Source organism: Micromonospora sp. NPDC049107 (assembly GCF_040648595.1).
GTDB lineage: Bacteria > Actinomycetota > Actinomycetes > Mycobacteriales > Micromonosporaceae > Micromonospora.
In genome coordinates this window covers 172,255-228,639 of the sequence record NZ_JBEZEC010000001.1, presented here as the reverse complement: position 1 = coordinate 228,639, position 56,385 = coordinate 172,255, and the positions used below count along the sequence as shown (strand labels likewise).

General features: G+C 70.9%; 52 protein-coding genes (1 of these 52 only partly in view). 16 read left to right on the top strand and 36 right to left on the bottom strand.

The window, feature by feature from the left end; genetic code table 11:
• The first annotated feature begins 29 nt into the window (after positions 1 to 29).
• Positions 30 to 371: a metalloregulator ArsR/SmtB family transcription factor gene (locus AB0B55_RS00940; protein WP_355240301.1), complete on the top strand. Its 342-nt coding sequence runs from the start codon at positions 30 to 32 to the stop codon at positions 369 to 371.
• A gap of 34 nt (positions 372 to 405) precedes the next feature.
• Here the strand turns inward: AB0B55_RS00940 and AB0B55_RS00935 are convergent, their stop codons facing one another.
• Both AB0B55_RS00935 and AB0B55_RS00930 read right to left on the bottom strand, forming a co-directional pair.
• Positions 406 to 1,224, bottom strand: a complete 819-nt coding sequence (locus tag AB0B55_RS00935; protein WP_357169221.1) for an SAM-dependent methyltransferase — start codon at positions 1,222 to 1,224, stop codon at positions 406 to 408.
• A gap of 77 nt (positions 1,225 to 1,301) precedes the next feature.
• Positions 1,302 to 2,294, bottom strand: coding sequence for a PaaX family transcriptional regulator C-terminal domain-containing protein (locus tag AB0B55_RS00930; RefSeq protein WP_357169218.1), 993 nt, complete (start codon positions 2,292 to 2,294; stop codon positions 1,302 to 1,304).
• Positions 2,295 to 2,571: 277 nt separating this feature from the next.
• On the opposite strand from AB0B55_RS00930, the gene AB0B55_RS00925 reads away from it, so the two are divergent.
• On the top strand, positions 2,572 to 3,960 hold the full coding sequence (locus AB0B55_RS00925; RefSeq protein ID WP_357169215.1) for a PHB depolymerase family esterase: 1,389 nt from the start codon (positions 2,572 to 2,574) through the stop codon (positions 3,958 to 3,960).
• Positions 3,961 to 4,027: 67 nt separating this feature from the next.
• On the opposite strand, the gene AB0B55_RS00920 is transcribed toward AB0B55_RS00925, so the two are convergent.
• Both AB0B55_RS00920 and AB0B55_RS00915 read right to left on the bottom strand, forming a co-directional pair.
• Complete coding sequence (locus AB0B55_RS00920) at positions 4,028 to 4,642, bottom strand: dihydrofolate reductase family protein (RefSeq protein WP_357125568.1); 615 nt, start codon at positions 4,640 to 4,642, stop codon at positions 4,028 to 4,030.
• A 210-nt stretch (positions 4,643 to 4,852) separates the two neighbouring features.
• A complete protein-coding gene (locus AB0B55_RS00915; RefSeq protein ID WP_357125717.1) occupies positions 4,853 to 5,182 on the bottom strand; it encodes a hypothetical protein in 330 nt (109 codons plus the stop codon).
• A 440-nt stretch (positions 5,183 to 5,622) separates the two neighbouring features.
• Between AB0B55_RS00915 and AB0B55_RS00910 the strand changes: the two genes are divergently transcribed.
• Both AB0B55_RS00910 and AB0B55_RS00905 read left to right on the top strand, forming a co-directional pair.
• Positions 5,623 to 6,426, top strand: a complete 804-nt coding sequence (locus AB0B55_RS00910; RefSeq protein ID WP_357125565.1) for a helix-turn-helix transcriptional regulator — start codon at positions 5,623 to 5,625, stop codon at positions 6,424 to 6,426.
• Complete coding sequence (locus AB0B55_RS00905; protein WP_357125562.1) at positions 6,417 to 6,614, top strand: DUF397 domain-containing protein; 198 nt, start codon at positions 6,417 to 6,419, stop codon at positions 6,612 to 6,614. Before AB0B55_RS00910 ends, AB0B55_RS00905 begins: the two co-directional genes overlap by 10 nt.
• A gap of 187 nt (positions 6,615 to 6,801) precedes the next feature.
• On the opposite strand, the gene katG is transcribed toward AB0B55_RS00905, so the two are convergent.
• Both katG and AB0B55_RS00895 read right to left on the bottom strand, forming a co-directional pair.
• Positions 6,802 to 9,078 (bottom strand): catalase/peroxidase HPI, encoded by a 2,277-nt coding sequence (gene katG, locus AB0B55_RS00900; RefSeq protein ID WP_357125559.1) that lies wholly within the window; start codon positions 9,076 to 9,078, stop codon positions 6,802 to 6,804.
• Positions 9,075 to 9,530, bottom strand: coding sequence for a Fur family transcriptional regulator (locus AB0B55_RS00895; protein ID WP_357125556.1), 456 nt, complete (start codon positions 9,528 to 9,530; stop codon positions 9,075 to 9,077). Before AB0B55_RS00895 ends, katG begins: the two co-directional genes overlap by 4 nt.
• A 451-nt stretch (positions 9,531 to 9,981) precedes the next feature.
• Here AB0B55_RS00895 and AB0B55_RS00890 point away from each other — a divergent pair, with 451 nt between their 5' ends.
• Complete coding sequence (locus AB0B55_RS00890; protein ID WP_357125553.1) at positions 9,982 to 11,028, top strand: glycoside hydrolase family 11 protein; 1,047 nt, start codon at positions 9,982 to 9,984, stop codon at positions 11,026 to 11,028.
• A 67-nt stretch (positions 11,029 to 11,095) separates the two neighbouring features.
• Here AB0B55_RS00890 and AB0B55_RS00885 read toward each other — a convergent pair whose 3' ends face one another.
• From AB0B55_RS00885 to AB0B55_RS00875, 3 genes are read right to left on the bottom strand one after another with little or no spacing between them, the layout of a single operon-like run.
• Positions 11,096 to 12,835, bottom strand: coding sequence for a multicopper oxidase family protein (locus AB0B55_RS00885; RefSeq protein WP_357169212.1), 1,740 nt, complete (start codon positions 12,833 to 12,835; stop codon positions 11,096 to 11,098).
• Positions 12,832 to 13,284, bottom strand: a complete 453-nt coding sequence (locus AB0B55_RS00880; RefSeq protein ID WP_357169209.1) for a DUF6220 domain-containing protein — start codon at positions 13,282 to 13,284, stop codon at positions 12,832 to 12,834. The genes AB0B55_RS00885 and AB0B55_RS00880 overlap by 4 nt, the downstream gene beginning before the upstream one ends.
• A gap of 10 nt (positions 13,285 to 13,294) precedes the next feature.
• On the bottom strand, positions 13,295 to 14,284 hold the full coding sequence (locus AB0B55_RS00875; RefSeq protein WP_357169206.1) for a carboxymuconolactone decarboxylase family protein: 990 nt from the start codon (positions 14,282 to 14,284) through the stop codon (positions 13,295 to 13,297).
• Positions 14,285 to 14,428: 144 nt separating this feature from the next.
• Here AB0B55_RS00875 and AB0B55_RS00870 point away from each other — a divergent pair, with 144 nt between their 5' ends.
• Positions 14,429 to 15,553 (top strand): sensor histidine kinase, encoded by a 1,125-nt coding sequence (locus tag AB0B55_RS00870; RefSeq protein WP_357169203.1) that lies wholly within the window; start codon positions 14,429 to 14,431, stop codon positions 15,551 to 15,553.
• Positions 15,554 to 15,569: 16 nt separating this feature from the next.
• Positions 15,570 to 16,232 (top strand): response regulator transcription factor, encoded by a 663-nt coding sequence (locus AB0B55_RS00865; protein WP_357125538.1) that lies wholly within the window; start codon positions 15,570 to 15,572, stop codon positions 16,230 to 16,232.
• 36 nt (positions 16,233 to 16,268) lie between these two features.
• Here the strand turns inward: AB0B55_RS00865 and AB0B55_RS00860 are convergent, their stop codons facing one another.
• From AB0B55_RS00860 to AB0B55_RS00845, 4 genes are all read right to left on the bottom strand, one after another.
• Entirely contained in the window at positions 16,269 to 19,268 is a 3,000-nt protein-coding gene (locus AB0B55_RS00860; protein ID WP_357169200.1) for a glycoside hydrolase family 95 protein, read from the bottom strand.
• Between the two features lie 428 nt (positions 19,269 to 19,696).
• Entirely contained in the window at positions 19,697 to 19,888 is a 192-nt protein-coding gene (locus AB0B55_RS00855; protein WP_357125532.1) for a hypothetical protein, read from the bottom strand.
• A gap of 80 nt (positions 19,889 to 19,968) precedes the next feature.
• A complete protein-coding gene (locus AB0B55_RS00850) occupies positions 19,969 to 21,159 on the bottom strand; it encodes an MFS transporter (protein WP_357169197.1) in 1,191 nt (396 codons plus the stop codon).
• Positions 21,160 to 21,241: 82 nt separating this feature from the next.
• Positions 21,242 to 21,733 (bottom strand): MarR family transcriptional regulator, encoded by a 492-nt coding sequence (locus tag AB0B55_RS00845; protein WP_357125525.1) that lies wholly within the window; start codon positions 21,731 to 21,733, stop codon positions 21,242 to 21,244.
• A 109-nt stretch (positions 21,734 to 21,842) separates the two neighbouring features.
• Here AB0B55_RS00845 and AB0B55_RS00840 point away from each other — a divergent pair, with 109 nt between their 5' ends.
• Genes AB0B55_RS00840 through AB0B55_RS00830 form a run of 3 tightly spaced genes read left to right on the top strand, consistent with a single transcriptional unit; the run spans position 21,843 to position 24,644 of the window.
• Entirely contained in the window at positions 21,843 to 22,892 is a 1,050-nt protein-coding gene (locus tag AB0B55_RS00840) for an LLM class flavin-dependent oxidoreductase (RefSeq protein WP_357125522.1), read from the top strand.
• Complete coding sequence (locus tag AB0B55_RS00835) at positions 22,885 to 23,916, top strand: LLM class flavin-dependent oxidoreductase (RefSeq protein WP_357125519.1); 1,032 nt, start codon at positions 22,885 to 22,887, stop codon at positions 23,914 to 23,916. The genes AB0B55_RS00840 and AB0B55_RS00835 overlap by 8 nt, the downstream gene beginning before the upstream one ends.
• A 29-nt stretch (positions 23,917 to 23,945) precedes the next feature.
• Positions 23,946 to 24,644, top strand: coding sequence for an NADPH-dependent F420 reductase (locus AB0B55_RS00830; RefSeq protein ID WP_357169194.1), 699 nt, complete (start codon positions 23,946 to 23,948; stop codon positions 24,642 to 24,644).
• Positions 24,645 to 24,657: 13 nt separating this feature from the next.
• On the opposite strand, the gene AB0B55_RS00825 is transcribed toward AB0B55_RS00830, so the two are convergent.
• The 4 genes from AB0B55_RS00825 to AB0B55_RS00810 form a co-directional block, all read right to left on the bottom strand.
• Entirely contained in the window at positions 24,658 to 25,383 is a 726-nt protein-coding gene (locus tag AB0B55_RS00825; RefSeq protein WP_357169191.1) for a tetratricopeptide repeat protein, read from the bottom strand.
• Between the two features lie 48 nt (positions 25,384 to 25,431).
• Positions 25,432 to 26,190, bottom strand: coding sequence for a GNAT family N-acetyltransferase (locus AB0B55_RS00820; protein ID WP_357125509.1), 759 nt, complete (start codon positions 26,188 to 26,190; stop codon positions 25,432 to 25,434).
• Between the two features lie 83 nt (positions 26,191 to 26,273).
• The gene (locus AB0B55_RS00815) at positions 26,274 to 26,963 is read right to left on the bottom strand and encodes a TMEM175 family protein (RefSeq protein ID WP_357169188.1); all 690 of its coding nucleotides are present in this window, start codon (positions 26,961 to 26,963) and stop codon (positions 26,274 to 26,276) included.
• A 211-nt stretch (positions 26,964 to 27,174) separates the two neighbouring features.
• Positions 27,175 to 28,710 (bottom strand): pectate lyase, encoded by a 1,536-nt coding sequence (locus AB0B55_RS00810; RefSeq protein WP_357169186.1) that lies wholly within the window; start codon positions 28,708 to 28,710, stop codon positions 27,175 to 27,177.
• 857 nt (positions 28,711 to 29,567) lie between these two features.
• On the opposite strand from AB0B55_RS00810, the gene AB0B55_RS00805 reads away from it, so the two are divergent.
• Positions 29,568 to 31,316, top strand: coding sequence for a cellulose binding domain-containing protein (locus tag AB0B55_RS00805; RefSeq protein ID WP_357169183.1), 1,749 nt, complete (start codon positions 29,568 to 29,570; stop codon positions 31,314 to 31,316).
• Positions 31,317 to 31,418: 102 nt separating this feature from the next.
• Positions 31,419 to 32,354: a hypothetical protein gene (locus AB0B55_RS00800; protein WP_357169180.1), complete on the top strand. Its 936-nt coding sequence runs from the start codon at positions 31,419 to 31,421 to the stop codon at positions 32,352 to 32,354.
• Positions 32,355 to 32,376: 22 nt separating this feature from the next.
• On the opposite strand, the gene AB0B55_RS00795 is transcribed toward AB0B55_RS00800, so the two are convergent.
• The 3 genes from AB0B55_RS00795 to AB0B55_RS00785 all read right to left on the bottom strand — a co-directional run bounded on the left by AB0B55_RS00795 (position 32,377) and on the right by AB0B55_RS00785 (position 36,905).
• Positions 32,377 to 33,450, bottom strand: a complete 1,074-nt coding sequence (locus AB0B55_RS00795; protein WP_357169177.1) for a glycosyltransferase family 2 protein — start codon at positions 33,448 to 33,450, stop codon at positions 32,377 to 32,379.
• 39 nt (positions 33,451 to 33,489) lie between these two features.
• Complete coding sequence (locus AB0B55_RS00790) at positions 33,490 to 35,274, bottom strand: hypothetical protein (protein ID WP_357169174.1); 1,785 nt, start codon at positions 35,272 to 35,274, stop codon at positions 33,490 to 33,492.
• A 167-nt stretch (positions 35,275 to 35,441) separates the two neighbouring features.
• Positions 35,442 to 36,905 carry an endo-1,4-beta-xylanase gene (locus tag AB0B55_RS00785; protein WP_357125488.1) on the bottom strand — a complete coding sequence of 488 codons (1,464 nt, stop codon included), beginning with the start codon at positions 36,903 to 36,905 and terminating at the stop codon, positions 35,442 to 35,444.
• Between the two features lie 595 nt (positions 36,906 to 37,500).
• On the opposite strand from AB0B55_RS00785, the gene AB0B55_RS00780 reads away from it, so the two are divergent.
• A complete protein-coding gene (locus tag AB0B55_RS00780) occupies positions 37,501 to 38,334 on the top strand; it encodes a hypothetical protein (RefSeq protein ID WP_357169171.1) in 834 nt (277 codons plus the stop codon).
• 12 nt (positions 38,335 to 38,346) lie between these two features.
• On the top strand, positions 38,347 to 38,628 hold the full coding sequence (locus AB0B55_RS00775; protein ID WP_357169168.1) for a hypothetical protein: 282 nt from the start codon (positions 38,347 to 38,349) through the stop codon (positions 38,626 to 38,628).
• A gap of 132 nt (positions 38,629 to 38,760) precedes the next feature.
• Here the strand turns inward: AB0B55_RS00775 and AB0B55_RS00770 are convergent, their stop codons facing one another.
• The 15 genes from AB0B55_RS00770 to AB0B55_RS00700 form a co-directional block, all read right to left on the bottom strand.
• On the bottom strand, positions 38,761 to 39,147 hold the full coding sequence (locus tag AB0B55_RS00770; protein WP_357169165.1) for an AtzH-like domain-containing protein: 387 nt from the start codon (positions 39,145 to 39,147) through the stop codon (positions 38,761 to 38,763).
• Positions 39,148 to 39,187: 40 nt separating this feature from the next.
• A complete protein-coding gene (locus AB0B55_RS00765; RefSeq protein ID WP_357169162.1) occupies positions 39,188 to 40,807 on the bottom strand; it encodes a regulator in 1,620 nt (539 codons plus the stop codon).
• 12 nt (positions 40,808 to 40,819) lie between these two features.
• Complete coding sequence (locus AB0B55_RS00760; protein ID WP_357125469.1) at positions 40,820 to 41,512, bottom strand: isochorismatase family cysteine hydrolase; 693 nt, start codon at positions 41,510 to 41,512, stop codon at positions 40,820 to 40,822.
• A gap of 8 nt (positions 41,513 to 41,520) precedes the next feature.
• Positions 41,521 to 42,210, bottom strand: a complete 690-nt coding sequence (locus AB0B55_RS00755; RefSeq protein WP_357169160.1) for an isochorismatase family cysteine hydrolase — start codon at positions 42,208 to 42,210, stop codon at positions 41,521 to 41,523.
• Positions 42,211 to 42,248: 38 nt separating this feature from the next.
• A complete protein-coding gene (gene atzF, locus AB0B55_RS00750; protein ID WP_357169157.1) occupies positions 42,249 to 44,054 on the bottom strand; it encodes an allophanate hydrolase in 1,806 nt (601 codons plus the stop codon).
• 195 nt (positions 44,055 to 44,249) lie between these two features.
• Positions 44,250 to 45,038 (bottom strand): Ig domain-containing protein, encoded by a 789-nt coding sequence (locus AB0B55_RS00745; RefSeq protein ID WP_357169154.1) that lies wholly within the window; start codon positions 45,036 to 45,038, stop codon positions 44,250 to 44,252.
• A 48-nt stretch (positions 45,039 to 45,086) separates the two neighbouring features.
• Positions 45,087 to 45,743: a GntR family transcriptional regulator gene (locus AB0B55_RS00740; protein WP_357170544.1), complete on the bottom strand. Its 657-nt coding sequence runs from the start codon at positions 45,741 to 45,743 to the stop codon at positions 45,087 to 45,089.
• 142 nt (positions 45,744 to 45,885) lie between these two features.
• Positions 45,886 to 46,809: a SpoIID/LytB domain-containing protein gene (locus tag AB0B55_RS00735; protein WP_357125457.1), complete on the bottom strand. Its 924-nt coding sequence runs from the start codon at positions 46,807 to 46,809 to the stop codon at positions 45,886 to 45,888.
• A gap of 6 nt (positions 46,810 to 46,815) precedes the next feature.
• A complete protein-coding gene (locus tag AB0B55_RS00730; RefSeq protein ID WP_355048036.1) occupies positions 46,816 to 47,700 on the bottom strand; it encodes a peptidase inhibitor family I36 protein in 885 nt (294 codons plus the stop codon).
• A 34-nt stretch (positions 47,701 to 47,734) separates the two neighbouring features.
• Positions 47,735 to 48,592 (bottom strand): peptidoglycan-binding domain-containing protein, encoded by an 858-nt coding sequence (locus AB0B55_RS00725; protein ID WP_357125452.1) that lies wholly within the window; start codon positions 48,590 to 48,592, stop codon positions 47,735 to 47,737.
• Between the two features lie 175 nt (positions 48,593 to 48,767).
• Complete coding sequence (locus tag AB0B55_RS00720; protein WP_357169151.1) at positions 48,768 to 49,691, bottom strand: NBR1-Ig-like domain-containing protein; 924 nt, start codon at positions 49,689 to 49,691, stop codon at positions 48,768 to 48,770.
• A 77-nt stretch (positions 49,692 to 49,768) separates the two neighbouring features.
• The gene (locus AB0B55_RS00715; protein ID WP_357125447.1) at positions 49,769 to 50,347 is read right to left on the bottom strand and encodes a dihydrofolate reductase family protein; all 579 of its coding nucleotides are present in this window, start codon (positions 50,345 to 50,347) and stop codon (positions 49,769 to 49,771) included.
• On the bottom strand, positions 50,344 to 51,543 hold the full coding sequence (locus AB0B55_RS00710) for an RNA polymerase sigma factor (RefSeq protein ID WP_357125444.1): 1,200 nt from the start codon (positions 51,541 to 51,543) through the stop codon (positions 50,344 to 50,346). Before AB0B55_RS00710 ends, AB0B55_RS00715 begins: the two co-directional genes overlap by 4 nt.
• A 20-nt stretch (positions 51,544 to 51,563) precedes the next feature.
• Positions 51,564 to 51,917, bottom strand: coding sequence for a YciI family protein (locus AB0B55_RS00705; protein ID WP_357169148.1), 354 nt, complete (start codon positions 51,915 to 51,917; stop codon positions 51,564 to 51,566).
• Positions 51,918 to 51,962: 45 nt separating this feature from the next.
• Positions 51,963 to 52,376, bottom strand: a complete 414-nt coding sequence (locus AB0B55_RS00700) for a DUF6069 family protein (RefSeq protein ID WP_357125437.1) — start codon at positions 52,374 to 52,376, stop codon at positions 51,963 to 51,965.
• A 405-nt stretch (positions 52,377 to 52,781) separates the two neighbouring features.
• Between AB0B55_RS00700 and AB0B55_RS00695 the strand changes: the two genes are divergently transcribed.
• Positions 52,782 to 54,296, top strand: a complete 1,515-nt coding sequence (locus AB0B55_RS00695) for a DUF1996 domain-containing protein (protein ID WP_357169145.1) — start codon at positions 52,782 to 52,784, stop codon at positions 54,294 to 54,296.
• A gap of 155 nt (positions 54,297 to 54,451) precedes the next feature.
• Entirely contained in the window at positions 54,452 to 55,537 is a 1,086-nt protein-coding gene (locus tag AB0B55_RS00690) for a hypothetical protein (protein WP_357125431.1), read from the top strand.
• Between the two features lie 72 nt (positions 55,538 to 55,609).
• Here the strand turns inward: AB0B55_RS00690 and AB0B55_RS00685 are convergent, their stop codons facing one another.
• Positions 55,610 to 56,385: the final stretch of a hypothetical protein gene (locus AB0B55_RS00685; RefSeq protein WP_357169142.1), read on the bottom strand. The gene runs 817 nt beyond the window's last position; 776 of the gene's 1,593 nt are visible here — the last part of the coding sequence; its start codon lies beyond the right edge, outside the window; its stop codon occupies positions 55,610 to 55,612.

Sequence of the window (56,385 nt, the reverse complement as noted above, 5' to 3'; positions counted from 1 at the left end):
TGACTGTCGTGGGAACTGCCAATACCGCCATGCCTGCCATCTCGCCCCTCGCCGGTGAGCCGATCAAGCGCGCCGACGCCGAACGGCTCGCCGGGGTGCTGAAGGCGTTCGCCGATCCGGCCCGACTGCGCCTGCTCAGCCTGATCCAGGCCGCCCCGGAGGGCGAGGCCTCGGTCACCGACCTCACCGCGCCGCTCAACCTCTCTCAGCCGACCGTGAGCCATCACCTGCGGATTCTCACCGAGGCCGGGCTGATCGAGCGGGAGAAGCGTGGGGTCTGGGCCTATTACCGCATCGTGCCCTCGGCGATCGCGGCGATAGCCGACCTGCTGACCCCGCCCCGCAAGAGGCCGACCAAAAAGACCCGCTGAGCGGTCGCCTCGTCGGCGACGGTGACGCTGGCCGTCAGCGGACGCGGGCGACCGCGCCGTTGAACGACACGTCCTGCGCGGACGGACGCGGCTGCGGCGCGTCGTCGGCGTGCCACCGCGCCACCGAGACGATGCCCGGCTCGACGAGTTCCAGCCCGTCCAACAGGGCCGCGAACTGCTCGGTGCTGCGCGCCTGGAAGCGGCCGTCGCGATTGTTGGCGGCCAACCCGGCGGTGACCGCAGGCGGCAGATGCTCCCAGGTGACGTGTGAGGCGACCACGTAGCTGCCGGACGGCAGCGCGGCGACGAGCCGATCCAGGATGCCCTTGGGGTCCTCGTCGTCGCGGACGAAGTGCAGGATGGCCACCAGCATCAACGCGACGGGCTGCGCCAGGTCCAACGTCGCGCGCAGGTCGGGATGGGCGAGGATCCCGGCCGGCGCGCGCAGGTCGGCGTCGAGGTACGCCGTCCGCCCCTCGGGCGTGCTGGACAACAGCGCGCGGGCGTGGGCGAGGACGATCGGGTCATTGTCGACGTAGACGACACGCGCCGACGGGTCGACGGCCTGCGCGACCTCGTGGGTGTTGTCGGCGGTCGGGATGCCGGTCCCGATGTCCAGGAACTGCCGGACACCGCGCTGGGCCAGGAAGCGCACCGCGCGTTGCAGGAACATCCGATTCTCGATCGCGGCGAGCCGGATGGTGGGCATCGCCGCCGCGAGGGCGTCACCGGACGCCCGGTCGGCAGCGAAGTTGTCCTTGCCGCCCAGCAGGTAGTTGTACCTGCGCGCCGGGTGCGCGACCGAGGTGTCGATCCGGTCGGTGGCCGCCGGGTGTCCGCCGTGCGATGTCATCCGGCCTCCCCCATCGCTGCGCATCCTCCACAAGGTACACACCTCGGCGGCGAGGCGAATGCCCGCCGACGCCGCGCTCAGGAGGCGCAGCCCTCGCCTGCCTCGGCCGGCTCGACGCCGCGTACCCCGGCGAGGATGTCGGCGGCGGTGTGCGCCCGGATGCCGGACTGCGCCTCCTCGGCGAACCGGGCGACGACCGCTCGGACGTGCCGCTCGGCGGGCGCGGCGAGGCCGTCGTAGATGGCCTCGAAGAGTTCCCGCGCCGGCCGCCGGAGCCATCCGGCCGGCAGGAGGTCCAGGGGCAGCCGCGGGTCGAGGGTCGGAAAGCGGCGGAAGGTGTCCATGACCTCGGTACGCGTTCGCACGGCCGCCGCGCCGTCGACGCGCTCCGACCGCGCCTGCGGCACCAGAGGCGTCCACCGCCGAAGGAACTCCTCGTAGTGCCGGCCGATCGCCTCGATGTCCCAGGCGTCGATCGGAGAGCGCTGGGCGATGGCGTCAAGGTCGGCCTGCCGTCCCCGGAACACCGTGACGGCGCCCCGGGTGAACCGGGCGATCTGGGCTCTGCCCTGCGGGCTCAGCTCGTACGGCGAGATCCACAGCCCGTCGTACAGGGGCGCGTACCCGAGCCAGCGGAGTTGGCCGCGCAGGGCCCGCCGCTGCGCGCCACGGTCCTGGGGCAGGGAGAAGGCGACGATGGTCCAGCAGCCGTCCCACGCGACCACCTCGGTGGTCGCGGCCAGGATCCAACTCCCGCCGCTGGACAGGTTCGCGGCGGCGGCCCGGCTGAGCCGGTAGGAGCTGCGTCGACCCTCCCGGCTGCCCTCCAGCACACCGCGCCGGGCCAACCGGCTGATCGCGGCACGCGCGCCGGCCGTACTCACACCGGACTCGGCGAGCAGCGCGACGAGGGCTGCGGACGGAACCCGCGCACGGGTCCGCAGCGTGTAGTCGGCCAGCAGGGTCACCGCGAGGTCCTGCGGGGAGCTGCCGGCCTGCCGCCGGGGCAGTCGCGGCGGCTCGTCCCCGTCGTCGGGATAGATCTCCTCGATCGGGAAGGGGTTTGCCACAGGCGCTCCCGGCTCGACTCAGGGACGGTGCACCGACTGTAGACGCCGCCACCCGGGCGGCGGCGTCGGCACCAACGCCATTCGATCGAGGTGCATCGATTGACACTTCAGCGACCGCGAGGAACACTATCTGCTACGCGACGCCGTACGCAGCCGGGCACAGGGCGAGCACACGTAGTGGGCGAGGCGCGATCACCACGGGAGTCGGGCGCACCCGTGACCGCACAGCGCGCGACCCCACACCCACCCCGCACAGGTGATCGAAGGAGCCATCCCCGTGAAAATCCGAAGGAAACTGCTGCTCGGCCTGGTCACGTCACTGGTGGCGGCCGGCCTGGTGGCCCCCGCGCTCCAACCCGCGTACGCCGCCTCCCTCACCGAGGTGACCACGTTCGGCGACAACCCGGGCCGGATGCGCATGCACGTCTACGTGCCGGACACCCGCCCGACCAGGCCGGCGATCGTCGTGGCCATGCACGGCTGCGGCGGGTCAGGCCCCGGCTTCTACTCCGGGAGCGAGTTCGCCGCCCAGGCCGACCGGTACGGGTTCATCGTGATCTACCCGTCGGCGACCCAGCAGGCCGGCTTCGGCAACTGCTTCGACACCTGGTCGGACGCCGCCAAGCGCCGTGGCGGTGGCAGCGACCCCGTGTCGATCATCTCGATGATCCGCTACGCGCAGCAGCAGTACGGGGGCGACCCCGACCGGGTGTACGCCACCGGCAGCTCGTCCGGCGGCATGATGACCAACCACATGCTGGCCCTCTACCCTGACGTCTTCAAGGCCGGCGCGGCGTTCATGGGTGTCCCCTACAACTGCTTCGCCAACGCGGCCGACTACCCGCCGGGCAGCAGCCAGTGCACCGGCGGGAACATGAACCGGACCCCGCAGCAGTGGGGTGACGCGGTGCGCGGGGCGTATCCCGGCTATACCGGTCCCCGCCCACGGGTGCAGTTGTGGCACGGCACCAGCGACACGCTCGTTCCGTTCTCGCTGCTGCAGGAGACGATCGAGCAGTGGACCAACGTGTTCGGGCTCAGCCAGACACCCACCTCCACCGACACGCCGCAGACCAACTGGAACCGCCGCCGGTACGCCGACGCCAGCGGGACCGTCCAGGTCGAGGCGTACAGCATCCAGGGCGCGGGGCACAGCCTGCCGGCCGGTGGCATGGCCGCCGCCGCCGTCGCGTTCTTCGGCCTGACCGCCCCGCCGAACCCGACGACCCCGCCGCCGAACCCGACGACCCCGCCGCCCAACCCGACGACCCCGCCGCCGAACCCGACGACCCCGCCGCCGAACCCGACCACCCCGCCGCCGAACCCGACCACCCCGCCGCCGAGTTCGGGCGCGTGCCGGGTGGGCGTCGCGATCAACGCCTGGAACAACGGGCTGACCGAGAACATCACCATCACCAACACCGGAACCAGCGCCGTCAACGGCTGGTCGCTCGTCTTCACCCTGCCCGGCGGGCAGAGCATCACCTCGGGCTGGAACGCGACCTACTCGCCCACGTCCGGCCAGGTGACAGCCCGCAACGCCGCCTACAACGCCAGCATCCCGCCGAACGGATCGTTAACCATCGGCTTCCAGGCCACGCACACCGGCAACACCGCCCGGCCAGGTGCGTTCACCCTCAACGGCGCGACCTGCGCGATCGCCTGACCGACAGCGAGCCGTTCCGACCAGATCGAGCGGGCCCCGTCGCCCACGGCGGCGGGGCCGGCCCGATTCAGTTCCCGGACGGCACCTGGTCGACGACCTCGTCGTAGCCGACCGCGCCGGGCGCCGCCGTCGGCGCGTAGATCACGCGGAGCACGCCCGTCGGGAACACCTCGGTCGCGGTAACCCGCAGGTGGTACGGCGTGTCGCCGTCGTCGAAGAGCCGGCGCCCCTTGCGGGCCGCCACCGGGTGTACCAGCAGACGCAGCTCGTCGACCAGCCCGGCGGCGAGGAGCTGCTGGACGACCGAGATCGACCCGGGGATGAGGATGCCCTTGATCCCGGGGTCGGCCTTGAGCGCGGCGACGGCCTCGGGGAGATCGCCGGCGACGAGCTCCGAGTTGCGCCACGCGAAGTCCACCGGCTGGCGGGAGACGACGACCTTACGGACGTCACCGAGCTGCTTGGCGAACCCGGCGTCCTCGCCGCCGGCGGCCTCCCGGTCGGGCCAGGCCCCGGCGAAGCTGTCGTAGGTCACCCGGCCGATCAGCAGCACGTCGGACGTGTCGTAGTCCTCGGTGACGGCGCGACCCATGTTCTCGTCGAAGTACGGGAAGTGCCAGTCCGGGTCGATCTCGGCCACGCCGTCGGCCGAGATGAACAGCGTGGAGATGACCTTCGCCATCGCGGTGCTCCTTCACGTGAGGTGCTGTCGGGCTCATAGACGGGCACAGCATCGCAAACTCGTACGACGGTTACCGCCCTCTGCGGCCGGAAAACGCGGACGAGCCCCAGCCACCGGTCCCCGGGGCTCACCGGCCGTCAGGGCAAAGAAGGCGGCGCCGGGTCACATCCTCCACGGGGAATGGAGATCCCAGGGCGGGCGGTGCGGCTATCACGGAGCCTCGACGATGGGCTTACGGAACGGGCCCCAGCCGACGAACCGGTCGAACAGGGCGCGCGGGCTCGGCCCGTCGTGCGGGTTCAGGTGGTACAGGTCGCGCATCGCCTCGTACAGCAGCCCGGCCAGGTAGATCGACAGGCTCGGCATTGAGTTTTCGTACTCGGCCTTCAACATGAGCCGCGCCGTCGCGCACGGCCACGGCTGACCGTCGGCGCGGCACGCCCAGTGCGGCCGTAACGGCGTGTGCGGCGGGCCCTGGCGGTGCTGACGCGGACGGTCCGCGACCGGTCCCCGCTCAGGGACGGAAACCTGCGTAGATATCACTTCCGACCCCCGCTCGCCCGGAACTCCTGCGCCGGGGTCAGGTGACCTATTCGCCCGATCTCGTCCAAGCGGAACGCCTCGGTGTGCGACGTGACCCAGGCCGGAAGTCGCGGGGCAGGCCGCGGGGCAGGGCCACGCACAGACAATTTCGGAGCGGGTTCGCTGCGCCGGAACGTGAAGCGCACGGTGCCTCCTTCGCGCTTTCGTCGGAGGGGGCCGCCCCCGTGTTTACTCGCCGGACAGGGGCGGCCCCGGGTACGAACGCGTCCGCCGGGTTCGGGTCCTCCACCGGCCGCGCCGTCTGGTGACACTCTGTTCCGTGACCGCCTAGTGTCGGAAGGTGTTCGACCACGTTGGAGAGACCCCGACGGTCAACGATTGCCCTGGTGAGGGGACTTGGGGGGCGCGAGGGCTGGAGGTGGGGAGGAGTTGGGGACATGAGCATGACCGCAGCCGAAATCCTGCTTGACGAGTTGCGTCACGCCCGAATGGCACGGGGACTGAATCAAGACGACTTCGGCAGACTCATCAGCTACTCCGGCACCCATGTGAGCGCCGTTGAGACCGGCACTCGCCCGCCGACCAGTGACTACGCGACGGCAATCGACAGGGCGCTGACGACCGGTGGCATGTTCGCGAGGCTGGTAGAGCGGCTGGCGGCGCTCGACACGGCCCCGGTCTGGCTCCGCGAATGGATCAAGTTCGAGGAACAAGCTCGGGCGTTGCGTTGGTACGAACCGGCCTTCGTGCCGGGCCTGTTACAAACCGAGGCGTACGCACGGGCGACGCTTCAAGCGAGCGGATTGCTGACCACCGAGCAGATATCGCAGCGGGTACGGTCGCGAATGGAGCGGCAAGCAATCCTCACCCGCGACGATCCTCCCCACGTAATGATCGTGCTCGACGTCGCGGTGCTGCGCCGGACGGTGGACGACGACCGCACGCTGATGCGGGAACAGGTCGAGCACCTCGCGGCGGTCGCCGACCTTCCGCACGTCCACATTCATGTCGTGCCGGACGACGCAGGGCTCTACCCTGGCCTACAGGGCGGGTTCATCATCGCCACGATGCCGGATGGCTCTGTCGTCGGGCACACGGACTACCAGGTGCGGTCTCAGACCGTCAGCGGCACGGCCGAGATTGTTACGCTTCAAAAGACGTGGGAAGCGATCCTCCGCGACGCCCTCCCGCGCAGATCCTCCCGAGACGTGATCAAGGAAACGGCGAAGACATGGACATGACCCACGCCCGTTGGCGTAAGTCGACGAAGTCCGGGACGAACGGCGGCAACTGCGTGGAGGTCTCCGACAACCTGCCCGGCGTCGTTGGCGTCCGGGACTCGAAGGACCAGGCAGGTCCCGCACTGGTCTTCAGCCCGACGGCTTGGCGGGCGTTCGTCGACATGGCGAAGACTCACCCCGCGACCTGACCAGTACTACGCAGAGGCCACCGGTCCGCTGCGGGTTCTAGCGATCCCCGCAACTCCCTGAATTCTAGGGAGTTGCGGGGATCGTGGGTTTTGCGGACTTGGCGGTGGATTCGCCACGCGAGGCCCTGCGGCGCGGAACGCGGACGAGCCCCGGCCGATCGGCCGGGGCTCGTCGGGTCAAGCGGGATCAGGCGATGTCGAACCGGTCGAGCTCCATGACCTTCGTCCAGGCGGCCACGAAGTCACGCACGAACTTCTCGCGCGCGTCCTGGCTGGCGTAGACCTCGGCGAGGGCGCGCAGCTGGGAGTTCGAGCCGAAGATGAGGTCGACCGCGGTGGCGGTCCACTTCACCTCGTCGGTGGCCAGGTCGCGGATCTCGTACACGTGCTCGTCGGTCTCCGACGCCTTCCACCGGGTGCCCGGGGAGAGCAGGTTGGCGAAGAAGTCACCGGTGAGCACGCCCGGCCGGTCGGTGAGGACGCCGTGCGACGCGCCTCCGACGTTGTTCCCGAGGGCGCGCAGGCCGCCGACGAGGACGGTCATCTCCGGCGCGCTCAGGTTCAGCATGTAGGCGCGGTCGATGAGCAGCACCTCCGGCTGGGTCTTCTCGCCGGCGCGCAGGTAGTTACGGAAACCGTCCGCGCGCGGCTCGAGGACCCGGAAGGAGTCGACGTCGGTCTGCTCCTGGGTGGCGTCGGTGCGGCCCGGCCGGAACGGCACGGTCACCTCGACGCCCCCGTCGCGCGCCGCCTTCTCGACGGCGGCCGAACCGGCCAGCACGATCAGGTCGGCGAGCGAGATCTTCGCCCCACCGGCGGCGTTGAACTCCTGCTGGATGCCCTCCAGCGCGCTCAGCACCGTCGCGAGCTGCTCGGGCTGGTTGACCTCCCAGTTGCGCTGCGGCTCCAGGCGGATGCGCGCGCCGTTGGCGCCACCGCGCTTGTCGGTGTTGCGGAAGCTCGCGGCGGAGGCCCAGGCGGTGGAGACGAGCTGCTCGACCGTGAGGCCCGAGTCGAGGACCTTCGCCTTGAGGGCGGCGATGTCGGCGTCACCCACCAGCGCGTGGTCGACGGCCGGCACCGGGTCCTGCCACAGCTGCGGCTCGGCGACCCACGGCCCGAGGAAGCGCTCGATCGGACCCATGTCGCGGTGCAGCAGCTTGTACCAGGCCTTGGCGAAGGCCAGCGCGAACTGGTCGGGGTTCTCCAGGAAACGGCGCGAGATCTTCTCGTACGCCGGGTCGACGCGCAGCGACAGGTCGGTCGTGAGCATCGTCGGCCGGTACTTCTTCGACGGGTCGAACGGGTCCGGGATGATCTCCTCGGCGTCCTTCGCGACCCACTGCTTCGCGCCACCCGGGCTGGTGGTCAGCTCCCACTCGTAGCCGAACAGGATCTCGAAGAAGCGGTTGCTCCACTGCGTCGGCACGTCGGTCCAGGTCACCTCGAGACCGCTGGTGATCGTGTCGCTGCCCTTGCCGCTGCCGTGGGTGCTCAGCCAGCCGAGGCCCTGCGCCTCGATCGGGGCGCCCTCGGGCTCCGGGCCCACGTGGTTGTCCGCGACACCGGCGCCGTGGGTCTTGCCGAAGGTGTGGCCACCGGCGATGAGGGCGACGGTCTCCTCGTCGTTCATCGCCATCCGGCCGAAGGTCTCCCGGATGAAGTGCGCCGCCGCGGCCGGGTCCGCGTTGCCGCGGGGGCCCTCCGGGTTGACGTAGATGAGGCCCATCTCGGTCGAGCCGACGCCGGCCGCCATCTCCTTCTCGGAGGCGTAGCGCTCGTCGCCGAGCCAGGTGTCCTCCGGGCCCCAGAAGATCTCCTCGGGCTCCCACACATCCTCACGACCGAAGCCGAAGCCGAAGGTCTTGAACCCCATCGACTCCAGGGCCACGTTACCGGCGAGCACCAGCAGGTCCGCCCAGGAGATCTGCTGGCCGTACTTCTGCTTGACCGGCCACAGCAGGCGGCGGGCCTTGTCCAGGTTGGCGTTGTCCGGCCAGCTGTTGAGCGGGGCGAACCGCTGACCACCGTCACCGGCGCCGCCACGGCCGTCCTCGATGCGGTAGGTGCCCGCGGCGTGCCAGCTCATGCGGATCATCAGGCCGCCGTAGTGGCCGAAGTCGGCCGGCCACCAGTCCTGCGAGGTGGTGAGGACCTCGGTGATGTCCCGCTTGAGGGCCTCGACGTCGAGCTTGGCGAACTCCTTGGCGTAGCTGAAGTCCGGCCCGAGCGGGTTGCCCTTGTGCGAGTGGGCGTGCAGCACCGAGAGGTCGAGCTGGTTCGGCCACCAGTCCCGGTTGGTGCGCGGACGACCACCGGTCTTCGGGGTCGGCGAGTCGATCGCCGGGTTCTCGCTCTCGCTGCCCTGGGCGGTCACCGAGTCGTGCGCGACCGGGCAACCGGCCGCGGCCTTCTGGTCCACGCCCTGCGCGCTGGTGGGGACGTTGTCCTGGGTGTCGCTCATGTACTTCCTTCCGAACTGGCGGATCGCTGGGAGATGCGGTCGGCCGCGCAACCGGGGCAGGTGCCCCAGTAGACGACCTCCGCCTCGTCGACCACGAAGCCATGGTCGTTCGAGGCGGTGAGACAGGGTGCGTGGCCGACGGCGCACTCGACGTCGGCGATGGCGCCGCAGGAGCGGCACACGACGTGGTGGTGGTTGTCCCCCACCCGTGACTCGTAGCGGGCGGTCGCGCGGGCCGGCTGGATGCGCCGCACCAGACCCGCGTCGGTGAGCGCGCGCAGCACGTCGTACACCGCCTGGTGGGAGATGGTGGGGTGGTCCGCCCGGACCAGCGCGATCACCGTGTCGGTGTCGACGTGGGGGTGATCCCGCAGCACCGCGAGCACGGCCAGCCGGGGTCGCGTCACTCGTAACGAGACCCCTCTCAGCTGCGCTTCGAGGTCGGACATCACGCGCTGCACACTAGCTCACTTTTTTGGAACGAATCAAGTTTTCCCCGGTTCCCGCGCCTCGGCGTGCCGCCCGAGGGTCCGGAAAGTCTCCGGAAGTTCCGGCCGCTATTCGTCGGATGTTGTCCGGCGAACGATCGGTCACCACCCTCGCCGTCGCCACCCCGGATCGATTACTGACCTCGGAAGATGCGCACCCTTTCGAGCATGGCGACGCGCTGGTCGCCGCCGCAGACCTTCCGGAAAATGTTGACAAGTGGACGACCGGCTCAATACCGTCCCCATCGACGACACTCAATTGCCGTCACCACCCGCGCCGCGACTGCCGCCTCCGGTCGTCGTGCGGGACAACCGGTCTACCACCACCACGCGGTACGACTCCGTGGCCGACAGTCCGCCGGGTCGCACCGCACCGCTGGCCCCGTGCCAGCCGTGACGAGGAGGAAACACCTACATGATCGACACCGACCACACTCCCACCGCAGCACCGCGGCGCGGCCGGATACGGCTGCTCCTCGGCGCCGCCTGTGCGGTCGTCCTGGCCGTCACGGGCACGGTCGCGGTCACGGCCACCAGCGCGTACGCCGAGGCCGACCGGACGCTCACCTCGAGCCTGACCGGCACGCACAACGGCTACTACTTCTCCTTCTGGAAGGACGGCGGCAACGCCAGCATGACGCTGCGCGAGAACGGCCGATACTCCAGCAGTTGGGACCGGAGCACCAACAACTGGGTCGGCGGCAAGGGCTGGGCCACCGGCTCACGGCGGACGGTCAGCTACTCGGCCAACTACAACCCGGGGAACAACAACACCTACCTCGCCCTGTACGGGTGGACGCGCAACCCGCTCATCGAGTACTACGTGGTGGAGAACTTCGGTAGCTACAACCCGAGCAACGGCGCCCAGCGGCTGGGCACGGTCACCACCGACGGCGGCACCTACGACATCCTGCGCAGCCAGCGGGTCAACGCCCCGTCGATCGACGGCAACCAGACATTCTACCAGTACTGGAGCGTCCGTCAGAACAAGCGCTCGAGTGGCACCATCACCACGGCCAACCACTTCGACGCCTGGGCCCGCGCCGGCCTGAACCTCGGCACCAACCACGCGTACCAGATCATGGCGACCGAGGGCTACCAGAGCGCCGGCAGCTCCGACGTCACCGTGTCCGAGGGCAGCGGCGGCAACCCGACCTCGGGGCCGACCTCCGGGCCCACCACCGGCAACCCGGGTGGCGGCAACTGCAACGCGACGCTCTCCGCCGGCCAGCAGTGGGGTGACCGGTTCAACCTGAACGTCGCGGTCAGCGGCACCAACAACTGGATCGTCAGCCTCAACCTCAACGGCGGTCAGTCCATCCAGAACAGTTGGAACGCGTCCGTCAGCGGCACCAGCGGGACGGTGACCGCCCGACCGAACGGCAACGGCAACAACTTCGGGATCACGATCATGGCCAACGGCAACTGGACCTGGCCGACGATCAGCTGTCGCACGAGCTGACCCGCACCACCGCACCACGTACCGGCCCCCGCCGCCACGCGACGGGGGCCGGGCCCTGCCCGGGTCCTCACGAGTACACGAGGTGCAGCATCATCCCGGCGTCGGCGTGCCCCAGGTTGTGGCAGTGGTTGGCCCACATCCCCGGGTTGTCGGCCCGGAACGCCACCTCCCACACCTCACCGGGCCGGACGTCGAACGAGTCCAACCAGAGTGGGCTCCCGTTGGCCGGCCGCCGGTCGCGGGACAGCACGAGCACGTGATGGCCGTGCAGATGCCACGGGTGCACGGTCTGCGACCGGTTGACGATCGTGAACCGGACGACGTCGCCGGGGTGGACGACCTGCGGCGGGATGTCCGGATCGGCCGCGCCGTTGACGGTGTGGGCGTAGCGCGGAAGCAGTCCACGCAGGTCGAGACCGCGATCGAGGACGAGCGTGAACGTCCGGTCGAACCGGGACCAGGGCGTCGGGACCGGCCGGCCGTAGCTGAGCGGGTCCAGTACGGGCCCCCTGTCGGTCGCCGTCGACTGCGCGCCGGTCGAGTAGACCCGACGTCCGTCGACGTACAACGCCACCGGTGTGGCCGGGGCACTGAACACCAGGTCGTAGCGACCTCCGGCCGGGATCAGCACGGCGGTGTCCCGCAGCGGCGTCGGCCCGCCCAGGTCGTAGCCGTCGATCGCGGCGACCCGGAAGTCGGTTCCGGCCAGCGCGTAGCGGTGCGTGGTGCTGTCCGTGTTGATCAACCGCAGCCGGACCGGAACGCCGGCCTCGACCTGCTCCACCCGCGCGTCCGGTAGCGGACGCCCCCCGAGGGTGTGCACCGGCACCGTCACGTCGAGGCCGCTCGTCGGCCCGGGACGCACCACGAGGACGCCGTAGAGGCCCATCCGCACACCGACGTCGGACACCGAGTGGGTGTGGTACCAGTACGTGCCGGCCTGGTCGGCCCGGAACCGGTAGACGAACTCCTGGCCCGGCAGCACCGCCGGCTGCGTCACCCCGGGGACCCCGTCCTGGCTGTTCGGCACGTCGTACCCGTGCCAGTGCAGGGTGACACCCCGGCCGATGTCCCGGTTGCGCAGCGTCACCTGCACGACGTCGCCGACGGTGGCGGTCAGCTCCGGCCCGGGTACCTGCCCGTCGAACGCCCACGCCGCGACGTCGTGGCCACCGACGCGCACCGTGGCGGTACCGGCCGTCAGGGTGAACCGCCGGGTGGGCTCGTCGGAGATCCGGGCCTGCGGGTACCGGTGATCATGCGGTGCGGCGGGCGCCGGGCCCGGGGTGACGGCCAACCCGGTGCCGGCCAGCAGCGCCGCCACCGCCACCGCCACCGCCGCCCGGGACACCGCCCGGGACGGGCGCGCGTCGAGCAGACGCCACGAGAGGGCGGTCGCCGCGACGACCCCGGCGACCGCGAGCAGCCCCACCGACGCCGACACCGGGTAGCCGTGCAGGACCGTGACGAGCAGGGCGGCGCTCAGGGCGTACCCCGCGAAGAGGAGCGGCAGCGCGACGGACCGGATGTCGCCCGCGGCCCGCAGCAGCCGCGGCCCGGCGACGACGACCGCCGCGAGCGACAGCGGCGCGGCGACGACGACCTTCTCCGCGGCGAACCACCAGCCGACGCGCGCGAGCGCGAGCACGGTCGTCGCGCGGGCGAGCGTGGCGAGCAGCGCGACGGTGGCCAGCGCGAGCGCCAGCGGCCGCCGCCGGGCGGCCGCCGCGACCCCGCCACCCAGCCAGCCGGCGGCGGCCAGGACCGCCAGCAGGAGGTCCGCCGCGAGCAGCGAGGCGGTGGTCATGCCGGCTCCCCCTGGGGTACGACCACCGGCGCGTCGCCCGATGGCGTCTCGGCGGCCAGCCGACGCGCTCCCCGGATGACGCCGACCACGACGTGTACCGCGACGATGCCGTTGACCGCGTGCAGCCCGCCGATGACCAGGCCGAACGGCGTGCTGACGCCGACGGCGTCGGTGCCGGCGTTGGCGAGCATGGCGAGCAGCGCCTGCACGACGACCAGGCCCAGCGGCAGGACCGCCAGCCCGACGAGCCGACCGGGCGCCCTGGCCAGCGCCGCGAACAGGACGGTGAGCAGGGTGAGGACGGGGATGACCGCCATGCCGTTCACGCTGTGCAGGGCGTACGCGCCGTCCTCGGCGGGCTTGGTGAACGCGCCGACGGCGGCGAAGACGAACTGGAGGGCGAACGCGGTGAGGAGCACGCCGCTGCTGATGACGAAGGCCTTTCGCATGCTGGGCTCCTTAGAGCTGCGCCGAGGTCAACGCCTGGGCGACGTGGTCGGTGGCGGTGATCGCGCCGTACGCGACGATCCGGACGAGGTCGGCGTCGGCGGGGTGCGACAGCCGCCAGAGGGCGACGTCGCCCGGGCTGACCGCGCTGGGCGAGAACGCCGCCAGCAACGCGATCCGCGTTCCGACCCGGTCCCGGCCGGGCACGTCCCGGACCAGGTCGACGGCCCAGTCCGCGGGCCGGGTCGGGAACCGCCCGTCCTCCCAGCGCACGGTGGCCGTCACGGTCTGGCGGGCGACGTCACCCAGCAGCTCGCCGCCCCGGGTGGCGGCGTCCCGCAACGACGCGTACGCGACCCCGACCGGGCTGTCCCCCGCCCAGGCCGGCGGCGGGGTCGTACCGGTGGGCAGCAGCCCGAGGCTGCGTCCGGGCGCCTTCGGTTCCCGAGCGGATCTGGCGTACAGCCGGCCACCGACCGACCGCACCAGCGGGGCGCGTTGCAGGCCGCCGGGGAGCAGGTCGGGGTCGAGCAGCGCCGAGACGACCCGGTTGACGAAATGGAACGCGAGCAGGGTGCCGGTGACCTCGGGGCCGTACGGGCTGGTCCAGTCGCCGGTGCGGGGGCTGCGACTGGCCCGGGCCCAGCGGTCGAGTTCGGCGTGCCTCGGGTCGGCGGGTGTCTCGCCCCGGGCGACGACCTCGGCCAACCCGTGCTCGCCCAGGGCGTGCAGCAGCAGCACGTGGGCGTCGAGGCAGAACTGACAGCCGTTGGCCCGGGACACCACCGCCGCGACGAGTTCGCGGTCGACCCGGGACGTGTCGCCGGCGAGCAGGGCCTCGCGCATCAGCGACCAGGTCGCGGCCAGCACCTCGGGCACGGCCGAGAGCGCCTGAAAGGTGGGCAGCGGTCCGAGGAAGTCCTCGCGTAGCTGCTGGTAGACCTCCGCGGTGCGGCCGGTGGCCGCCCTCGTGGGTACGGGGGTGAAGAAGCGGTATGTCATGCGGTCGATGCTCGTGGCGACGGCCGCCAAAGACGTCGTGCCGGCGCAGACACTTCGCGCCGCCGGGATACCACGACCGTGGTACGCCGGATCTACCGCGCGCGCGGGATGCTCCACCAACGACGGCCGTTCTACAGTGCGACCATGCGCCGCGACCTGCCGTACGTCCTCAGCGGCCTCGCCCTCGGCGGTCTCCTGCTCGGCAACGCCGCGCTCGCACCGGACGCCGCGACGGTCGGGGCGCTCGACGTCGCTCTGGTCCTCGTCATGGCCGCGGCGCTCGGGGTGTGCCGGCGGCATCCGGTGCTCGCGCTGGGCGTGGTGACCGTCGCCATGCTGGCCCTGCACGTCCGGGTGCACTCGGGGGTGTCGGCCGCCTTCCCCGTCCTCGGCGTGGTCTACGTGACCGCCTGGCGGGGGCACCGGGCGGCGGCCGCCGTGGCCAGCGTCGTCTTCCTCGGTGGCTTTCTGGCCCGCGACGTCTCGGTGGCCCCGGTCGACCGTCCCAACCAGTTGATCGCCGAGCGGACGGCCCTGCTGCTGGGATGGTTCGTGGCGGCGAACGTGGCCGGGCTGGTCGGCCGGCAACGCCGCGCCTACCTGGAGCAGGTCGAGCAGCGGGCCGTCGAGGCCGAACGCACCCGCGAGGAGATGGCGTTGCGGCGGGCCGGCGAAGAGCGGCTGCGCATCGCCCGCGACCTGCACGACTCCCTGACGCACAGCATCTCGGTGATCAAGGTGCAGGCCGGGATCGCCGTGCACCTGGCCCGCAAGCAGGGCGACGAGCCCTCGGCCACGCTACTGGCGATCCAGGAGGCCAGCGCCGCCGCGATGCGCGAACTGCGCACCACCCTCGACGTCCTGCGCGCGCCCGACGACCGTGTCGGGCTGGCCCGCGTCGACGAACTCGCCGAACGGACCCGTGCGGTCGGCGTGCCGGTCCAGGTGACCGTCACCGGCCGGCCACGGCGTCTGCCGGACGAGGTCGACCAGGCCGGTTACCGGGTCGTCCAGGAGGCCCTGACCAACGTGGCCCGTCACGCCGGTGCCGCGACCGCACGCGTGCACGTCGAGTACGCGCCGGCCGGACTGACCGTCGCGGTGAGCGACGACGGGCAGGCGTCGCCGGCCCGTCCCCCGACGCCGGGGGTGGGACTGCGCGGGATGCGTGAGCGGGTCACCGGACTGGGCGGCACCCTGCTGGCCGCCGCCAACGACGACCAGGGGTTCACGGTGCGGGCCACGTTCCCGCTGGACGAGCCGGCATGACCGGACGGTCGCACCGATGATCCGGGTTCTGCTCGCCGACGACCAGGCGCTGATGCGGGCCGGCTTCCGGGCCCTGCTGGCCGCCGAGGACGACCTGGAGGTCGTGGGCGAGGCCACCGACGGCGCCTCGGCCGTGCAGCTCGCCCGACGTCTCCGCCCGGACGTCGTGTTGATGGACGTGCAGATGCCCGGCCTCGACGGGATCGAGGCGACCCGGCGCATCGCCGCCGATCCGGACCTCGCCGCCACCCGCGTGCTCATCCTCACCAACTACGGGCTCGACTCGTACGTCTTCGCCGCCCTGCGCGCGGGCGCGAGCGGTTTCCTCCTCAAGGACGCCGACCCCGCCGACCTGTTGCAGGCCGTCGCCGTCGTGGCCGGTGGCGACGCGCTGCTCGCGCCGGCCGTGACCCGCACGCTGATCAGCGAGTTCGCGGCCGGGCCACCGCCGGCCGTGCCGACGGCCGGTCGGGATGTGCTGACCGCCCGGGAGCAGGAGATCGTCGAGCTGGTGGCGCGAGGGCTGACCAACGACGAGATCGCCCAGCGCATGGTGATCAGCCCGTTGACCGCCAAGACGCACGTGAACCGGGCCATGACGAAGCTGCACTGCCGGGACCGCGCCCAGCTGGTCGTGTGGGCGTACGAGTCGGGACTTGTCACGCCGCGCCGCCGGTGACCGTGCCGTCACCGGCGGCGCGACGCGAGCTGAGTGTCAGGACCCGATCGCGATGGCGAAGACGTGCATCGTCGGCACGTTCGCCGCCGCCCGTGCGCTGATGTTGGGCAGCACGACCTGGGTCACCGCCTTGTTCTGCAGCGCGACGCCCACGTAGTAGATGCACGCCGCCGTGGCCTGTCGGCCGTTGTTGGGCCGGTTCTGGTACGCGGACACGATGGCGGCGGTCGCGCCGGACGCCGGGCCGCCGTACCAGTCGGGCGTGCTCAGGGTGAACGTCTGGCGGGTCCCGTCCGCGTACACCACCGTGCCGGTCCCCGAGACCGCGCCGTAGGTGCCGGTAATCAGGAAGCCGAGCGTGCTGCCGGTGCCGCTGATACCGAGGGTCTGACCCGAGGCGATGGCGTTGTCGGCCGTGCCGGGACTGACGTTGGGCCAGCGGAAGTTCACCCCGTTGCGGCTCACCGTGCCGCCCGGGCTCGCGCCGGCCTGCGCCAGGGCCTGCGCCGACAGGGTGGCCCCGTTGCCGTCGAAGTTGCCGACGTTGGTGTTGCTGTCGTTGGTGATGCCGGCGTTGGTGAAGCTCTGCTCCAACGTCGGCGTGGTGGCGCCCGTGCTGGTGACCCGGTAGGTGCGCCCGGCCTGCACGGTGACCTCGACCAGGTCGGACTCGACCCGGGTGACCCGGGGCGACGTGCCGTCGGCGGTGTCGACGACGCTGACGGTGCCGGTCAGGAACCGCGACCGCAGGCGGACGGTGCCGGCGCGGTCGGGTCGCACCAGCACCTCGGTGGCGGCGCCGCTGGCCCAGGTGATGCTGACCGTGTGCCCACCGCGACCCCGCAGGCCGGTCACCCGGCCGCTGGGCCAGGCCGGCGGCAGCGCGGGCAGGATGTGCAGCTCACCGATGTGGCTCTGGAGCAGCATCTCGGCGATGCCGGCGGTGGCGCCGAAGTTGCCGTCGATCTGGAAGGGCGGGTGCAGGTCGAACATGTTCGGGGCGAGCCGGGCGGTGGTGGCGAGGTAGCGGATCAGGTCGTGAGCCCGCTTGCCCTCCTCCATCCGAGCCCAGAAGTTGATTTTCCAGGCCAGCGACCAGCCGGTGCCGTCGTCGCCGCGCAGCGCCAGGGTCCGCCGGGCGGCCTCGAACAACTGAGGGGTGCCGCGCTTGGTGATCTGGTTGCTGGGGGCCAGCCCGTACAGGTGCGAGATGTGCCGGTGGTTGGGCTCGGTCTCCACCCAGTCGTAGAGCCACTCCATGATGTTGCCGCGCGAGCCGACCTTCATCGGTGGAAGGCGGTCCCGGGTGGCGCGTACCTGCGCCCGGAAGGTGCTGTCCACGTCGAGGATCTCGCTCGCGCGGGCGACGCCGTCGAAGAGGTCCCGCAGGATCTGGTTGTCCATCGTGGGACCGGCGCAGACGCTGGCGTTCGAGTGGTGGCTGAGTTCCGGTGAGTTCGACGGGTTGGTCACCAGGTAACCGAGGGTCGGCTCGGTCACCAGGGTGTTGAGGAAGAACTGCGCCGCGCCCTTCATGGCCGGGTAGTTCGTCCGCAGGAACTCGATGTCGCCGTTGAACTGGTAGTGGTCCCAGATCAACGTGGACAGCCAGGCGCCGCCGGTCTGCCACATGCCCCAGAACGCGCCGTCCACGACCGCGGTGGCCCGCCACGCGTCGGTGTTGTGGTGGGTAACCCAGCCACTCGCGGAGCCGTACTGCACCTGGGCGGTGCGCGCGCCGGTGACGGCGAGTTCCCGGACCATGTCGAAGACCGGGTTGTGGCACTCGGCCAGGTTGGTCGTGTTGGCCGGCCAGTAGTTCATCGGCAGGTTGGCGTTGATCGTGTACTTCGAGTCCCAGGAGGGGGTCAGCGAGTCGTTCCAGATGCCCTGCAGGTTCGCCGGTTGGGTGCCGGGCCGCGACGACGAGATCAGCAGGTACCGCCCGAACTGGAACAGCAGCGCGGAGAACTGCGGGTCGTTGACGCTGTTGTGCTGGGCGATGCGTACGTCGGTCGTCTGGTCGGCGGCGGAGGTGCGGCCCAGGTCGAGGGTCACCCGTCCGAACAGCGCCTGGTAGTCGGCGACGTGCCGGGTGCGCAACTGGTCGTAGCTGTAGGCGCGCGCCGCGCTGAGGCGCTGCCGGGCGATGCCCCCGTAGTCGCCACCGACGTTGCGGTAGTTGACGTAGCTGGAGCCGATCGAGATCAGCAGGACGACGCTGGTGGCGTTGGTGACCCGCAGGGTGCCGCCCGAGCTGGACACGCTGCCGCCGGTGACGGTGGCGTTGGCCAGGGCGAGGAAGCGGACCTGCCCGGTGACGCCCTCCTGGTTGCCGGACACGCCGTCGAGGCCGATCGTCGTGCCGTCCGGGCTGGACACCGTCGTCCGCTGCGGGCTGTCGAAGGTGGCGGTGAAGCTGATCGAGGTGGCGCGGTCGGCGGTCAGCCGCATCGCGATGACCTGGTCCGGCGCGCTGGCGAAGACCTCACGCTGGTAGCGGATGCCGTTCAGGACGTACGAGGTCGTGGCCGTCGCGGTGGTGAGGTCGAGCGTGCGGTTGTGCTGGGACGCTCCGCTGGCCGACCCGAAGGCGAGCCGGAGGTTGCCGACGGTCTGGTACGCCAACTGCCCGCCGGGGTTGCCCATCATGGTCTGGTTGATCAGGTCCTGGGCCTGGGTCCACTGGTTGGCGTTGACCAGCCGCCGGATCTCCGGCAGGGCCGCCGCGCCTCGGGTGTTGCTGGGGTCGTGCGGGCCGCCGGCCCAGACGGTGTCCTCGTTGAGCTGAAGTCGCTCGGTGTCGACGTTGCCGAACACCATGGCGCCGAGCCGGCCGTTGCCGATCGGTAGGGCCCGCAGCCAGTCCGTGCCGGCGCCCTCGTCGTACCAGAGGACGAGGTCGTTGGCCGCGAGCACCTGCGGCGGCGCGACGGAGTCGGCGTTGGCGGTCGCCGTCCACGGCAGCGGCAGCAGGGCGCCACCCGCGCCGGCCGCACCGATCTTGAGGGCCTGCCGCCGGGTCAGGTCTGACATCGATCCTCCAAACGGTGACCGATGCGGCCACCCAAGCGCGACAACGACGACCCCCGATGGTGGATCCGCGCGGTGACACCGACCATGCTGCGCAGGTCGTAGGCAGACCCGGTGGACGACCAAACGTCCGATGTGTTTCGGGAAGATTACTCCGGTGTCACGCAATAGGCAACGGTCGATTGCTTGCGCGATCATCGCTGCCGCCCTGCGCACCGACCATGATCGACGCCAGTGCGGCCATGTGAGGGCATCCCGCCGCCCGGTCAGCCCCATATCAGCGATGTCGTGTCGATCACCGGTGGTCGTGGCGCGGATCGGCGCGCATGACGACGGTGCGGGTCAGGCCACCCGCCGCGTATACATCGGATGATTGCAGCAGCCGCGCCCGCGTCGGCCTCAGTGGACCGGCGGGCGCGGCTGGGTGTCGCTCACTCGGGCAGCGTCGCCCCGGACTTCTCGGCCACCAGGTACCTCGCGTACCAGTCGGGCCAGTTGTCGTCCCGCTGGCCGGTGCGCTTCTCGTGCTCGTCGTGGGCCGCCGCCGCGCGCCGCAGCGCGTCCGCCAGGTCGGTCGCCGACCGATACGACGTCAGATCGCCCTCACCGGCGTTCGGACTCATCGCGACCTCCTGGGTTACTCGCCCCACCGTCGACGACCACGCTACGTCCTACGCGCCGGTGAGGTGCGGCGTTCGGGGCATCAGCCCGGCGCCGCCCTCGTCGCCCGGCGCAGCCCGAACAGGGCGACAAGCGCGAGCAGGATGACGGCGACGGAGTACTCGTCGGCGGTCCGCGGGAGGCCCCCGGCGTACACCACGAGGAAGCCGGCGATCACGGTGGGAAGGCCGAAACCGACGTAGCAGACGACGTAGAGCAGCGACAGCACGCTGGCGCGTTCGTGCGCCTCGACCAGCGGCATGATCGTCTTGAGGCTGCCCTGGAACCCGCCGCCGAAGCCGACGCCGCCGAGCGCGAGACCGACGAAGAACCCGGGTACGGAGTCGGCCATGACCGAGACCACCGTGACGACCATGCCCAGGATGAGGGCGACGATCCCGGTCAGGATGACCGTCCGCGCGGCGGTGTCGCGCAACAGCAGGACGGCGACCGACCCGAAGAGCGCGAAGACGAAGAGCACCAGACCGGCGACCACGATCGACGTGTCCATGAGGCTGCGCACGAGCGCCGGGCCGAGCGCGCCGAAGAAGCCGGCCAGCGCCCAGACCGCGAACAGCACCGGAGCGACGACCAGCACCGGCCCGCGTACCGGGCGCGGCAGCCTGATCTCCGGTCGCAGGCTGCGCCGCGCGCCGGGCATCCGGGTGACGGTCTCCGGCATCAGCGCGACCCCGACGGCCTGGATCAGCAGGATCGCGACGAGGACGACGTACACCAGGCGGGTCGGCGCGGGCAGGTAGCGGATGAACAGCGCCGAGAGCAGCGCCCCGCTGCCGGTGCCGAGGCCGGGTGCGATCGAGTTGGCGAGCGTCCCGCGAGCGCGGTCGATGTCCAGCATGGCCGCGCCGACGGCGCCCGTCGCCGCGCCCGCCGCGAGCCCCTGCACGAGGCGGGCGGCCAGCAGCGCGGGTACGCCGTTGGCGAGGATGAACACCAGCAGCGACAGGATCTGTACGGCGATCGCGGCGGCCAGGACCGGACGCCGGCCGACGTGGTCGGAGAGCTTGCCGAAGGTGAGCAGCGATGCCAGCACCGCGAGCGCGTAGACCGCGAACACCACGGTGGTCGTGACCGACGAGAAGTGCCAGCGCTCCTGGTAGATCCCGTAGAGCGGGGTCGGGGCCGCCGAGGCGGCCAGGAACGACACGAGGATCGACGCCAGCAGCACCAGGGAGACGTTCGGCGCGAGTCGTACCCGCCCCGCGATCGACATGTCCTGCTCCTCGGGCTGCGCGGCGCTCGTCGGACTCGACGGCCGCAGGCGCGTACCCGATGTGCCGCTCTCCATGCGCCGACTACTCGTCGGCGCGCGGCCCGAGATGCTCGCGCAGCGCCCGCGCGATGTCGCCGGCCGCGCGGAGCTGGTCCGGCGTGAGAGCGTCGACGAACAGCTCCCGGATGGTGCGCAGGTGCGGATAGGTGGCCCGCTGGAACGCCGCGGCCCCGGCCGGGGTGAGGATCACCTCCGCCCCGCGCGGGACGGTCGCGCACTCCTCGCGACGGATCAGCCCGCGTCGTTCCATGCGTCCCAGGTGGTGCGAGAGTCGACTCCGCTCCCACCCGATCTGCGCGGCCAGGGCGGAGGAGCGCATCCGCCGCTCCTTAGCCTCGCTGAGGGCGAGCAGGACGGCGTAGTCACCCGGCGAGAGGGAAGAGTCGACCTGGAGACGCGACCCGACCCGGGACGTGAGCGCCTCTGTCGTCTCGACGAAGTCCCGCCAGATCCGCAGTTCCTCCGCCGTCGGCAACTGCCGGCCCCCGCGTCGTTCGGGTGTGGTGTCGACCATCGAACCCTCCGGGGAATTGACGTGTCAATTCGCAGGTTAGCATCATTGACACGTCAACCGGGAAGACCACTTCCCGCGTGTCGACGGCGAAGAACGCCGAGGAGGAGACATGTCCGCCGCACCCTTCGAACTGGGGCTCAACTCGTTCGGCGAGGTGGCCACGGACGGCGACCGGACCCTGAGTGACGCCGAGACCGTCCGGCTGCTGGTGGACGAGGCCCGGCTCGCGGAGTCGGTCGGGCTCGACGTGTTCAGCCTGGGCGAGCACTACCGGGAGGGGCACAACGACTCGGCCACCCCCGTCCTGCTCGCGGCCATGGCCACGGCGACCGACCGGATCCGGCTCGGCACCTCGGTCACCGTCCTGAGCACGAACGACCCGGTACGGCTCTACCACGAGTTCGCCACCCTGGACGCGGTCAGCGACGGCCGGGCCCAACTGGTCCTCGGACGGGCATCCGCGACCGAGTCGTTCCCCCTCTTCGGCTACGACCTGGCGGACTACGAGCGGTTGTTCGAGGAGAAGCTGGACCTCTTCCTCCAGCTTCAACGCGACGAAACGGTCACCTGGTCGGGAACCGTACGCACTCCCCTGGTCGCGCAACGACTCCATCCGCGCATGCGCCCGGGCGGAATCCCCACCTGGATCGGCGTCGGAGGAAGCCCCAACTCGGTGATCCGCGCCGCCCGGCACGGGCTCCCGCTCATGCTGGCGATCATCGGTGGACGCCCGCAGCGGTTCGCCGGCCACGTCGACCTCTACCATCGGGCGCTCGAACAGTTCGGGCAGGCCGCGCAACCGGTCGGGCAACACTCGCTCGGCCTCGTCGCGGACACCGACGAGGAGGCCGTCGAGACGTGGTGGCGGTACTGGCAGCCCACCGTGGCACGGCTCGCCGAGGAGCGCGGCTTCTACAAGCCGGACCGCGCGCGCTACGAGACCGAGATCGACCACGGCGCGCTGTTCGTGGGGTCACCGGAGACGGTGGCCCGCAAGATCGCAACCATGGCCCGCGACCTGCGGCTGAGTCGGTTCGACCTGAAGTACGACATCATGCACCTGCCTCGCGAGGCGCGGGCGCGCACCATCGAGCTGCTCGGCAGCGAGGTCGCGCCACGGGTCCGTGAGCTGTTGGCGAAGGAGCCCACCAATGTCTGATCTCGTGTTCGGCCTCGACACCTTCGGTGACGTGCCGGAGGACGACTCCGGCAAGCCCGTCTCCCACGCCACCGCCATCCGGCAGGTCGTCGACGAGGCGGTGCTGGCCGACGACCTCGGCGTCGACGTCATCGCCCTGGGCGAGCACCACCGACCCGAGTACTCGGTGTCGACGCCGGAGACGGTGCTGGCGGGCATCGCCACCCGTACCTCGCGGATCCGGCTCTCCTCCGGCGTCACCGTGCTGAGCTCGGACGACCCGGTCCGCGTCTTCCAGCGTTTCGCCACGGTCGACGCGCTGTCGCACGGTCGGGCCGAGGTCATCCTCGGCCGGGGCTCGTTCACCGAGTCCTTCCCGCTGTTCGGCTACGACCTGGCCGACTACGACGTGCTGTTCGAGGAGCGGATCGAGCTGTTCGCGAAGCTGCTCGACGAACAGCCGGTCACCTGGAGCGGCACCACCCGCGCCCCGCTCACCGACGCCGACGTGTTTCCCAAGACGGAGTCGGGACGCCTCACCACCTGGGTGGGCGTCGGCGGCTCACCGCAGTCGGTGGTACGGACCGCCCGGTACGGCCTGCCGCTCATGCTCGCCATCATCGGCGGCGCTCCGGAGCGTTTCGCGCCCTACATCGACCTCTACCGGCGGGCGGCCGACCAACTCGGCACCACCGCGCACCCGGTCGGGATGCACTCGCCCGGCTTCGTCGCCGACACCGACGAGGAGGCGAAGGAGCTGTTCTGGCCGTACTACCGGGTCATGCGCGACCGGATCGGCGCGCTGCGCGGCTGGCCTCCGATCCGCCGCCAGGAGTTCGACTCGGAGGTGGAGCACGGCTCGCTCTACATCGGCTCGCCGGAGACGGTCGCCCGCCGGATGGCCGCCGCCATCAAGGGTCTCGGTGTCGGCCGGTTCGACCTCATCTACACCGCCGGGGCGCAGCCCGTGAGCGCCCGGATGCGCGCCGTGGAGCTGTACGGCTCGCGGGTGATCCCCATGGTCCGCGACATCCTGGCCAGCTGACCCGCCGGCTGCCCCTCGGAGAGGAAGACATGAACGACAACGGATCCGACCGGCCACGGACCCTCGCCATCCTTGGCGCCGGCAAGGTGGGCACCGTCCTCGCCCGGCTCGCGCTCGCCGCCGGCTACCGGGTGCTCGTCGCCGGCTCCGGGGATCCGGCGAAGATCGCCCTGACCGTCGAGGTGCTCACGCCTGGAGCGGTGGCGACCACCGCCGTCGACGCCGTGGCGGACGCCGACATCGTCGTCCTCGCCCTGCCGCTGGGCAAGTACCGCACGCTGCCCGCCGAGGCGCTGCGGGGCAAACTCGTCGTCGACGCGATGAACTACTGGTGGGAGGTCGACGGCATCCGCGACGACCTGACCGATCCGCGCACCTCGTCCAGCGAGATCGTCCAGGCGTTCCTGGCCGGGTCGCGGGTCGTCAAGGCGTTCAACCACATGGGCTACCACGATCTCGAGGACGGGGCCCGGCCGACGGGCACGGCCGGCCGCAAGGCCATCGCGATCGCCGGCGACGACGAGGCGGACGTCGCCCCGGTGGCCTCGCTGGTGGACGCCCTCGGCTTCGACCCGGTCGTCGCCGGCCCGCTCGCCGAGGGCGTACGCCTCGAACCGGGTAGCGAGTTGTTCGGCGCCAACGTCAGCGCCGACGAGGTGCGCGCCATGCTCCGGCGCTTTCCCGAGTCGGAGCGCGGCCAGGCCGTCGCCGCCGCCCGGTCGGCCTGACCCGCTGGTCCTCTCAGTGCTCGTCGTCGAACGCCGTACGAGGATCGAGGTGCCGACCCCGCTCCTGCGCGGCGGCGTAGGCGGCGGGGCCGAGCGCCCCGACCGCGCCGTCGCGCACGGCGGCGAGGTCGGCCGCGTCGTCCGGGTCCGGCACCTGGCCGATCGCCGCGAACGCCGCGTCCGCGAGGCCGACCATGAGCGCCGCCCGCGAATGGTCACCCTCGGCGGACGCGAGCGCCGCACCCGCCACGCAGACGTACGGCACGAAGTCGTCCCAGCCGTGCTGGAACACCCGGGTACGGCTGAGGGTGAACAGCTTGCGCGCCTCGGCGAGGTTACCGAGACCCAGCTCGCAGAAGGCCAGGTTGTGCGTCTCGGAATTCACCGTCTCCGGTCGGCCCAGCGACTCGTTCAGCGCGATGCTCTCGCGATACAGGTCCCGCGCCCGGTCCAGGTCGCCGGCCATCCGCGCCACCGCCGCCAGCACGTGCCTCGGCCGCTCCTGGAGCGCGCGGTCACCCGAGCGAACCGCGACGTCGAGGGCCTCGCGCGCCCGGGTCTCCCCGAGCGCCAGGTCGCCGCCACGAATCGCCACCCGGGCCAGGCTGTAGCGGGCCTCCACCTCGCCCGCCGCGTCGCCGACGGCACGAGCACGCTCGATCTCGGCCGTGCTCATCCGTACCACCGCGTCGCTCTCCCCCCGACGGAAGGCCGAGCGGACGTCGTCACTGAAGCTCACGGTTACTTTCCCCCTCGTGCGTCGCGGCTCCGGCCCTGGCGGTGGCCCTCAGGCATGGAAGGCGATCCAGTTCTCCTGGAAACGGAAGCCCATCGACTCGTACAGCGGCCGGCCGAGCGCGCTGGACTGCAGGTACGCCGCGTCCGCGCCGGCCGCGACGCCGTCACGTACCACCTTCTCGGTGATCGCGCGGCCCAGGCCGCGACCACGCGCGTCCGGGACGACGGCGATGTTGAACACGCCGACCACACCGCGGGTGCGCATCCCGAGACCGGTGCCGAGGACCTGGCCGGCCTCCTCGTACAGGTATCCGTCGATCCGCTCGGCGTCGAGCACCGCGCCCCCCATCAGCGACCCGAACAGACCGTCCGGCACCTCGAAGCCCCTGGTCAGGACGTCCGTGTACCGATCGCTGTCCGCCGCGCCGACCTGCCGTACGCGCTCGCGCTGCGCCTCGTCCGCCCGGAACACCAGCTCGTCCACCCCGCAGGCCAGCAGGGGCAGCTCGCTGCGCGCGGCGAGCCTGTGCCGGGTGGCGAGATCGGCCACCGCGCCGTCGACACCGTCCCGGACCACGATCGACCAGGCCTCGACCTGCCCGGACACCTCGGTGGCCAGCTCGTGCAGGGCGTCGAGATCCGGCTCGCGCGACAGGTCGTACGCCACGTTCAGCGTCGCCGCTCCCGCGTGGGTCACCGCCGCACGGGCGGTGCCCCGCCGCGCGTAGTAGCCCTTCGGTGTCGCTCCGCACAGATCCTCGATGGCGTCGTCGTACGCCGCCGCCATCCGATCACCGATGATGTTCATGTCCCTGTCCCCCTGACGCTCCCCCGAGCGTGCGCAAACATAGCCGCAACGCCGCGAGCTGCGCGAACCGAGGTGCGGCGGGGTCAGCGTCGGTGGGTGGCGCGCCCCGGCCACCACCGCCCGGAGCGGAGCCCCTGACTGGTGGCGCCGTGGAAGATGATCATCACGACCACGCCGATCAGGCCGAGGAACGGGTTCACCAGCCAGCCGAGCAGACCGGTCAGGCCGTAGAGGACCAGGCCGACGATCGGGCGGAACTCCTGCACCCGTACCTGGTCCTGGCCGATGGTGTCGGCCCGCAGCGCCGGGTGGCGGCGGACATAGGAGAAGAGCACCCACCAGGGCGCCGACATCAGCGAGGCGGCGAACGCGTACAGGACGACGGCGACCCGGAGGTCGTCGGTGTTGCCGTCGGCCAGCGCCGACGCCAGAACTGCGGTGGGAAAGGGAATGATCACCACGCCGAAGAGAATGCCGAGATTGATCGAGCTGAACGCCGGGGTGGTGCCCCGCACCAACTGGAGCACGGCGTGATGGTTCATCCAGAGAACCCCGACGTAGATGAACGACACGACGAAGGCCAGGTATGACGGCCCTTCACCGAGAAGCCCCTCGGCCAGCCCGCCCTCGTGGAAATCCGGTGCCCGCAGGTCGAGCACCAGCAGGGTGATGACGATGGCGAACACGCCGTCGCTGAACGCCGCCAGGCGACCCGCGTCGGTCACCGCGGGATCACCGTCGCCTGCCTGGATCCCCCGTTGACCTGCGGACATTGCCGCATGCTAACAGTGACGCCGCGACAACCGAACGTGATTGCGGATCGCGGCACCGGCCTGAGCCGGTCGTCGCTCTTCACCACGGCCACGGGCCGTTGCCGGGCGCGCCATGGCGACGGGTTGAAGAGCGGCATTCCTCAGGGTCATCTTCATACCTCTGCGGAATACCGCTCCTCACCGCGTGCCCGACGCGCCCGCCACCGGATGGTCAGCTGGCGTACGTCTCGAACTCGCCGACCCGGGGCGTACCGCTGGAGCTGTTGATCTTAAAAGTGATCTTGCTCAGCGTCGTCGCGGCGAACGTGATCGCACCCGCACCCGCACCGGAGGCCAGGACGGCGCCGGTGTCGTGATTGACGAGCTGCCAGGACCCGATGGAGCCCTGGGTGCCGGAGGGCTCCCGGATGGTCACGCGGGACACCCGTGTAGCGGATCCCCACTTGATCGAGATCGAACCGGTCGAGCCGGCCGGCGACCAGTAGGTGGCGATGTCGCCGTCGCGCACGTTGCCGTAGCTGGTCCCGCTGGCCTTGTTGGAACCGTCCGCGCCGGCACCCAGGCTGAGATTCGTCCCGCTGGGTGGCGGCGTGGTCGGCGCTGGCGTGGTGGGCGCTGGCGTGGTGGGCGCTGGCGTCTGCGGCGAGCAACTTCCGTCGGACACCCGCAGGCCCGTGTTGGCGCCCGCCGTCTGGCCGACGACGTTCGGCACGCAGCTCGCGCCGTCCAGCCGGTAGGCGTACGGAATGCTGACGGTGGTGATGGACGTCGGATTGGGGCCAGCCGGGTAGTTGTCGCTGCCCGGGTTGGACCAGGTGACGTTGTCGAAGATGTTGCCGCTGACCTGCCAGTAGCCGCGCTCGTCGGTGTAGAACGTGCCCAGGACATCCTTCGAGTCGCGGAAGTGGTTGTTCTCGACCTTGGCTCGGGCCCCGGCCCGGGAGTTGATACCGGACTCGTTCAGGCTCACGTAGCTGTTGTTGTAGACGTGGGCGACGCCGCCGCGCAGCAACGGCGTACGGGAATCGATGTTCTGGTACAGGTTGTGGTGGAACGTGACGAAGCCGTTCGACAGGTCGCTCTCACTGGACCCGATGAGACCACCGCGCCCCGAGTTGCGCAGGATGCTGTACGACAGGGTCACGTACTGGGTGTCGTTCTTCATGTCGAAGAGGCCGTCGTACCCCTCCGACTCCCCGCCGGACGCTTCCAGCGTGACGTGGTCGACCCAGACGTTGCGGACGGCGCTCTCCATGCCGATGGCGTCCCCGCCGTTGGAGGTCGGCGAACCCGACTTCTTGACGTTCCGGACCGTGACGTTCTGGATGATGATGTTGCGGGAGTCGCGGATGTGGATGCCCACCTGGTCGAAGACGGCTCCACTGCCGACCCCGATGATGGTGACGTTGCTGATCTGCTTCAGCTCGATCACGCCGTCCGCCGTGCTGCAGCTCGATCCCGACACCTTGCTGGTGTTGCCGTGGTTGATCGTCCCGGTGACCTCGATGGTGAGCGGGGTGCTGCTGCTGGCCCGTCCGCACAGGGCCGCGTGGATCGCGGTGCCCGTACTGGCGCGCACCGTCTGTCCTCCCGCGCCACCGGTGGTCCCGCCGTTCTGGGTGGCGTAACCGGTGGCGGCGCCCACCGCCGCCGCCGGCCGGGGACCCTGAAGAGTCACGCCGGCCGCGACCCCGACAGCCACCGTCACGAGTGCCGCCGGAAGACGGCGTACGAGTGTTCGTCTCATCTCGCCTCACTTTCGAAGAATCGGTGTGACGCGTCGATGTCGGAAGGCGTCAGCGGACGGCCGTCACCCGACCCGGAATAGGCGACAATCAATTACGCATCGATCGTCGGCAATGCCGCCACCCTGACGTCCGAGGCGGAGCCGCTGGCCAAGCGGCACACAACCGACAGCGCCCGAGGCGCACCCACTCGATCCGGGGACGAAACATCGACGTGACACGATCGTAGGAAAGCGTTTTCCGTGAAGCAACACCTACCGCTTGCAGGTTTGTTGCAGCGCACCCCCCGGGCTCCGGTGATCATGAAGTTATCGCCACGACACGCCGACAACCACGGCAACGACTTCATGATCACCGGGGGGGCGGGGAGAGAGGAGCGAGGGCGGGGTGGTGTGGCGTTGACAAGGGGGCATTGAACGAAATAAATTCCTGGCTACGAGAAACTGTTTCGCGCGCTCGCTGTGCGGCACTCACCCGCGAGCCGCGAATGAGCAGAGCGGCCGCCCGCCCCACGAGCCGGTCGACAAAGGAGGGTGCCGCAGCCCCGCCGGACCCGCTCGTCGCATCGTCACTCGTCGCGCCCCACAGCACCGCCGGCGCGAGGGCCGATCCGGCGTCGACTCCCGGCCGCCGCACCGGCGTTCCCCCGGTGACCCCCTCCGCGAATCGTCGCGGCGTGGGGCTCGGCGACCGGCAGGTCGAGGGTGACCGGCCCGGCTGATCCGGACAGCAGATCCGACAGCCCCCGCCTCGCGCGCTTGGGAGCGCTCCCGGCGACGCCGGGCGTACCGACGCTCTCCGAACCGACCAGCCCGGACGCGTCGGCCGCCACCACCACCACCACCTCGGGAGAAGTCTGATGAGAAAACGAAGGGTCACCAACGCCGCCCTGGTGTCGGCGGGCGCCGTCCTGCTGGCATCGACGGCGGTCGCACTGGCCGCGCCCGCCGGCGCCGCAGCCGCCGGCTGTGCCGTGAACTACGCCGTGTCATCGCAGTGGCAGGGCGGCTTCGGCGCGAACGTCACCATCACCAATCTGGGCGACCCGGTCAGCAGTTGGACGCTGAACTGGTCCTACAGCGCCGGACAGACCGTCACGCAGGCCTGGAACACGACGCTGACCCAGAGCGGCGCCGCGGTCACCGCCAAGAACGTCAGCTACAACGGCGCCATCGGGACCAACGGCACCGCGTCGTTCGGCTTCAACGGCTCGTGGACGGGCAGCAACCCCGATCCGTCCAGCTTCGCGCTCAACGGCGTGACGTGCACCGGCGAGCCGACGCCGACGACACCGGCCCCGACGACGCCGCCACCGACCACGCCGCCCCCAACCACGCCACCGCCGACCACACCGCCACCGACCACCCCACCGCCCACCGGCCCGGCCGACATCACGGTGAACAGCAACACCAGGTACCAGACCGTCGACGGGTTCGGGGCCGCCCAGTCCATCTGGGGTAGCGCCTGGTCCACCACCGACACCCAGACGCTGGTCGGGCTGGGCGCCAACCAGCTCGGCCTGTCCATCGTGCGTACCGGCCTCTCGCCGGAGTCCAGCGAATGGGCGACCCACGTCAACTCGTTGAAGACGGCGAAGGCGTACGGGTCGAACGTGAAGATCCTCGCCTCGCCGTGGACCGCACCCGCCGCGTGGAAGACCAACAACAGCCGCACCGGCGGCGGCAAGCTGAAGACCGACTACTACGACGACTACGCGAACCATCTGAACAGCTATGTGCAGTACATGCGGGGTCAGGGTGTGACCATCGACGTCACGTCCGTGCAGAACGAGCCGGACTGGCACCCCGACTACGACTCGATGGACTGGAGCGGCACCGAGCTGCGCACCTTCGTCCGCGACCAGGGTTCGAAGGTGCAGAACAGCAAGCTGATGGTCGCCGAGGCGGTCAACCTGAACTACGGCTACACCGACCCGACCCTGAACGACGCGACCGCTCGGAACAACATCGGTTACATCGGCGGGCACCTGTACGGCACCGAGTCCGCAGGACGGCTGGCGCCGTACAACCTGGCCGCCCAGTACAACAAGCCGGTGTGGATGACCGAGTGGAACCTGCACGCGGCGGACGGCGGCGGCTCGAACATCTGGGGCAACCCCAGCAACCTGGCCGTCTGGAACGAGACGCTCGACGACATCATGCGGACGGTGCACAGGTCGATGGAGGCCAACTGGGCCGCCTACATCTGGTGGTACGGCAAGCGCTACTACTCCTTCATCGGTGACGGCGAGGCGGCCTACGGCACCACGGCCGGCGCCCCGCTCAAGCGCGGGTACGCGTTCTCCCAGTACGCCAAGTACGTCCGGCCGGGCTACCAGCGGGTGGCCCTGACCAAGAGTTCCAAGGCGTCCCCGCTGGAGGTGACGGCCTACCAGGGGGACGGCAAGATCACGCTGGTCATCCTCAACCGGTCAAACAGCGCGGTCAACAACGCCGTGATCCAGGCCCCGCAGAACGTCAGCAAAGCGGAGTACTACCTGACCTCGCAGAACGCCAACGCGGCGAGCCAGCCGACAAGCGTGAACGGAGGCCAGGCCACCATCAACGTCGGCGCGCGGAGCATCTCGACCCTCGTGTTCACGCTCTGACCGCCGGGAGGCGGCGGGCGTGAGCCAGATCCCTCCGGCCGGGGAGCGCCATCCCTGGCCGGAGGGAAGCCCGGCGGCGGAGACGCCGCGAGGATCACAGGCATGACGACGACGGCACCCCGCACCCGTGGCAGCGGCCACGGCCTGACGTACGCCATGCTCGGCTGGGCCGTGGCCTACGGCGGCCTACGCCTGGTGTGGACGGTCGGCCCGCCGCCGGAATTCCCACCGTTCGGGTCCGACCTGCTCGGCTTCACGGGCTGGCGGTCGGTGGCGTTGTGCCTGGTCGCGGGCGCGGTGACGGTCGCCCTGGACCGCACGGCGACCTGGCGACCGGCGCTCGCGGGGCTGGCCTGGATCGTCGCCGGCGCGCTGGTCGCGGCGGCGGCGATCCTACTGCCGGAGCTGGTGAGCCTCCTGCTGTTCGCGCCCGGCCCGTCGTTCGACCCGGTGGCGTTCGCCAGCCGGCTCGGCTGCGCCACCGGAGCGGCGCTCCTCGGCCTGGCCGTCTTCGACTATCAGCGCCGTACCCGGGGCGACTGCCCCGCCTGCTGCCGCACCGTCCGACCCGGCCACCGACGCTCGACGCCCGCGCCGTGGGCACGCTGGGCGGCGTACGTGGCGGTGGCCGGGCTCGTCACCCGCTTCGCCGCGCAGGCCGTGGTGGGCTTCGACAACGTGGCGCAGGACGCCTCCATCATCGGGTTGGAGATCGGTCTGGTGCTGGCCGGTGTGCTGTTGCCGCTGGCGCTGGTGCACCACTGGGGTGAGGTCTGGCCGGGATGGGTTCCCCTGCTCGCCGGTCGTCGGATTCCCCGCCGGCTGTTGCTGGTGCCGGGATTCGGGCTCGGGGCGGCCATCGTCGCCTACTTCGGCATGGGGATGGCGCAGGTGGCGTCCGGGTCGGCCAGCGAATTCTCCGACGCGTTCCTCTGGGTGGCCATGTCGGCGTACTGCCTCCTGGGGCTCGGTCTCCTCATCGCGTCCAGCGACTACCACCTCCGTACCCGCACAGCGTGCCGGGCCTGCGGGCGCTGACCGCCCGCAGGCCCCGCTCAGCTCAGCTCCGGTCGCGGTCGCCGACGTCGGGCCGCGCCGGCCGGGAGAGGGGATTCTCCCGGGCCAACGTCACCCGCTGGCCCCGTACCGGAGAGCGCGGCGCGGGCGGCACCGGCCGCCGCGACGCCTCGCCGGTCTCGGCCAGGAGGTACTCGGTCTCCTGCACCAGGTAGTGCGGTCGACGTTTGGTCTCGTAGTAGATCCGGCCGATGTACTCGCCGATCACGCCGAGGATCGTCATCTGGATGCCGCCGAGCCCGATCACGCTGACGATGATCGTCGTGTACCCGGGGACGTCGATGCCCTTCTCGACGGCGTCGGCGACCACCCACGCCATGTAGGCCAGCGCGATGAGGGTGAGGAACAGGCCACCGTAGATGGCCAGGCGCAGGGGCCGGTTGTTGAACGACAACAGGCCGTCGAACGCGTAGTTGAAGAGCTTGCTGAGCGTCCACCTGCTCCGCCCGGCCTGCCGGGTCTCGTTGGGGTGGGCGACGACGGCCGTACGGAAGCCGATCCAGGAGAACAGGCCCTTGGAGAAGCGGTTGTACTCGGGCATCGCCAGTATCGCGTCCACCGCGAGCCGGGACAGCAGGCGGAAGTCGCCCGCGCCGTCCTGGAGGCGCACGTCGATCCACCAGTTGATCACCCGGTAGAAGGACCGGGAGGCGACCATGCGCACGAACCGGTCGCCGCGCCGGTCCCGCCGGGCGATCACCTGGTCGAAGCCCTGCTGGTACAGCGTCACCATCTCCGGCAGCAGCCGGGGCGGATGCTGCAGGTCGGCGTCCATGATGACGACCGCGTCACCGGTGGCGCGCTGCAACCCGGCGAGCATCGCCGCCTCCTTGCCGAAGTTGCGGCTCAGCGACGTGTAGCAGACGGTCGGATCGGCGGCGGCGAGCCGACGCAGCGCCTCGAGAGTGCCGTCCTCGCTGCCGTCGTCGACGTACACCACCTCGACCTCGACGTCGGGCAGCTCGGCGAGGGCGGCGCACACGGTCTCGTGCAGCCGCTCGACCGACGCCTCCTCGTTGAAGCAGGGCACCACGACGGACAGTCGCATGCTCGTCACCTCACCCCGCCCGTACCCGGGCATCCGCCGTTCACGCGGTCAGAGGTGGTAGACCAGCGTGCCATCGAGATCCTCCCGGGTGATGCCCAACCCGTCGATGGGTCGGGTCGCGATGCTCTCCCACGGCGTTCCCACGGCACGGCTCGGCACGACGACCACCGACCGCACGCCGATCCCCCGTAGGTGCGCGACGCTGACCGGATCGGGGAACGACGCCACCGCCGTCCGGGTCTGCGCCTGACTGACCGGCTCGAAGCCGGCGAGACCGTTCGTCACGCGGGGGAACCCGTCGGTCGTCCACAACATGTACGTCAGGTCGCCCACCCCGCCGGCCGGCAGCACGAGGATCGGGTCCTGCACCGTCCGCATCGCGGCCGGCGGCGGCGGCACGGTCAGGTGGGGCGTGGAGTTGACGCCTTCCAGGGTGACCACCGTCAGGGGAATCAACAGGACCAGCGGCGTGAGGGTCCGCGCCCACTGGCGGGGCGTGGACTGTCGCAGCGACTCGGCCAGTGCGGTCACCGCGCCGGCCGCCAGCACCGCGAGCAGCAGGCTCGTCCAGTGCATCATCCGGCCGGGCGTCCGCAACGCGTCCCAGCCCGGCAGGAGCGTGGACAGGGTCAGGTAGCCCGGGTCCCCGTCACCGCCGAGGGTGGCGCCCAGCCCCAACAGCACGGTGCCGACCACGCCGAGCCCCAGCGCGACCCGGTGCCGCAGCGGGTACGCCGAGAGGAACAGACCCGCCGCGGCCAGCCCGATCACCATCATGCCCGGCAGCAGCGCCATCTCCGGCGGCCAGGAGAGCTGCTCGCGCGCGCCGGCGTGCCGCTCCCCCCACAGCCACGAGTCGGCGGGCGCGGTGACGAACCCGATCAGCGGGGGCGAGAACATCTTCGTCCAGTCCAGCGTCCGCTCGGCCTGCGGGTTGAGGTCGACGACGCGCAGGTAGACCATGCCCAGCAGCAGGGTCACCAGGCCGAACACCCCGCCGCCGACGAGATCCGCGATCAGCAGCCGCCGGCCGAACGGGGGCCGTTCCCGCTTGCGCCACCAGGACCAGCCGTAGCAGCCGGCCGCCACCAGGACCGTGGCCAGCAGGAAGTAGACAAGCGGCAGGCCGATGCCGAACCCGAGGCTGACCTGCCAGGCGGCGACGAGCCACCCGGCCACCGCCCAGCCCGGCTTGCGCAGCTCGGGCCGGTACCCGTGGCGCAGCGACCAGCCGTGGCCACGGGCCAACATGGCCAGCGACAGCGCGATCGCCCCGCTGGACAGGATGTTCAGGTGCCCCGAGTGCGCCAGCCGCCAGGGCGCGTACGCCCAGGCGACGGCGGCGACCGCGCCGCCCCAACGGTTCGAGCCGAGCTGCCGTGCCAGGGCGTACGCCCCGAACGACGCCAGCGCGTGCAGCAGCACGTACAGCAGGTTGTAGTGGATCACGGCGGCCGTGAAACCGGAGCCCAGCATCCCCATCGGGGCGTACCCGAGCAGGGTGTCGCTGTAGGCGTACGTGTACGTCTCGGGGTAGAACGTGTTCGAGTTCCAGAGGTCACCCGGGCTGTTCAGCAGGGCATGCCCCGACCAGGCGACCTGCCACGCCTGCAACAGCGGATCACCCAGGTCGCCGGGGATCGTGGTCGCCGGGTGGCGCAGGGTCGGCCAGGTCAGCACCACCGCCAGCAGCAGGCTCGCCGCCACCGCCACGGTCCATTCGGAACGCGCCCAGTTCCAACGACCCCAGTCGGCCGGCGGCCGATCCTCGGGGATCTCCTCGGGGGGCACGTCTTCCGAGGTTGGTGGCGGGGTGGCGGACCGGATAATCATGAAATTGATGCTCTCCAATAGTGCCGGGCTTGTCCATCTGCTGTCCGAAGCGTGGCGTGTTCTCGCGCACGACGCAACGGCCGCATACCAATAGACGCTGCGGGGAGCGGAAACGGTGGCGCGGACGACGAGCGTCCGCGCCACCGCGCCGACTCGATCGACGGATGTCAGCCGATTTTGACCAACTGCCACTGCTGGTTGTTGCCGCCCCAGTCCGCGTACTGCACGACGTTGCCGCCGTCGGCGGTGGACGCGCCCTGCACCTCGACGGCCTTGCCGCTGTTGCGGTTGATGAGGCGTACGTAGCCCCCGGAATCGGCCAGCCGGAACTGCTGGTTGGTGCCGTTGCCGTCGGTCCACTGCACGACCGCCGCGGAGTCGGCGGTCGAGCGGTTGTAGACGTCCAGCACCTTGCCGGAGTTACGGGACTTCAGTCGGTAGTAGCCGCTACCCGAGTCGACGAACTGCCACTGCTGCCACGCGCCGTCGTTGCGGGTCCACTGGTCGATCCGGGCGCCGTCGGTGGTCGCCCGCTCGTACACATCCAGGGCCTTGCCGCTGTTGCGGTTGATCAGGACATACCAGGCGGTGGTGTCGACCCCGGAGCCCGGCGGCGGGGTGGTCGGGGTGCCACTGCCCGCGTTGAGGGCGTTGAGGACGGAGGTGTACGCCGCCTTCTTGTTGCCCGACCGGTCGAACAGCAGGGCGTTGTCGGAGCCGCGCCAGGAGTCGCTGTCCCGCACGCCCCAGGTGGTGATGCCGGTGCAGCGCGCCACGGCGAGGCAGGCGCGGGTCACGGAGGCGTAGATGTTGGCCTGGTTGGAGCCGGTCATCACGTCCAGCTCGGTGATCTGCACGTCGACGCCGAGGTCGGCGAAGCGCTGCAGGTTGGCCTGGTAGTCGCTCGCCAGCGTGGTGCCGAGGTGGGACTGGAAGCCGACGCAGTCGATCGGCACGCCGCGGGACTTGAAGTCGCGGACCATGTTGTAGATGCCGGTGGACTTCGCGTTGATGCCGTCGGTGTTGTAGTCGTTGTAGCAGAGCTTGGCGCCCGGGTCGGCGGCGCGGGCGGCGCGGAACGCCGCTTCGATCCAGTCGTTGCCGGTGCGCTGCAGGTTCGAGTCGCGTCGCCCGCCGGAGCCGCCGTCGGCGAACGCCTCGTTCACCACGTCCCACGCGTAGATCTTGCCCCGGAAGTGGGTGGCGACCTGGGTGACGTGGTTGATGGCGGCGTTACGCAGCGCGGTGCCGGACATGCCCTGCGCCCAACTCGGCTGCTGGGCGTGCCACAGCAGCGCGTGTCCGCGCACGCTCATGCCGTTGGCCTGGGCATGGCTGACGAGACGGTCACCACCCGTGTAGCTGAACCGACCCTGCTGGGGCTCGGTGGCGTCCCACTTCATCTCGTTCTCGGGGGTGACGCTGTTGAACTCGCCGTTCAGGATGCTGACGTACTGGCTGTCGGAGAGCTTGCCCGTCGCGACGGCGGCGCCGAAGTAGCGGCCCTTCTCGGCCGCCGACGCCTTCAACGTCGTTCCGGCGCTGGCCATGGGTGCCAGCGCGACCGTCATACCCGCGGTCAGCGCGACCGCGAGGGTCGCCGTCGCCAGCAGAGCTTTTCTAGGTCTCATGTCGATCCTTCTGTAGGTGCATCGGCGGTGGTGAGGTGCCACTTCGCTCAGGACGACCTGTTCCCGGCGGCGCGCGCCGGCTGGGCCAAGGAATCCGGGACGGTCATCCTGGGCCACCTCGCACCGGCACACGCGGAATCGGCCGGCGTTCGCCGGGAACCGCACGAGTCCTGAGACGGCGTCCGTTGCCCGGAGGGACGCCGCGCGTCGAGGCGCGACCACGGGACTCGCCCGGTGAGCCACCGACGCCGCGGACCTCTGCATCGAGGGTGAGCGATAACATGCTGTTCGTCAAGATGTAACGAGCCGGACATACGCCGCGGTGGCCGCAGTGACTCACGACGATGCTGCTACGGGGTCACAGCGGCCGGACCGTGCGGCAGTATCGATGGAAGCGATCCTTGTTATCGCTCACAGGGCCAGCCCGCCCCGCCCTCTCACCGCGCGCGACGTCGATCGGCCGGCGACAGGTGTAGCCCGCGTTCCCGAGGGGCAACAATCCGCTCATGGGTGGGACGCCGCGGGTCGACGAGCGACCGCTCGGGCGGCGGCGACGTGCCGGGGCCGATCCGACCCGGCGGTCGGCGGCACCCGCGTGACGCCGCCGAAGCACTGCCCGCCGCCGGTGGCCCTCGGCGCGGTGGCACTCGGCGCGGCCGCGCTCGCGGCCGCCCTGGGCGCCGAGCCCGCCTCCGCCGAGCCGACGCCGATCCCGATCCCGACGCCGACGCCGACGACCAGCGGACCGGTGGAGACCGCCACCGCTGGCGGCATCGTCGGATCGCTGGCGCGGGACCTGCTCGACACTCCATCGCACCTCGACCTGCCCCTGCCGACGGCGCTCCCCCTGCCGACGACTGTCCCGGTGCCGACGGCGCTCCCTCTGCCGACGGCAGTCCCGCTGCCGACCACCGGCTCCCTGCCGTTGCCGCTGCCGCTGGTGACCACGTCACCGGCGTCGACGGGCGGACCTACCGCTCCCACGCCCACCCGGGCACCCCGTACCCGGCGATCGTCCCCGCCACCGGAGGCGGGGACGCCGGTCACCTCGTCGACGACGCGCGCCACCCCGCCGTCGTCGGCACCGGTGACGGTGCGGGCATCCCGCGCCGACGCCGCCGACCGTCGCATGCCGGCGCGCGGGCGGGCGGCGATGACCGCCGAACCGTCATCACCGCCGATCCCGACCCCCCGTCCGCTACCGGCGCAACCCGCGCTGGCACTGGCATTCGTGTCCGCGCCCACCAGCACCGGTGCCGGGGGCGCCGACCTGACAGCGTCGGCGACCGACACGCCGCCGTCCGTCGGGCCGCTGCGTCGAGGGGGCGCCGTCGGTCCCTTCGACAGTCGGGCCACCAGTCGACCCGTCCAGCGGGGTCCCCCGCCGCCCCGGCAGCTCCTGATCACCCATCCACGTCCACGACGTTGATCAGGAGAGATCATGGAGCTAGCCATCATCTGGGTACCCGCCGACATGGAGCCGTCGGAACACGCCATCGCGACGTGTCTGAACCACCTGCGCCGACATGACTACCGGCTGAACGGGATCATCCGCGCACCGTGGGAGACCGTCGAGCAGAAGATGGTCGACGGCGAGGTGGACGTGGTCGTCATCGCCGACCTCGCGCACCTTCCGCCGGACCGGTCACCCCGGATCGAGGTGGCCACGCCGCTGCCCCGTGGCGACGAGGACCGTCCGACGCCCGGCACGCCGTCCGGCTGACGCCACGAAGCGCCCCGTCCACGGCGGACGGGGCGCTTCGTCGTGCGCGGCGGACAGCGACCGGTACACGGTCGACCGCCGGGCCGCACCGGGGCTGCGACCACGTCCGGCCGGTGCCGGCCCGTCGACCGGTCAGTCGAGGTTCGGCGCGGGCTCGGAGACGTGGGCGGTGACGATCCGCCAACCGACGGGCAGGCGTACCCAGGTCTGGGTCTGCCGTCCCGTGGCGGAGCTGTCGGCGTACCCGAATCGGGTCGTCACCACCGCGAGGTCCGCGCCGAATGTGCTGACCCTCGTCTCGACCAGCCGGCGGCCGGCCGGCAGCGGTGGCTGCGCGGCCCGCCACTTGCGCTGCTCCTCCAGCCCGTACTGATGGTCGGCGAGGCCGAACCGCACCGTCCGGTCGGAGTCCCAGAAGTACCCGCAGATCGCCTCGGCGTCACCGTCGACGAGCGCCCGTTCGTATCCGCCGAAGGCCGCCGCCACCTCGGCGACCACGTCCGCGCGATCGATCTCCATCCGGTCCGTCCTCTCCATCCGGTCGGGTCGGCCCGGCGGCTCAGCCACGCGCCGCCGCGGTCTGCTGCTCGTCGGCCGCCCGATCGGCGGCCGGCGCGGACGCCTCGTCCAACTCGGCCTCCTCCGGGTCCGGTTCGCGTGGCGTGGGACGACCGAGCGCGAAGACCGCGCAGATCACCGCGACGAAGAGGTAGCCGAGCGCCACCTGGCCGTTGGCGTTCCACTCGACCCGCTCGCCGTGGATCAGCCCGACGAACGACAGCACCGCGCCCGAGCCGGCGAAGATCGCGGCGCGGACGAACCGCTTGTCGATGACGAAGACCACCACCGCGCCGAGCACCAGGCCGGCAAGGATGGCGCCCTGCCCCAGCACCAGCAGCCCGTCGTACACGACACCGGCGCCGTTGAGCGCGTCGTCGCCCACCGCGGCGGCGCTGGTGCCGGCCGCCGCCAGCGCGTTGTCGATCTGCCCGGTCGCCCAGGCCGCGATGTTCGGCACCAGTGCGGCGACCACGGCCGCGGCGTGCGCCCGCGGCGTCGCCTGGAACGCCTGCGCCCCGATCAGCAGGCCGATGTAGAGCAGGATCGGCACGATGGCCGCCGTCGGGAAGATCGCCGCGAGCAGTCCGAACATGCCGAGGAAGCAGAGCACGGCGATCACCACGCCGGTCGCCATCGAGTAACCGCTGCGGCCACCCGCGGCCTTCCAGCCCGGGTGGCCGACGTAGACGGCGGGCGGGAACGGCGAGCCGAGCGCCGCGCCGATCACCGCGCCCGCGCCGTCGGCGAGCAGCACGCTGCGCAGGTTGTAGTTGTCCCCGGCGGTCGCCGCGCTTTCCACGTTCGTCATGCCCTCGGTGAAGTTGTAGACGCCGAGGGGGATGGCCGTCGCCAGCAGCGGCGCCATGTCGGACAGCCCGGTGAACAACAGGTCCAGCTTGAACGAGGGTACGGCGACCGCGATGTCCCGGGCGGCCGCCGTCACGTCCGGCACCGACATCGCCCCGCCGGCCCAGCCGATCGCGGTGCCCACCAGCAGGGCCGCGAGCCCGATCGGGAAGTTGAACGGCAGCTTGGTGTCGGTGAGCAGGCCGATCAGCAGCAGCGCGAAGACCGGCAGGGCGACCCAGGCCATCCGCCACATCTGCCCGGCCGGGTTCATCGAGATGAAGGTGATCGAGATCCCGGCGAGCGTGCCGAGCAGCGCCGCCCGGGGCGCGTACCGACGGATGTAGGGGCCGACGAACGCGCCGATCAGCACGATCACGCCGATGATGAAGGCCCACGCCAGCCCGGCCTCCCAGGCCCGGAGCGGGTCCTGGGTGCGCAGGTAGATCGGGAGCATGATGACGAAGATGACGATGAACATGTGCGGCACGCTCGGCCCGTACGGCAGGGCCGTCACGTCGGTGCGGTTCTCCCGACGGGCCAGGCGGCGGGCCAGGTAGGTGTAGTAGATGTTGCCGGCGACCAGGGCGATGCCGAGCGCCGGCAGGATGGTGCCGAACACCTCCCCCTCGGGCAGCTTCACCACCCCGATGCAGAGCCCGGTCAGGGTGAGCACGTTGACCAGGACGTTGACGCCGAAACCGAAGAACGCGTTGGTGTCACCACGCACCCAGAACGGGAGCGGGACGACGGTGGACTTCGAGGAGACCATGGCTGCTCCCGGTCAGGAGGAGGGTTGCAACGCGGACGTGGTGGGCAGCACGGCTCGGACCTGCGTCGAGTCGGCGACCCACCCGAAGATCCCGCCCTGGGCGGCGATCATGTCGAGCCCGACCCGGTGGAACTCGGGAAAGTAGGACCCGACGCAGTCGGCGAGTACGAGGCACTCGTACCCCCGGTCGTTGGCCTCCCGGACGCTGGTGTGCACGCACACCTCGGTGGTGACTCCGGCGACCAGGAGGCTGCGGATGCCCCGCTCGGCGAGCAGGACGTCCAGGTCGGTGGCGTGGAACGCGCCCTTGCCGGGCTTGTCGACGACCGGCTCGCCGGGCAGTGGCGCGAGCTCGTCGATGATGTCGTGGCCGTACTCGCCACGGACCAGGATCCGGCCGGTGGGCCCGGGATCGCCGATCCGCTTGCTCGGGGCGCCCCGGTTCAGCTTGGCCGGCGGGCAGTCGGACAGGTCGGGCAGGTGCCCCTCGCGGGTGTGCACGACGGCCAGGCCGACGGCGCGGGCGTCGGCCAGCAGGGCCGCGAGCGGCGCGATGGTACGGCGGAGCTGGCTCACGTCGTTGCCGAGGCTCTCACCGAATCCGCCGGGCTCCAGGAAGTCCCGCTGCATGTCGATGACGAGCAGCGCGGTGGTCGAGATGTCGAAGGAGTAGGGGCCGGGTCGCGCGGTGGCGATGGTCGGCATGGCTCACCTCACTTCGCCGTGGCGGCGATGACGTCGTCGGATGTGGCGACGCAGCCGAAGACGCCGCCCTGCATGGTGACCATGTGCAGGGCGGCCTCGTGGTTGGCCTTGTCGGTGGCGCCGGTGCAGTCGGCCAGGATCAGGCACTCGTAACCCCGGTCGTTCGCCTCGCGCATCGTCGTGTGCACGCAGACGTCGGTGGTGATGCCGGTGAGGATCAGGTGGGTGATGCCCCGGGTCCGGAGCACGAGGTCGAGGTTGGTGGCGTAGAAGGCGCCCTTGCCGGGCTTGTCGATGATCACCTCGCCGGGCAGCGCGGCGACCTCGGGCACGATCTCCCACCCGGGCTCGCCCCGGACCAGGATCCGGCCGGCCGGACCGGCCCCGCCGATCTCGGCGCCGATGCGGGCCGAACGCCAGCGCTTGTTCGCCGGCAGGTCGGACAGGTCGGGGTCGTGCCCCTCGCGGGTGTGCACGATCAGCATCCCGAGCGACCGGGCGTGCTCCAGCAGCCGGGCGGTGGCCGGCAGGCCGGCCCGGGTGAGGCCGATGTCGTAGCCCATGGCGTCGACGTAACCGCCCGGCCCGCAGAAATCGGTCTGCCAGTCGATGCAGAGCAGCGCGGTCCGCGCGGTGTCGACCACACCGTCGTACGGCCACGGGTAGGGGTTGGCCGGTACCGGCCCGATGCTTCCCATCCTCTCGCCTCCTGTCGTGATCGCTGGTGCGGCCCGCTTCACCGCCGGGTGGCGGCGGAGCGGCGGTAGGCCCGCCACCCACCACTGGCGCTGATGTCCTCGGCCGGCGGGCTGGCGGCGTACGCCTCGCAGAGGAAGCCGAGCACGTCCCGCCCGTCGTGCAGCCGGATCCAACCGAGCGAGAGGGGCGCCGGCACGCCGGCCAGCAGCTCACCGAGGGCGGCGCTGGGCAGCCGCCACAGCTCGACCTCGATCGGGTGACCGGCCGAGGTGTCCGGCGCGACCCGGACCAGCCCCGGCAGCCCCTCGCCGTCGGCGGTGTCCATCCGGTAGAGCCGGTAGAGCGGCGCGGTACGGGCGGCGCCCGCGAAGGCCCCGCCGTAGCCGAGCAGCTCGCCGTTGCGGGACTCGCCCCTCAGGTGCCGGCCGACCACGGCGATCAGCACGTCCGTCGGCCGTGGAGCCGGCGGCGGAACGGGCTCGACGTCCGGGTTGGCCGCGCCGCCCGTGCTGAGGGTGGCGGCGAGCCGGGCCAGGGTGGTGTCGCTGAACGCCGGACCGAGCAGGGTGAGACTCGCCGGCCGGCCGGTGGCGGTGAAGCCGTTGGGCACGCTCACCGCGGCCAGGTCGAGCAGGTTCGCGAATTGGGTGTAGCGGCCCAGCATGGCGTTCCGCCCGATCGGGTCCTCGGCGATCTCGTCGAGCGTGAAGGTGGTGCCGACGGTGGGCACGACGAGCACGTCGACGTCCTGCCAGAGCGTGTCGACCTGGGCGCGCAGCTCACGCAGCCGGTGGTGCCCCCGGAAGGCGGCGACCGCGTCGTAGCGCCAGCCGGTCTCCAGCACGGCCCGGGTGACCGCCAACACCGACTCCGGGTTCGACCGCAGGAAGTCGCCCAGGCCGACGAGCCGCTCGGCCACCCAGGGACCCTGGTAGAGCAGGTCACCCGCCGCGAAGAAGGCGCCGAGCGGCACCGACCGCAGAGATCCGACGAGGGTACGCAGCAGTTGCACTCCGGCGGCGAAGCGGGCTTCCTGCCCGGTGTCACCGAAGAACTCGAGGTCTTCTGCCCAGGGCACCCCGAGGCGTAGCGTGCCCGGCATGCGGGCGACCACCCGCTCCGCCGGTAACGGACGGCCCCACGGGTCGGCCGTGGTGACACCACGGGCGGCGTGCAGCACGTCGATGGCGCCCGCCACGTCGGGCGTGAAGACCGACACGCAGTCGAGCGAGCGGCAGGCCGGCACCACGCCGGCAGTGCTGAGCAGACCACGGGTGGGCTTGAGGCCGACGATCCCGTTGAGCGCCGCCGGCACCCGGCCGGAGCCCGCGGTGTCCGTACCGAGAGCGAAGCTGACCTGGCCGGCGGCCACCGCGACGGCGGATCCGGAGCTGGAGCCGCCGGAGATGAGGCCGCCGCCGAAGACGCTCTCGCAACTGCCGTACGGCGAGCGGGCGCCGGTCAGGCCGGTGGCGAACTGGTCCAGATTGGTCTTGCCGACGAGCAGCGCGCCGGCGTCGAGGAGCCGCCGCACGACCGGCGCGTCCTGCGCGGCCTCGTATCCGAAGTCGGGGCAGCCGGCCGTGGTGACCAGGCCGGCCACGTCGATGTTGTCCTTGACCGCGAACGGGATCCCGTACAGCGGGGAGGTGGGGTCACCGTGGCGGGTCAGCGACTCGGCACGGGCCCGTAGCTCGTCGGCCGGCACGGTGCTGATCCAGACCGGGCCCGCACCGCCTCCGGCGAGCCCGTCGAGGACGCGTTCGACCTGGTCCGTCGGCGTCAGACGACCGTCGCGGTACGCCGTCCGCAGGTCCGAGATGGATCCGACTGACTCTGGCATACAGTCGATTGTCGACCGTTCTGTTACAGCGGGCGGCGCGTTCTGTAACGGGGACATGACGGCCGATTGGCCGCCGGCTGGGCCTGTTTCATGGGGGCGGCCGAGCCGAGGCGAAGCCGGGGCGGCGATCCGGCAAGGCGCGGCGGCGCGGCCAGGTGGCGCCCGTCCGGGCCGGACGGGCGCCGCGGGCGTTGATCAGCAGCGCGGGCAGGGAGATTCCTTGCGGACGCTCCAGGTGAAGGTGGTGCTGCCCAGGCTGCCGAATCCGTCGTCGGCGGTGACGGTGACGTTGTAGGAGCCGATCTGGGCGAGCGTGCCGCTGATCCGGCCGGTCCCGGGTTCGATGGTCAGCCCGGGCGGTAGGTTGACCGCCGTCCAGGTGTACGAGTAACTGCCGCCGGTGGCCTGCATCTGCAGCCCTCCGTTGTCCCCCTTGAGCGAACTCTGGGTGCCTGGGTTAGTGACCGTCACCGTGCTGGGACTCGGGCCGGTGGGCGGAATTTCCGGAAACGAGCAGTTCAGCGATACCTGCTGCGACGCGATCGATCTGGTGATGTACTCCGGTTCACCCGAGCGGTACTGGACGGTGGCGGTCGCTCGACCCGAGTAGAAGCCCGAGTCGCAGAGCGTGTTCGGGGTGGTGACGCCGAGTGCGACCACGGGGATCGAGGTGCCGTCGGTCCACAGCGTCGTCCGGCCGTTCACGGTCGTGCCGGCACCCCCGCTCGTCCCGTGGTACAGCAACTCCACCGCGAGGTCGACGCGCCGCACCGCGCCGTCGCACGTGACCGTCGCGGTGTAGTTGACGATGTTGTTGGCCGGCTTCCACGGCACCTTGTCCGGCAGGACGTACCAGCAGTAGTGGCCGTCGGGGGTCGCGGCGGCGGCCGGCGTGCTGAGGCCCAGGGACGCGATGGACATGGCCGCCGCGGCCACGGTCAGCAACAGGCGGGACCTGTTGCGACGCAAGAGATTTACCCTCATCGATGCATGTTCGCACGGGCGAGTCGGGGGCGGCAATGGCTCGTACAGCTAGTCCAGGTAGGAGCGCGCGCCGTGCCCGGACAGCACGGCGAGGACCTCCTCCGGGTCTCCCCCGGCGACCGCCTCGAACAACCGCTCGTGCCGGTGGACCCCGTCCAAGGGCTGCGCCACCTCCGCCTCACGCCGCAGGTTGATCGCCATGTAGAGCTGCAACTTCACCAGGATCGAGCCGTACACGGCGGACAGCTGGCGATTGCCGGCGAGCGCGACGAGCGCGACGTGGAACGCCCGGTGCGACTCGGCGACCGCCATCCGGTCGCCGGCCCGGGTCGCCTCCCGCATCTCGTCGAGCGTCGCCCGCAACCCCGCCAGGTCGCTCTCGCGGCCGACCGGGATCCCCGCCCGCACCGCGAATCGTTCGAGGACGTCCCGCAGCTCGTACAGCTCCCGCACGTCACGATCGGAGAGGGTGGCCACCCGTACGCCGCGCCGGGGCACGTGCTCGACCAGCCCCTGCTGGGCCAGCAACCGCAGCGCCTCCCGCAGCGGCGCCCGGCTGATCCCGAGCCGACGGGTGAGCTGCTCCTCGACGAGGCGTTCCCCCGGATCGCTCCTGCCGCTGAGGATCTCCCGGGTCAACCGGGCGACGGCGAGGTCCACCAGACTGACGCTCTCCAGCTCACCGTCCATCGTCGGTGCGGCCATGTCGTTCACTCCGCCGAGTCTGCCACCTGTCGCCGTGGGAGCGGCGTCGGCGCGTCCCCACGGCCCGGCGACCCGTCCGGGCTGCCCACGACAGTGCCGCCCGCCGCGGATGTGCGGCGGGCGGCACGGTTGACGCGGGACGTCAGGAGATGACCACGTCACGGTAGTAGTGGCGCAGGATCGCCTGGTAGCTGCTGCCCGAGTTGGCGAGATCACGCGAGCCGTACTGGGACATCCAGTCGCCGTCCACCCAGCCACCGCACGCGGTGGTGGTCGCGCAGTAGTGCGCCCGCAGGATGTTGCCGCTGCGGGTCAGCCGGTTCGACCAGGTGCGGTCCACCGCCGCCGACGTCGAGGTCTGCGCCGACGACGGCCGGTAGACCTGGTCGCCCGTGTCGTCCCGGACGTCGTAGCACTGGCCGCCGGAGGTCTTCCGGGTCGAGTGCAGCGCCCAGTACCAGGCGTAGCTCTTCACGGCCATCGCACCGGCGTCCAGCGAGGCGGCCGGCCAGCTCGTCACCCACTCGTTCGGGAGGACGTTCTTGACGTACGTCTTGAAGTCGACCCGGTCGACGCGCCCGAGACTGACCCGGTAGACGAGGATGGTGCTCGGCAGCTTGCTGTTGGTGCCGTCGGTGCTGCAGCCCGTCGGCCCGCTCAGCAGTTCGTGCGAGGCGTTGTTGTTCTTCAACGTGGCGTTGAGGTTGCCCTTCGCCCCGGCCGCGAAGTCCTGCGTCGTACCGGCGAAGTTGCTGTTGAAGTAGACCCGCACGGTCTTGCCGGTCCGGTTCCACACCGACGCCGCGTTGTTCTTGACGCACAGGCCCTTGCCGGCGCCCGCGCCCTTGAAGTCGTAGCAGGTCGGCTGGGTCGTGCCGTAGTCGTCCAGCGAGTCGGTGAAGTCGGAGACCGAGCCGGCCTGGTTGCTGTTGTAGTAGTAGCAGAACTCGCCGCTGTCGCAGGTCCCGTCCCGTTCGGCCGCCGCTGCCGGCGAGGCGACGCTCAGGACGGAGGTGGACATGGCCAGGACGGCACCGACGATGGCGAGGCCCTTGCGGATTCTCATGACGTCCTACTTCTCGTTGTAGCCCTGGGAGTTCCAGAACGCGGTCGGGTCGGCGTTGTCCAGGGTGGGGTCGCCGACGCTGACGGCCGCGTGGGTCTGCCGACCGGCCCGGACCTCGACGTGGGTGTGCGCGCCCGAGCTGGAGGACACCCCGTGCCATGACTCGTCGGCGATGACCTGGCCCTTGCTGATGGCGTCACCCACGCTCACCCCGGACCTCGGCGCGGTGTGCAGGTAGATCACGGTCTTGTTGGACGAGGAGTTGTAGACCGAGATCGTGGACAGGCCACCGCTGCCGGTGCTGCCCTGCGCGACGTAGGTGACCGTTCCGGAGACCAGGGCGCGCACGTCCGAACCGACGCTGCGGGCGATGTCGATGCCCTCGTGCCGGCCGGGCGTGGTGGTGTAACCGTCGAAGCCGCACGTGACACTGCCGCCACTGGCCTGGTATAGGGCGTACGACAGGTTCGTGCGCGTCGACGGCGAGAACTGGTGCGAGGCGTTGTTGTTCTTCAGCGTGGCGTTGAGGTTGGTCTTCGCACCGGCCGCGAAGTCCTGGTAGGAACCGGCGTAGCCGCTGTTGTAGTAGACGCGGACCGTCTTGGTGCTGCGGTTCCAGACCGAGGCGGCCTCGTTCTTGATGCACAGGCCCTTGCCGGCGCCAGCGCCCTTGAAGTCGTAGCAGGAGGGCTGCTCGGTGCCGTAGTCGTCGAGCGATCCGGTGAAGTCAGAGATCGATCCCGCGTTGTCGCTGTTGTAGTAGTAGCAGAACTCGCCGCTGTCGCAGATCCCGTCCCGGGCCGCCGCCGAGGCGGGCGATGCGACGCTGAGGATCGAGGTGGTCGCGGCCAGCGCGACGCCGACGGCGGCCAGGCTCTTCCGGATGTTCATGGGTGTCCTTTCGAGGGTGGTGAGGGGGTGCGGGTCACTGCCCGCGCTGGTACTGCTCCCAGGTCTTGATCGGGATCTGGGGTCCGTCGTCCGGGCCCTGGTTGGCCAGACCGTTCATACCGAGGTAGTAGTCGCCGACCTGGTGCTGCGCCTGGCTGGACAGGTCCGTGTCGCTGATCGCCACGGCGTGGATGTGCCACGGCCAGTCGCCCTGGTTCGGGTTGCGGACCCAGGCGGCGAAGCCCACCTGGCGCAGGGCACGGGCGACGGCGGTGCGCCGGGTCGCGGTCATGCCGGTGACCGCGATGTCGACCACACCCCCGCCGTCATGCGTGCCGGCCGAGGTCGGGTCACCCCCGGGGTTGTACGAGCCCTGCTCGAGCACCAGGGTCTGGCCCAGCAGACGCTGCGCCTCGGCCAGCATCGCCTGGGTCCGGGCGTTGACGACGTACCCGTCGCGCGGGACCTTCGCGCCCGGACCGATCGTGTTGGCGACCGTGTAGCGGTCCAGCCCGAGCTTCGTCAGCGACGTCGTGCCGGGCAGCCCGTTCGCGGCGAGCCCGGTGTAGCCGAGCGAGCGTTGGTACGCCGCGTACGCCGAGACGGTGACCGTGCCGAAGTAGCCGTCGACCCACTGCGCGTTCAGCAGGCCCCGCGCCTGCAACGCCTGCTCCACGGCGAGCACCGAGCTCTTCGCACCGGGGGTCAGTGTGTTGTCCGCCCGACGGGGGTCGATCTGGGCGGCCAGGACGGTGGCCTCCATGTCCACGATCGGCCGCGCGGCCGCGGTGGCGGTCCGCTGCGGTGTGGCGCCGGATGCCGCCGCGTGGGCCGGGACGCCGACGGCCACGCAGAGCGCGGCGAGTCCGACGGTCAACCAGGGACGTCGCAAGATGGGTCCTCCTCGTAGCCGGTGAGTCGTTCTCGGTTCGACATCACCCTGCGAGAAGCGCCCTGCTGTTCGGTACCCCCGGCGGCCTGTCAGATCCGTCAGACCGTCACCGACCTCGATGAATGCGGTGTTGTCAGCTTGGCTTGGAGCCCGTGCCTGACATCGCGGCCGGACCTCAGGCGGTCACGGTGACCATGAAGTACACCGGCCGCCGGGTCGGGAAGTACTCCCGGCCGGCCTCGTCGACCATCTTCCAACTGACCCAGCACCTGCCCGGGCGGCTCGGCGCGGTGACCCGAACACGGATCATCACCTGTTCGCCGGGCGGCGTGTCGCCGATCGGCACCCGATCCGGTGTCCGGCAGCCGGCACCGTCTGCGGCGGGGTCCATCCGCGCCAGGTACCGGTTGTGCCAGTCGACCTTTCCCACGTTCGCGAGAGACCACACCTTGTCGAACTGGGCGTTCACCTTCACCTGGGTGCCGTCGGGGATGGTGACGTCGGCGACGAACCTGCTCGAGTCTCCGGGGGTCAGGGAGTCCGAGAACGCCGTCGCGTTCGGTGACGCGGACGGTGACGGTGACGCCGTCGGTGCGCTGGAGCCGTCGGCGCCCGACCGGCCACGAACGGTCGCGCCCAGGACACCGGCCACCGCCACCACCAGCACCACCGCCGCGATGTTCAGCCACGGCAGACGGCGTCGCCGCGTCGTCACGACGCGATCCTCGGCCCCCGGATGCTCCACGACCTGCACCACGCCCTGTTCCGCCGGCGCGGACGCGGCGACGACCGGCGCGGGGTCACCGTCCCCGCTGGACCGGGCGGCCGTCACCGGGCGCTGCGCCTCCTCCCATCGACGCCGCCACAGGGCCTCGTCCGCCTCGCAGGCTCGGACGAACTCCCGCGTGGTCTCCCACGAGGGAAACCGGGTGCCGGCGGCGGCCTCGTGCAGGGTCGTGTGCGAGATCCGTCCTGATCGCCCCGCCATCTTGCGGAACGAGGGGTCTCCCGCGGCGCCGCGCAGCGCCCGTAACTGCTCGGCGAACCTCTGGGCGGGCCGTCCGTCCTGACCAGACTCCCCGGCACGCTGGTCCTTCATCAGTCCCCCATGTCAGACGACTTTGTCAGACGTTGTCAGAGCGTGTCAGAGGCTACCGAACGACCGACGGGGAGGGTTCAGGTGTGCGGGGTGGGTCGGTAGACGAGTTCCTGAGTCCGGCCGTCGAGCGTGCGACCCTCGACCAGCTCCAGGTCGAAGTCGGCCGCACCGTGGAAGATCGGTTCGGTCCCGGTCTGACCGGTGACCACCGGGAAGAGCGTCACCTGGATGAAGTCGACCAGGCCGGCGGCCAGCAGTGCCCGGTTCATCGAGAGGCTGCCGTGCGACCGCAGCGGCACCTCGGACTCCTCCTTGAGCCGGGCGACGACGTCGACGGCGTCACCGCGTACCAGGGTGGCGTCCGGCCAGTCGAGCGGTTCCTCGATGGTGTTCGACACGACGATGGCCGGAAGGCTGATCATGCGGGTGACCCAGGCGTCGCGGACGCCGGACTCCTCGACGCTGTCGGCCAGCATCTGTCGGAACAGCGCGAACGTGCGGGCGCCGAAGACCATGCGGTGGTCATCCGTGTACGTGGCAAGGCGACGTTCCAGCAGCTCGGGACCCTGCTTGCCCCAGTAGCCTCCCCAGTTGCCGGTGGTGCTTCCGAAGCCGTCGAGGCTGGTGAAGACGTCGAAGGTGTAGGTGGCGCTCACGCCGGTCTCCTCCTGTGGGTGAGTTCGCTACGCCGCGCCTTCAGGAAGGCGCGCTCAGTATCGTTGCCGGTCAGCGCGATGGCCTCGTCGTAGGCGGCGCGGGCCTGCGTGTCGCGTCCGAGCCGAGCCAGCAGCTCGGCCCGGGTGGCGGGCAGCCTGTGGTACCCGGGAAGCTCGACCGTCTCCAGCGCGGCGAGAGCCGCGTCGGGACCGTGCGCCTCGGCCACCGCGACCGCCCTGTTGAGGGCCACGACGGGGTTCGGCGTGAGTACGAGAAGCTGGTCGTACAGCGCCAGGACCTGCCGCCAGTCGGTGGCCACGCCGTCGGTGTGCACCGCGTTGATCGCGGCCTGGATCTGGTACGGGCCGGGCCGGTTGCGTCGCAGACACCGCCGGACCAGGTCGTGTCCCTCGGCGATCAACGTGTCGTTCCACAGTGACCGGTCCTGCTCGCCCAGGAGAACCAGCTCACCGTTCGGGCCGAGCCGGGCCGGGCGACGTGCCTCGATCAGCAGCAGCAGGGCGAGCAGGCCGAGCACCTCGGGCTCGTCGGGCATCAGCGCGGCCAGCTCGCGGGCGAGCCGGATCGCCTCGGCGCACAGGTCGGTCCTGATCAACGGTCCGGCGGTGGACGTGTAGCCCTCGTTGAACATCAGGTAGAGCACGGTGAGCACGGGCGGCAGCCGGTCCGGCAGCTCGTGGTCGGCGGGTACCCGGTAGGGAATGGCGGCTTCCCGGATCTTCTTCTTCGCGCGCACGATCCGCTGGGCGATGGTCGTCTCCCGGACCAGGTAGGCCCGGGCGATCTCGGGGACCTCGAGGCCACCGAGCAGGCGCAGCGTGAGGGCTGTGCGCGCCTGGAGGGCGAGCGCCGGGTGGCAGCAGGTGAAGATGAGTCGTAACTGGTCGTCCCGCACGGGTCCCACCTCCTGGGGCGCGTCCTGGTGCTGGAGCAGCAGGGCCTGGGCGTGCCGGGCCTCGCGGGTCGACTCGCGGCGGAGCCGGTCGATCGCCCGGTTGCGGGCGGTCGTCACGATCCAGCCACCCGGGTTGGGTGGCGGCGTCCGCCACTTCTCGAGCGCCGTGGCGAAGGCGTCCTGGACCGCCTCCTCGGCGAGGTTGATGTCGCCGAGGAGACGGGCCAGGGTGGCGACGCAGCGGCCGTACTCCGCGCGGTAGATGCTCGCCAGATCCATGTCGGCCGGCCGGCTCCGGGTCAGGCCTGGGACAGGTCGTCGAAGGGGCGTACCTCGATCGGTCCGCAGGCCGCCGCGCACTTCTCGGCCCAGGCGAGCGCCTGGTCCAGGTCGGCGCACTTGAGGACCCAGAAGCCGACGAGGTGCTCCTTCGTTTCGGCGAAGGGTCCGTCGCTCATGGTGCTGGACCCGTTCTCGGTCCGCACGACGGTGGCACTCTCCGGAGACACGAGCCCGCCGCCGAAGACCCAGACGCCCGCCGCCCGCATCTCGTCGTTGATGCGGCCGGTCTCGGCGAACATGACCTCGGTCTCCTCGTCGGACATGGCGGGCGCGCCCTCGACGGCGTGCACGGACAGCAGATACTGCTTCATGACGATCCTTCCGGTAGCTCGACAGCGGGATGGGGTGGTGACGGCTCAGGCGGCCAGGCGGCGCGCGACGACGGGGATCACGATCGCGGCAGCGACCAGGTGGGTGAGCATCAGCAGCGCCTTGGTGGTCGTGTCGGCGTCGGCGATCACGTCCGGCACCAGGGACAGGACCGTCAGCGCCACCGTCGTACGGACGAACACGTGCCGCGGGCGTCGCGCGAACCGGGACAGCAGCACGGCCAGGACCACGCCGACCAGGGAGAAGACGGCCGTCAGCATCCCGAACCCGGCGACCGGGATCGGAGCGCCGCTCACGTCGAGGCTGACTCCCGCCGCGCGGCCGGCGGCGGCGACGACCATGGTGGCCGCGCTCGCGGCGACCGTGGCGACGGCACCGGCCCAGATCAGCGCGCCGCGCGTCGACGTGGCGGCGCGGGTGGTGTTCGCGGTGGTGGTCATCATGCCCTCCAGCGGGTGGGTGCCCGTCTCGATGCCGGGCTCTCACCATGGCTACGAACAGAGCCGGTCCCGATCGACAGCCCCACCCACGATATTTTGGCGGCCTCGCCGCCGGTGTACGCCGAGCCGTTCTCCGGGCCGTCGGGTCGGGTTCAGTCGGGACGGTGCGCGGCCCCGGCTGACGCGCGAGCCGGAGAAGCCGGTCCGGGAAGACATGCCATCAGGATTAATAGAAACTTAAGGGTACGAGGGCAAAAAATTGTTATCCGGAGCCGGCTCGACGGCCACCAGGACAGTTCTCCACGGCCCTCCTTAATTCTTTTTCCGCAGATTGCCGCGCGCCTCCGACGTGCACATACTTCATCCGACAGAGCGTTATCGTCGACTCGAAGGAAATCACTGGTAATGCGGACTCCTCCCCCCGCGCACGTCGCACCGCCGGACCGGGCGCGCAAGCGCCGCCGCATCGCTCGCATCACGCTCGCCTCGGGGGTCGCCGCCGCCCTGGTGGGCAGTGGCATCTACATCGCCGGCGCCCAGGCCGAAGAGGTCGCCGTGTCGGGCCGGATCCAGGCTGAGGCCTTCGCGGCCCAGTCCGGCGCGCAGACCGAGAGCACCGGCGACGCCGACGGCGGCCGGAACGTCGGCTGGCTCGGCAACGGAGACTGGCTGCGGTACGACGGCGTCTCGATCACCGGCGCCGAGCTGAAGGCCCGGGTGGCGGCGAACAACACCGACGGCGGCGCCGTCGAGCTGCGCCTCGGTACGCAGACCGGCGCCCTGCTGGCCAGCTTCCCGATCGCCCACACCGGCGGCTGGCAGAAGTGGACGACGGTGACCGCCACGGCGGCCAGCGTGCCGTCCGGCCCGCAGACCGTCTTCGCCGTCATGAAGAGCAGCTCCCGGTCGGACTTCGTGAACCTGAACTGGTTCACGTTCGGCTCCGCGACGGGTACGACGCCGAGCGCGTCGACCACGCCGAGCGCCAGCCCGGCGACGCCGACCACCCCGGGCACCACCCCGACCACCCCGGGCGCCACGCCCACCACGCCGGGCACCGCGCCCGCGGCTGGCTGGGTACCGGTCGACCAGGCCAGGTGGGACCGGGAACTGGCTGCCTTCAACGCGATCACGCCGAAGCCGGTGACGCCGGGAACGACCCGCGTTCCCGAGTTCCACACGGACTGCGAGCTGGCCAACTCGGCGCCGGATGACCCGATCGTCGTCCCCGGCCTGCCGGGCGCGTCGCACATGCACACCTTCTTCGGCCCGAAGATCGACGCGTTCACCACGACCGACAAGCTGCTCTCCTCGACGACCACCTGCAACGCCCCCGGTGACCTGAGCGCCTACTGGACCCCGGAGCTGCGCAAGGACGGCAAGCCCGTACCGATGAAGAGTTTCCGGGTCTACTACGGCTCACGGGTGAAGGACCCGTCGACCGTCAAGCCCTTCCCGCCGGGCCTGCGGATGGTCGAGGGCGACGCCAAGAAGCAGGTCGACACGCCGAAGAACGCCGGTAGCAACCAGTTCTGGTGCGCCGGCAGCGCCGAGACCGGCCGCAGCGCCGACGGCAACTGGCCGGTCTGCGCCTCCGGCGGCAACCTCATCTTCCAGCTCGTCTTCAAGGACTGCTGGGACGGCAAGAACATCGACTCACCCGACCACAAGTCGCACATGGGCGACCCGGTCAACGGCGTCTGCACCGGCAAGTACCCGGTGGCGGTGCCGAACCTGTCCTTCATGGTCAACTACCAGTCGCTGGGTGGCAACGGCCTGAGCCTCTCCTCCGGCAAGCCGTCCTCCATGCACGGCGACTTCATGAACGCCTGGGACCCGGCCCACATCGGACCCCTGGTGAAGTCCTGCCTGAACCAGAAGGCCAAGTGCGGCACCGAGGTGACCTTCGCCGGCGGCTGACCCCACACGCAACCCGAGAGGCGGCCCCACGCGCAGGCGTGGGGCCGCCTCTCGTTGGCCGACACCCGACACCAAAGCGTGCGGTAGCCGACTGTGACCAGGTCATCACGCAAAGCACACTCCTCCCCGACACGTCCCTGTCGAGTGGAGGAACCATGCGTCTCCGAACGTTCGTCACCGCCGCGCTGGCCGCCGTCCTGGCCGCCAGCGCGCTCGCACCACCGGCGCCGGCCGCCGCCGCCACCGCCGACCGCTGGGGCTTCGCGTACGTCAAGGACCCCACCGTGGCGGTCTGGACCGTGCTGGACACCAGCCGGCAGTGGGGTAGCTGGAAGACGGCGTTCCCGGCCGCCTGGGCCGACGGCGTCAAGCTCGCGCCCGGTCGCTTCCAGGTGCGCTTCCCGCAGGTGGGCGCCGGCGCGCGGGGCGTGCCCCACGTGACGCCGGTGAACCGGACCGGGCACTACTGCGAGGTGGTCCGCTGGTTCCAGTCCGGCACCGACGAGATCGTCGACGTGCAGTGCCACCGGCCCGGCGGCACCCGCGAGGACACCCCGTTCACCGTGCTCTGGACGACCAGCTCGGGCGTCGTGGCGGCCGGCACCTCCCACGCGTACGTGCAGTGGACCAGCGGCGTGCTGGCGCAGTCGTACAACTCGACGGGCGCGGTGAACACCGCCGGGCCGGTGGGCGTCGGGCAGTACCTGGTACGGCTGCCCGCTGTCGGACTGGCCGGCGTGCTCGCCGGTGACGTGCAGGTCACCGCCGTACAGCCGAACGCCGGACCCCGCCGCTGCAAGGTCAACTCCTGGAGCGCGGTCGGGACCGGGGTGCAGGTCTACGTGTTCTGTTACGACCAGGCCGGGGCCGCCGTCAACACCGACTTCGTCCTCTCGTACCACCGTCGCCGGCCGGTGATCGGCTCCCTCGGCCCGCCGTCGTACTTCGGTTACCTGGGTACCGCCGTGGGCGGGCCCACCAACGACAACTCGGTGCTCGGCGTCGGTGCGAACACCGTCGCGGCGATCGCGCCCGCCGGCCGCTACCTCGCGACGTTTCCGCAGATCGGTCTCAAGGAGACGCACGCGCAGGTGGTGGCGCAGGGCGCCGGCAACAACTACTGCCACCTGACCCAACCGTGGACGTACACCACCAACGCCGACGTCGACGTGATCTGCTTCGACAACGCCGGCGTCGTCACCCCGCACCGCTTCCTGGCCACCTTCACCTCCCGGCTCTGACCGCACGCGGCAAGTCCCGCCCACGGTTCGATCTGGTGATCGGACCGTGGGCGGGACCAGGTGCCGCGGTGGTCAGCCGAAGCAGTTGGGTACGGGTGGTGCGCTGGGCGTGCAGTTGGTGGGTCGGTTGCCGCTGATGGCCGACTTGTCGTCCACGGTGACCTGACCACCGTCGTTGAACACCCCGCCCGGCGCCACGACGGAGACGTTCTCCGTCACCTTGGTCTGGGTGAGGGTGAGGGTGGCGTTGTTGTAGATTCCGCCGCCGCGCGAGTTCGTGCCGAAGGCCTTGTTGCGGGCCACGACGGTGCGACGCAGCACGACCACGCCGCTGCCGTTGTAGACGCCGCCGCCGTTCTCGATGGTGCTTCTCGTGCTGGCGGCGTTCTCACTGATCTGGCTGTCCTCGGCCACGAACTGGCCGATCTGGTTGAACACACCGCCGCCGCGTTGGCCGGCGTCATTACGAACGATCTTGCCGTGCTGGAGCTGGAAGGTGCCGTCGGTGAAGATGCCGCCGCCCTCGCTACCGGCCGTGTTCTCGGTGACCTCGATATTCCTGGCCGTGGTGGTGCCGTTGATCCCGGTGCGGATGCCACCGCCGCGGAAGCCGGCGCTGTTGTGGTGCACGCGGACGTCGTCGAGCACGGCGACGCTGGAGTTCGACAGGCCGCCACCCGCGCCGCCGATGGGCAGGATGACGACGGTCCCGATCGTGCTGTTGTCGCTGAGCCTGGTGTTCCGCACCGTGAGGTTGCCGTTGTTGTAGACGCCACCGCCGTCGAACAACGCGCCGTTGTCGCTGATCCGGCTCTCGTCGTCGCCGTACCGCTCCCGGTCCTTGCCGT

Bases quoted from the DNA above. Each gene is read 5' to 3' on its own strand.
- AB0B55_RS00875 (WP_357169206.1), bottom strand. From the start codon at position 14,284: ATGACATACCGCTTCTTCACCCCCGTACCCACGAGGGCGGCCACCGGC.
- AB0B55_RS00860 (WP_357169200.1), bottom strand. From the start codon at position 19,268: ATGTCAGACCTGACCCGGCGGCAGGCCCTCAAGATCGGTGCGGCCGGC.
- AB0B55_RS00775 (WP_357169168.1), top strand. From the start codon at position 38,347: ATGGAGCTAGCCATCATCTGGGTACCCGCCGACATGGAGCCGTCGGAA.
- AB0B55_RS00805 (WP_357169183.1), top strand. From the start codon at position 29,568: ATGAGAAAACGAAGGGTCACCAACGCCGCCCTGGTGTCGGCGGGCGCC.
- AB0B55_RS00735 (WP_357125457.1), bottom strand. From the start codon at position 46,809: ATGAGAATCCGCAAGGGCCTCGCCATCGTCGGTGCCGTCCTGGCCATG.
- AB0B55_RS00910 (WP_357125565.1), top strand. From the start codon at position 5,623: ATGAGCATGACCGCAGCCGAAATCCTGCTTGACGAGTTGCGTCACGCC.
- AB0B55_RS00800 (WP_357169180.1), top strand. From the start codon at position 31,419: ATGACGACGACGGCACCCCGCACCCGTGGCAGCGGCCACGGCCTGACG.
- AB0B55_RS00810 (WP_357169186.1), bottom strand. From the start codon at position 28,710: ATGAGACGAACACTCGTACGCCGTCTTCCGGCGGCACTCGTGACGGTG.
- AB0B55_RS00745 (WP_357169154.1), bottom strand. From the start codon at position 45,038: ATGAGGGTAAATCTCTTGCGTCGCAACAGGTCCCGCCTGTTGCTGACC.
- AB0B55_RS00865 (WP_357125538.1), top strand. From the start codon at position 15,570: ATGATCCGGGTTCTGCTCGCCGACGACCAGGCGCTGATGCGGGCCGGC.
- katG (WP_357125559.1), bottom strand. From the start codon at position 9,078: ATGAGCGACACCCAGGACAACGTCCCCACCAGCGCGCAGGGCGTGGAC.
- AB0B55_RS00935 (WP_357169221.1), bottom strand. From the start codon at position 1,224: ATGACATCGCACGGCGGACACCCGGCGGCCACCGACCGGATCGACACC.
- AB0B55_RS00830 (WP_357169194.1), top strand. From the start codon at position 23,946: ATGAACGACAACGGATCCGACCGGCCACGGACCCTCGCCATCCTTGGC.
- AB0B55_RS00755 (WP_357169160.1), bottom strand. From the start codon at position 42,210: ATGGGAAGCATCGGGCCGGTACCGGCCAACCCCTACCCGTGGCCGTAC.
- AB0B55_RS00840 (WP_357125522.1), top strand. From the start codon at position 21,843: ATGTCCGCCGCACCCTTCGAACTGGGGCTCAACTCGTTCGGCGAGGTG.
- AB0B55_RS00770 (WP_357169165.1), bottom strand. From the start codon at position 39,147: ATGGAGATCGATCGCGCGGACGTGGTCGCCGAGGTGGCGGCGGCCTTC.
- AB0B55_RS00740 (WP_357170544.1), bottom strand. From the start codon at position 45,743: ATGGCCGCACCGACGATGGACGGTGAGCTGGAGAGCGTCAGTCTGGTG.
- AB0B55_RS00815 (WP_357169188.1), bottom strand. From the start codon at position 26,963: ATGTCCGCAGGTCAACGGGGGATCCAGGCAGGCGACGGTGATCCCGCG.
- AB0B55_RS00695 (WP_357169145.1), top strand. From the start codon at position 52,782: ATGCGGACTCCTCCCCCCGCGCACGTCGCACCGCCGGACCGGGCGCGC.
- AB0B55_RS00905 (WP_357125562.1), top strand. From the start codon at position 6,417: ATGGACATGACCCACGCCCGTTGGCGTAAGTCGACGAAGTCCGGGACG.
- AB0B55_RS00890 (WP_357125553.1), top strand. From the start codon at position 9,982: ATGATCGACACCGACCACACTCCCACCGCAGCACCGCGGCGCGGCCGG.
- AB0B55_RS00835 (WP_357125519.1), top strand. From the start codon at position 22,885: ATGTCTGATCTCGTGTTCGGCCTCGACACCTTCGGTGACGTGCCGGAG.
- AB0B55_RS00720 (WP_357169151.1), bottom strand. From the start codon at position 49,691: ATGAAGGACCAGCGTGCCGGGGAGTCTGGTCAGGACGGACGGCCCGCC.
- AB0B55_RS00730 (WP_355048036.1), bottom strand. From the start codon at position 47,700: ATGAACATCCGGAAGAGCCTGGCCGCCGTCGGCGTCGCGCTGGCCGCG.
- AB0B55_RS00855 (WP_357125532.1), bottom strand. From the start codon at position 19,888: ATGAGTCCGAACGCCGGTGAGGGCGATCTGACGTCGTATCGGTCGGCG.
- AB0B55_RS00765 (WP_357169162.1), bottom strand. From the start codon at position 40,807: ATGGTCTCCTCGAAGTCCACCGTCGTCCCGCTCCCGTTCTGGGTGCGT.
- AB0B55_RS00690 (WP_357125431.1), top strand. From the start codon at position 54,452: ATGCGTCTCCGAACGTTCGTCACCGCCGCGCTGGCCGCCGTCCTGGCC.
- AB0B55_RS00845 (WP_357125525.1), bottom strand. From the start codon at position 21,733: ATGGTCGACACCACACCCGAACGACGCGGGGGCCGGCAGTTGCCGACG.
- AB0B55_RS00710 (WP_357125444.1), bottom strand. From the start codon at position 51,543: ATGGATCTGGCGAGCATCTACCGCGCGGAGTACGGCCGCTGCGTCGCC.
- AB0B55_RS00705 (WP_357169148.1), bottom strand. From the start codon at position 51,917: ATGAAGCAGTATCTGCTGTCCGTGCACGCCGTCGAGGGCGCGCCCGCC.
- AB0B55_RS00940 (WP_355240301.1), top strand. From the start codon at position 30: ATGCCTGCCATCTCGCCCCTCGCCGGTGAGCCGATCAAGCGCGCCGAC.
- AB0B55_RS00850 (WP_357169197.1), bottom strand. From the start codon at position 21,159: ATGTCGATCGCGGGGCGGGTACGACTCGCGCCGAACGTCTCCCTGGTG.
- AB0B55_RS00880 (WP_357169209.1), bottom strand. From the start codon at position 13,284: ATGCGAAAGGCCTTCGTCATCAGCAGCGGCGTGCTCCTCACCGCGTTC.
- AB0B55_RS00820 (WP_357125509.1), bottom strand. From the start codon at position 26,190: ATGAACATCATCGGTGATCGGATGGCGGCGGCGTACGACGACGCCATC.
- AB0B55_RS00885 (WP_357169212.1), bottom strand. From the start codon at position 12,835: ATGACCACCGCCTCGCTGCTCGCGGCGGACCTCCTGCTGGCGGTCCTG.
- AB0B55_RS00920 (WP_357125568.1), bottom strand. From the start codon at position 4,642: ATGGCGAAGGTCATCTCCACGCTGTTCATCTCGGCCGACGGCGTGGCC.
- AB0B55_RS00790 (WP_357169174.1), bottom strand. From the start codon at position 35,274: ATGATTATCCGGTCCGCCACCCCGCCACCAACCTCGGAAGACGTGCCC.
- atzF (WP_357169157.1), bottom strand. From the start codon at position 44,054: ATGCCAGAGTCAGTCGGATCCATCTCGGACCTGCGGACGGCGTACCGC.
- AB0B55_RS00785 (WP_357125488.1), bottom strand. From the start codon at position 36,905: ATGAGACCTAGAAAAGCTCTGCTGGCGACGGCGACCCTCGCGGTCGCG.
- AB0B55_RS00700 (WP_357125437.1), bottom strand. From the start codon at position 52,376: ATGACCACCACCGCGAACACCACCCGCGCCGCCACGTCGACGCGCGGC.
- AB0B55_RS00870 (WP_357169203.1), top strand. From the start codon at position 14,429: ATGCGCCGCGACCTGCCGTACGTCCTCAGCGGCCTCGCCCTCGGCGGT.
- AB0B55_RS00760 (WP_357125469.1), bottom strand. From the start codon at position 41,512: ATGCCGACCATCGCCACCGCGCGACCCGGCCCCTACTCCTTCGACATC.